This is a genomic window from Paracoccus versutus, assembly GCF_000763885.1.
GTDB lineage: Bacteria > Pseudomonadota > Alphaproteobacteria > Rhodobacterales > Rhodobacteraceae > Paracoccus > Paracoccus versutus.
Map to the genome: position 1 here is coordinate 1 of NZ_JRKO01000029.1, position 55,126 is coordinate 55,126.

A 55,126-nucleotide genomic window follows, 5' to 3' on the forward strand; every position below is an offset into this window, starting at 1 on the left:
GGTGTTTTCCGTCACCGTGGCGCTTGGCGCGCTGGCCGGCGCCACCGCCATGGGCGCCGCCTTCGGCCTGGTCCCCGCCATCCGCGCCGCCAGGCTAAGCCCCGTCGAGGCGCTGGCAAGCCAATGATCTTCCCGCCAGCCGTCCTGCCGGACCGCCAGCCTTTCCCCGAACCGCCGCCCCTGCGGCCCCGAACAGGAGAATGACGATGAAACCGAAGACCCGGACCGCATGGCGCATGGCGCTGCCTGCGCTGATGGCGCTGGCGCTGGCCATGCCTGCCGCCGCGCAGGACGCGCCCGCCGAGCCCGAAGCCATGAGCATGGCCCAGTTCGCCCCCGCCGTGATCCGCACCGATTCCATCCCCGGCGCCTACGAGGCCGTGCATTGGGCCGAGGCCGGGCTGGTCTTCGTCGCCTCGGTGCCCAGCTTCGACAAGGGCACGCCGGGCTTCATCCATGTGCTGGACGCCGCGGACCTGCACCCGATCCGGCAGATCCAGCTGCCGCGCCGGCCCTTCGCGCTGGCCTTGGACCGCAGCACCGGGCGGCTTTACGCCGGCAATACGCTGGACGGCTCGCTGACCGTGATCGACGCGAAGGGCGGGCAGATCCTCGACACCATCCAGCTTGGCCAGCCCGAGGGCGAGGGCTTCGAGCATACCCGCATGATCGCGCTGGATGAGGAAAAGGGCCTCGCCTTCGTCACCAGTCCCGGCCAGAAGGGCGTGACCTGGATCGTGGACACCAAGGCGGGGGAACTCTTGCACCGGATCGAGGGCGGGCTCTGGACCGCCGGCGCCGCCTATGACGCGGCTGCCGGGCGCTTCTACGCCAGCGGCGGCGGCATCGAGGAGATCGCGGTGATCGACGCGGCCGGTGCGCGGGTCGGCGCGATCTCGACCGGCGCCACCACCGAGGAAGGGGCCGAGGCCTCGCAGCATTTCCTCGTGAACCTGGCGATCGACGCCGAGGGCCAGCGCCTGTTTGCGGCCGATGCCAACAAGGGCGCGCTTTACGTCTTCGACATCGCCGGGGCCAAGGTGGCCAAGCAGGTTCCGGTCGGCTCCGGCATGCTGGACGTGGCCTATAACCCGGCGCGGTCCGAGATCTACGCCACCTGGCGCGGGGTCGAGCGCGAGAACAAGGCCGGCACCGGCGGCCTGGCGGTGATCGACGCGCAGGATTATGCGGTCAAGCAGCGCATCCCACTGCCCAGCCATCCCAACAGCCTGGAGGTCAGCGAGGACGGCCGGACCCTGTTCGTGACGGTGAAGGCCCCGCATGACAAGGACCACCCGGACTATCGCGAGGGCGCGCTGGATTCGCTGCTGCGCATCGACCTGGAAAGGCTGGGCGAAGGGGGCGAATAAGCCTCGGCCCGCTGGCCGCTTCGCCAGGGCTTGGGATGGTTCCGACCACCGGTCCTCCCGGCGAAGCGGCCGGCCCGGATTTATCGTGGCGGGGCGGGCCTGATCCCGCCCCGGCTCGACCGATCCGATGGGCCGGGATGGACCGGCGATCCGATCCGGCGCCGCCCTGGCCGAGGTTTTCGATCCCGGCGGGGGACGGTGCTTGATGCGTCTTTGGCGGGGTTCCGACGACTGACTGCATTTCGCAGCCACGCGCAGGGCAAGCCTCGCCCCCGAGGGGATTGATCGCCAGGGGACGGCCGCCGGTGGCGAACCTTTCGCCGTCTTCACCTCTTGCGCGTCGGGGCGGTGGTCCTGCGATCACCGGCCTGTCGCGGGCGGCAGGGGAAATCCCGGCCGCAAAGGCCACCGCGCTCCGGCTTCGATGCTTCCACCGCTCCTGTCGCCATGCAGCCGGCCGGTGGCCGCCTTAGACCTCTTCGATCCGCAGCTCGACCGGCTCGCCGGCGATGACGCCGGTGCGGGGCAGGGCCTCGATGGCATGGTCGATGGCCTCGGGCGTGGTCTTGTGGGTGACGATCAGCACCGGCGCCACCCCTTCGGTGCGGGAATGGCCGTATTGCCGCATGCGGTCGATCGAGATGCCCGCATCGCCCAGGACCGTCGCCACCTTGGCCAGCGCCCCCGGCTTGTCGGTCAGTTGCAGGCGGATGTAATAGGCCGCCGGCACCGCCGTGCGCGCCGGCTGCGGGCGGGCCAGCGTCGCCGCCGGCTGGCCGAAGCTTGGCATCCGCACGCCGCGCGCGATCTCGACCACGTCGGACATCACCGCGCTGGCGGTCGGGCCCTCGCCGGCCCCGGCGCCGCGCAGCACGATCTGGCCGACTGCATCGCCCTCGATCACCACCATGTTGGTGCCGCCCTGCAACTGCCCCAGCGGGCTGTCGGCGGGCACCAGGCAGGGCGACATGCGCTGTTCCAGCCCGCGCCCGGTCATCTGCGCCACGCCCAGAAGCTTGATGCGATAGCCCATGTCGGCGGCGCGGCGGATGTCGTCGATGCTGACCCGCTCGATGCCCTCGATCTCGACCGCGTCGAAGCTGGGCCGGGTGCCGAAGGCGATGGCCGACAGGATCGCCAGCTTGTGGCTGGCGTCGATGCCGCCGACGTCCAGCGTCGGATCGGCCTCCAGATAGCCCAGCTGCCGCGCCTCCTCGAAGACCTCCTCATAGGGCAGGCCGGCGCTTTCCATCCGGGTCAGGATATAGTTGCAGGTGCCGTTCATGACGCCCATGACGCGGCGGATCTCGTTGCCGGAAAGCGATTCGGTCATCGCCTTGATCACCGGGATGCCGCCCGCCACCGCGGCCTCGAAACGGATCACCCGGCCATTGGCCTCGGCCAGTTCCGCCAGCTCCTGGCCGTGGATCGCCAGCAGCGCCTTGTTGGCCGTCACCACGTCCTTGCCGGCGCGCAGCGCGGCCGTCACCGCCTCGCGGGCGATGCCCTCGTCGCCGCCGATCAGCTCGACGAAGACATCCACGTCCTCGCGCAGCGCGAGCGCACGGGCGTCCTCTTCCCAGCCATAGCCGGACAGGTCCAGGTCGCGGTTCTTGCGCCGGTCGCGGGCGCAGACGGCGGTGACGGTGATCGGCCGGCCGGCGCGCAGGGCCAGCAGGGCGGCGTGTTTCTGGATGATCTTGACGGTGCCGGTGCCGACCGTCCCGAGGCCAGCGATGCCGAGACGAAGCGGAGAGGCGTTTTGCCCCTGGTTCTGGGCGGACATATGAAACTCTTATCTATGGACGATGCGGTGTTAGCGGATGGCGCGGCACGTTGCAACGCGCATGGCTGCCGGCCGCGGCTCAGGCCTCGTCGTCGCCCGCCCAATAGCCCCGCACGCCGGTCGCCCGCATCACCCGCAGCACGCGGGTGCCGATCTCGACCGTGTCGGCGCGGATGACCTCCAGGTCGGCGATGCCCAGGGGCTGGCGCTGCACCTCGCCCTTGGTGTTGACGAAGGCGGGGTGCCAGCGCGCCTTGTCCTCGGTCGGCCGCCACGAGGCATGGCACAGCAGGTTGCGCTGCAGGCGGATCTCGGCCAGCCGGTCGGTGATGCGGTTGCGGTCGCGCAGGCCGGGATAGCGGCGCATGGCGGCGTCGAGCTGCTCGATCAGCGTGCCCATGGAATCGTCGGCGATCGAGACCATGCGGGTCAGCCAGCTTTGCAGCTCTTCCTCGGTCAGGTCGTCGGCCAGCCGCGCGCGGTCCAGCGCATAGATGGTGCGCTTGATGATCTCCTCGAGCCAGCCGAAATTCGCCACGCATTGCCCCAGGGCTGCGGCGAAATCCGGCGGCAGGGTGTAATGCGTCTCGGGCGGCGCGCCTATCCTGGCCATGATGCACCGATAGGGGCGAGGGGAAGCAGGCCATGGCCCAGGCCCACAGGCCGCGGCCCGCCGAATGCCGCCCGCCGGGGTTCAAGCGGCGCGCGAGCGCGCAGCGGGACCGCATCGGGCGGCAAGCAGGCCACGGCCCCTCGGGGCGCCCCGCGTCTCAAGAAAATGTCTTTGCGGCCGATTTTTCCGTTGCCTGCGATGCCGGTGATCTGCCTGCCCCTGCCGTCGTCCATCCTGTCCCCGCGCTGCCGGGCACGAGTTTTCCATAGCGCCCGGCGGCAGGCAAGCCGGGTCAGAGGATCTTTTGCAGCAGCACCAGGTCCAGCCAGCGGCCGAACTTGCGCCCCGCCTGCGGCACCAGCCCGACCTGGCGATAGCCGATGGCGCGGTGAAAGGCGAGACCGGTGCCGTTCTCGGCCGAGACGGCGGCGATCATGCCATGCGCGCCCCCGGCGCGGGCGTGATCCTCCAGTGCCGCCATCAGCGCCCGGCCGATCCCGCGCCCGCGCGCGGCGGGGGACAGGATCACGGTATGCTCCATGCAATGGGCATAGCCGTTGCCGGCGCGAAACTGGTCATAGCTCGCCAGCCCCAGGACCGCGCCCGCCTCTTCGGCGACCAGGAACGCCCGCCCGGCGGCCCGGCGGCCGGCGATCATCCGCGCCAGCCCCTCTGCCGTCCTCTCCTCGCTGGAAAAGGTGATCGTGGTCTCGCGGATCAGCGGGTTCCAGAACGCCAGGATCGCCGGAATGTCCCCCTCGGCAACAGGACGCAGCATCATTGCCGGGCCTCCCTCACGGCGCCGCCCGTCGGGCAAGGGCCGCGCGCTTCTTCGTTCCCCAAATACCCATGCGGCCGCGACGCCGGGCGCCCCGGCCGCAGGCTTGTCATGCCGCCCGTGCCGCGCGGATCAGGCCGAGGATGTCGCGCGCCGCCGCGGGGATGTTGGTCCCCGGCCCGAAGATCGCCTTCACGCCGGCCTTCTTCAGGAAATCGTAGTCCTGCTGCGGGATCACGCCGCCGCAGATCACGATGATGTCGCCCGCGCCCTGCTCCTTCAGCGCCGCGATCAGCTTGGGCGCCAGGGTCTTGTGGCCCGCCGCCTGCGAGGAAATCCCCACCACATGCACGTCGTTGTCGATGGCGTCCTGCGCCGCTTCCTCGGGGGTCTGGAACAGCGGCCCCACGTCGACGTCGAAGCCGATGTCGGCGAAGGCGGTGGCGATCACCTTGGCGCCGCGGTCGTGGCCGTCCTGGCCCATCTTGACCACCAGCATGCGCGGGCGGCGACCTTCCTCCTCGGCGAAGGCCTCGACGTCGCGCTGGATCTGCGCGAAACCGTCGTCGCCCTCATAGGCGGCGCCATAGACGCCGGCCAGGGTCTTGACCTCGGCGCGGTGGCGGCCGAATTCCTTTTCCATCGCCATGCTGATCTCTCCCACAGAAGCGCGCGCCCGCGCGGCTTCGACCGCGGCTTCCAGCAGGTTGCCGCCTTCCTTCGCCCGGCGCGACAGCTCGGCCAGCGCCGCCTGGCATTTCGCCTCGTCCCGCGTCTCGCGCATCTTGTGCAGCCGCGCGATCTGGGCGTCGCGCACCTTCATGTTGTCGATGTCGAGGATGTCGATCGGATCCTCCTTGGCCAGGCGATACTTGTTCACGCCGACGATCACCTCCTCGCCGCGGTCGATCTGGGCCTGGCGGCGGGCCGCCGTCTCCTCGATGCGCAGCTTGGGCATCCCCGAGGCGACGGCCTTGGTCATGCCGCCCATGGCCTCGACCTCCTCGATCAGCGCCCAGGCCTTCTCGGCCAGCTGCGCGGTCAGGCTCTCGACGTAATAGCTGCCCGCCAGCGGATCGACGACATGGGTGATGCCGGTTTCCTCCTGCAGGATCAGCTGGGTGTTGCGGGCGATGCGGGCGCTGAACTCGGTCGGCAGCGCGATGGCCTCGTCCAGCGCGTTGGTGTGCAGCGACTGCGTGCCCCCCAGCGCCGCCGCCATCGCCTCATAGGCGGTGCGGACCACGTTGTTGTAGGGATCCTGTTCCTGCAGGCTGACGCCCGAGGTCTGGCAATGCGTGCGCAGCATCAGGCTGCCCGGCTTCTTGGGGTCGAATTCCTTCATGATCCGCGTCCACAGCAGGCGGGCGGCGCGCAGCTTGGCCGCCTCCATGAAGAAGTTCATGCCGATGGCGAAGAAGAAGGACAGCCGCCCGGCGAACTGGTCCACGTCCATGCCGGCCTTCAGCGCGGCGCGGACGTATTCGCGCCCGTCGGCCAGCGTATAGGCCAGCTCCTGCACCAGGTTCGCCCCCGCCTCCTGCATGTGATAGCCCGAGATCGAGATCGAGTTGAACTTGGGCATCTCGTTCGAGGTGTATTCGATGATGTCCGCGATGATCCGCATCGAGGGCTCGGGCGGATAGATATAGGTGTTGCGGACCATGAACTCCTTGAGGATGTCGTTCTGGATCGTGCCCGACAGCACGGCGCGGGAATGGCCCTGTTCCTCGCCGGTGACGATGAAATTCGCCAGGATCGGGATCACCGCGCCGTTCATGGTCATCGAGACCGACACCTTGTCCAGCGGGATGCCGTCGAACAGGATCTTCATGTCCTCGACGCTGTCGATGGCGACGCCGGCCTTGCCCACGTCGCCCTCGACGCGGGGGTGGTCGCTGTCATAGCCGCGATGCGTCGCCAGGTCGAAGGCGACCGAGACGCCCTGCTGCCCGGCGGCCAGCGCCTTGCGATAGAAGGCGTTCGATTCCTCGGCCGTCGAGAAGCCGGCATATTGCCGGATGGTCCAGGGCCGGCCGGCATACATGGTGGCGCGCGGGCCGCGGGTGAAGGGCTCGATGCCGGGCAGGCTGTCCAGGTGATCCAGGCTCTTCACGTCCGCCTCGGTGTAAAGCGGCTTGACCTCGATCCCCTCCAGCGTGTGCCAGGTCAGGCTGTCGGGATCGGCGCCTTTCAGCTCCTTGCTGGCGAGCCGGCGCCATTCATCGAGGGCGGCTTTCGTGCTTTCGGTCATCTTGCATCCTTTCCCATGGCCCCTCGGCTCTTATATGAATGAGGAGAAGAGGGGGCGATGAAACTGAAACGGTTGATTTTGCTGGTCGTGGTGCCGCTGGTGGCGGCGATGGGTCCAAGGCCCGAAGGCGAGGCCGACGGCCATCGCCCATATGTCCGCGGCGAAGTGCCCGCCGCGCGCAGCGAGACGGGGACGCCCGCGCGTCCCGAAACGCCTGCGGGCGAATTGACGGTGCTGCCCGCCGCCGAGGCCGATCCGGCCGAGTTCAGGTGGCAGGCCCGGCCGGTGGTGATCTTTGCCGATACCGCCGCCGATCCGGCCTTCATCGAGCAGCTGGCCGCCTTGCAGCGCGACCCGGCGCCGCTGATCGCCCGCGACGTGGTGGTCGTCACCGATACCGAGCCGGCGGCGGCAAGCATCTGGCGCCGGCAATTGCGCCCCGAGGGGTTTTCGCTGGTGCTGATGGACAAGGACGGCCAGGTCAAGCAGCGCAAGCCCGTGCCCTGGTCGGTGCGCGAGATCACGCGGGCCATCGACAAGTTCCCGCTGCGCCTGCAGGAAATCGGCCGCGCCGGCCTGCCGTGACGCGGCATGGCGAAAATCGCAGCGATTCCGTTGCGGGACGGCCGCCCAGGCATTATCTTGGGGACAGGGCCGCACGGATGCCCGGTGACAAGGAGAAGCTCGATGGCCAAAACGCCCTTGCTGCGCGCGACGGAAGAACCCGCCCCGGCGACGGTGTCCGGCCAGCCCAAACCGGGCCCGGTCGCGGCCTCGCTGGCCGAGCGGCTGGCCCGTGCCCGCACCGCCAATGAGATGGCCATCATCGTCGGTCTGAAACCCATCAAAGGCCGCTCCGGTCCGAAGATCGCCTACTGAGGCGGTCGCGCAGTTCCGCCAATTCGCCGGGCAGGGCGGCGGCGATGCGCCCGGCGCTCGTCCGTTCCTCCTGTTGCAGCAATTCCTGAACCGCCCGCTCGCCGCCGAAGATGCTGGCCATGAGCAGCCGCATCGCCTCGTGCCCGGTCTCGCGCGCCGCTTCGGTCAGTCCCAGGTAATCCCCGAACATCTCGACCGCGCGGGCCGCGTCCTTCCTGGCCTGGCTGCGGATCGCCTCGGCAAAGGCGGCCATGACCGAAAGCTGCCGGTAATAGGTCACGACCGGGTCGATGACCGAGGCCGGAAGGACATGCACCTCGTCGAGGATGGCGGCAAAGATCCGGTCGTTGGCCTGGGTCGGGATCACCGGCACCCGGCCGCTGTCGCGCAGGCTGTCCAGCAGCCGCTGCGCCTCGTCCTCGTCCAGCCGCTGCGCTTCCAGCGCCACGACATGGGCGCGGATCTCGGCCAGCAGCGCGCGCTGCACGTCGCCGACCCGCTCGGCGCGCAGCTTGGCGTCGCGCCGGCGGTTCTGGAAGGCGACGACCCACCAGCCCGCGGCGATGAACAGCCCGGCGATCAACGCCTGCTGCGCATGGGGGCTGAGATAGTCGTCCAGAAGCGGCATGGTTCCCGATCCTCGTGCCGGGCGCTGGCGGGCGCCCGGCGGTTTCCCGTCACTCGAACTCGATGATCACGTCATCGACCTTGAGGCTTTCGCCCGGCTTGGCGTTCACGGATTTCACCACGGCCTTCTTTTCGGCGCGCAGGATGTTTTCCATCTTCATCGCCTCGACCGTGGCCAGCGCCTGGCCCTCCTGCACCTCGTCCCCGGCCTCGACATTGATCCTGACCACCAGGCCCGGCATCGGGCAAAGCAGGAATTTCGAGGTGTCGGGCGGCAGCTTCTCGGGCATCAGCCGCGCCAGCTCGGCGGCGCGCGGACGGCGGACATAGGTCTTGAGGTCCGCGCCGCGCACCCGCAGCCGGAAGCCCGAGGGCAGCCGGTCCACCTTCATCACCAGGGGGGCGCCATCGACCGACAGCCGCGCCAGCGACTGGCCGGGCAGCCAGTCGCTTTCGACCCGCAGCTTGCGCCCGTCGATCTCGACCGTCGAGCCCTGGCGGTCGGCGGTGATGCGCACCGGGATCTCCTTGCCGGCGACGAAGACGACCCAATGCTCGCCCACATGGCGTTCATGGTTGTCGAGCCGCCCCGAGATGCGGGTGCGGCGGATCTCCGCGACCCGGTGCATGGCCGCGGCCGAGGCGGCGACGCGGGTGATCTCGGCCTCGGGCAGGGTCGCGCCCAGGAAGCCGTCGGGATATTCCTCGGCGATGAAGGCCGTGGAAATCTCGCCCGAGACGAATTTCGGATGGTCCATCACCGCCGACAGGAAGGGCAGGTTGTGGCCGATGCCCTCGACCTCGAACTCGTCCAGCGCCAGGCGCATCTGCTCGATGGCCTCGGCCCGGCTGGGTGCCCAGGTGCAGAGCTTGGCGATCATCGGGTCGTAATACATGCTGATCTCGCCGCCCTCGTAGACGCCGGTATCGTTGCGCACCCCGGTCGCGGCCGCCGGCGGGTGGTCGCCGGGATGGGCGGGCACCCAGGTGTCGGCGGCCTGCATCGGGCCGGCCGCGGTCTCGGCCGGCGGGCGATAGCGGGTCAGCCGCCCGATCGAGGGCAGGAAGTTGCGATAGGGATCCTCGGCGTAAAGCCGGCTTTCGATGGCCCAGCCGTTGATCTTCAGGTCCGCCTGGGCAAAGGGCAGCGGCTCGCCCGCGGCGACGCGGATCATCTGCTCGACCAGGTCGATGCCGGTGATCAGTTCCGTCACCGGGTGCTCGACCTGCAGGCGGGTGTTCATTTCCAGGAAGTAGAAGTTCTTCTGCGCATCGACGATGAATTCGACCGTGCCGGCCGAGGTGTAGCCCACCGCCTTGGCCAGCGCGCAGGCCTGCTCGCCCATGGCCTTGCGCGTCGCCTCGTCCAGGAAGGGCGAGGGCGCCTCCTCGATCACCTTCTGGTTGCGGCGCTGGATCGAGCATTCGCGCTCATGCAGATAGACGCAATTGCCGTGCTTGTCGGCCAGCACCTGGATCTCGATATGCCGGGGCTGGGTGACGAATTTCTCGATGAAGATGCGGTCGTCGCCAAAGCTGTTCGCCGCCTCGTTCTTCGAGGATTCGAAGCCCTCGCGCGCCTCCTGGTCGTTCCAGGCGATGCGCATGCCCTTGCCGCCGCCGCCGGCGCTGGCCTTGATCATCACCGGATAGCCGATCTGGCCCGAGATCTTCACCGCCTCGTCGGCATCGGCGATCAGGCCCATGTAGCCCGGAACCGTGCTGACCCCGGCCTCCTGCGCCAGTTTCTTCGAGGTGATCTTGTCACCCATCGCCTCGATGGCGGGCGAGGGCGGGCCGATGAAGGTGACGCCTTCCTTCTCCAGCGCCTCGGCGAATTTCATGTTCTCGGACAGGAAGCCATAGCCGGGATGCACCGCCTCGGCGCCGGTCCGGCGGATCGCCTCCATGATCTTGTCGATCACGATATAGGACTGGTTCGCGGGCGGCGGGCCGATGTGGATCGCCTCGTCGGCCATCTTGACATGCAGCGCATTGCGGTCGGCGTCGGAATAGACGGCGACGGTCTGGATGCCCATCTTCTTGGCGGTCTTGATGACCCGGCAGGCGATCTCGCCCCGGTTGGCGATCAGGATTTTCTTGAACATGCTTCTTTCCCTTGGGGCAGATCCCGAACGTGAAAAAGCCGCCCCGGCAGGCTGCCGGGACGGCTGGAAAAAGGCTGGGCCGGCGCGCGCGGGCGCGCCGTCAGCGTGGCGAAGGCGTTATTGGCAAAGCCGCACGTCGTCGCAAAGCGCACCGGCGACGGCGCCGATCGCCGCGCCCTTGGCGACATCATGGCCGCCCACATGGGCAGCGGTTGCGCCGACACCGGCACCGATGATGCCGCGGTCCATGTCGGTCGGATTGATGCCTTGGGTGCAGCCGGCCAGGCCGAACAGACCGAGACCAAGCACGAGGACGAGTTTCTTGGACATCTCGTTTGCTCCGGGATGCGGGCGGTGGCGCGAGCCGTCGGTGCAGCGCCTGCCGCCCTGTTGAAATCAGTAGCGGCGCTGGCAGACGCCGGCGTCGTCGCAGAGCGCACCGCCCGCGGCGCCGATGAGCGCGCCGGTGGCCACGTCACCGTCGATGATCTTTGCCACGGCCGCACCGGCCAGCGCGCCGCCGGCCGCGCGCTGCGCGTCGGGCGAAAGGGTCGAGCCGCCGCCATAGCCCTGTTCGCAGGCGGCAAGGCCGGCGACCAGCAGGACCGCGCCGGAAAGACGAAGGATGACGGATTTTTGCATAGCGTTTTGCCTGTATTATGGACCCGCTTCCGGGCCGTTGGTGATAGAGGTGCGCACAATATTGCACGCGCCAACCCCGGAAGAAACTGACAACGGTGTGAAAAGACAAGACTACGCGGCAATCCGCCCATCCTTCGGCCGGCCATCAGTCTTCGTCCTCGTCGTCCCAGTCGCCCTCGTCCCAGCCGGCATCGTCCCAGTCGAACTCCGGGGCGTCCTGGGCGAAAAGCTCGGGAAAGCTTGCCTCGGCGCGCTTCATGTCGACGCGCAGCAGCTGGTCGTAATCGGTGGGATCAAGCTTGCCGACCGCGATCACCTCGCGGCCGATCAGCCAGGACAGCCGCCCGGCATCCAGGTTGCCGCGGGCAAAGGGTTCCTCGCCGAAATGCTGGATCAAGGCCGCCAGGAAGGCGGTATCGGCGCGGCGGTCGGCCGGCTTGCGGTCGCGATAGCGCTCGCGCCGGACCAGGGGTGTCGCGCCCTTCTTGTTGGCGCGGCGGATGATGAACTGGAAATCGGTGCCGGGAAGGCGGCCCGGAAAGCCGCGATGCTTCAGCATGTCTTGCCCCCTTGCAGGATTGCGTTGTCGCGCGGGGGCCGGGCGGAACGCAGATGGCGCGGGCCGCCAGGCAGCCCGCGCGCGGCCAATGGCTTAGTTGGCGCCGTATTTGCCCTGGAAAACAGGCTCGGGCTGGACCGGAATCGGGGCGACTTCCGGCTCTTTCTTGGCGCAGGCTGCGGCGAGGCCGACCAGGACGAGGGCGAGTGCAAGCTTTTTCGACATGTCGTCGTGCTCCTGTGATGCGGGACCGACAAGTCCCGACTGCTCGGTTGAGATTCGGCCGCCTCATGCGACCGCGGCGGCATGATAGCCAGCGCCGCGAAGCGCCGACAGGCGCGTTGAGGCCGCAGTCGTGCGGGTGCCTGGCGCTGTGGCAGGCTTGCATCAGGGTGGCAAAGGGCGGGCATCACCGCAGACATCACCATGGCTCCCATTCGCAGGCGTCGCGGTCGGGCGGCAGGCCGAACGCCTCGAAGACCTGCACCGCCTCGGGGTCGAAGGCGCCAAAAGGAATCTCGCGGTCGGCCAGGCTGATGACGATCTGGCTGGGCCGCGGCGCGGGGGCGGCGATGCGGGGCAAGGCCCAGTTCTCGCACAGCCAGACGATGTCCTCATGCACCGGATCCTGGGCCAGCACATCGGGCGCGGCGGGCAGGACCGGGGCGCCGACCAGGGCGTCGGCGGCCTCTTCGTCGGCCGGGTCGGGAAGGTCCGCCTGGGCCAGATCCTCCAGCGTGGCCGGGTCGATCAGCCCGTCATCGGCCTCGTCCTCCCAGGCCTCGTCGCTTTCGGTGTCGATCTCGATCGGCGCGCGCGCCTCGTCCGGCGCAAAGTCCGAGGCGGGACCGACGGTCGCGGGCACGCGCTGCGCCAGGTCGGGCATGACGAAGCGAAAGCGATAGGTCAGGCCCATGCCGCCGGAATTGTCGTGGCGGGTCTCCAGCCAGCGCACCACCGCGCCCGAGGGCAGGGTGATGTCCGCCCCCGGCTCTTGCGCGAGGGCGGCGCCGGCCAACCCGGCCAGAACGGCCGAGGGCACCAGCGCAAGGCCGATCACCGCAACTCCCGACATGTTTCCTCCCTCGGTCTCCCGCCGTTACAGCGGGATGTTGTCGTGCTTCTTCCAGGGGTTCGACAGCTTCTTGCCGCGCAGGCTGGCAAAGGCGCGCGCGACGCGGCGGCGGGTCGAATGCGGCTGGATCACCTCGTCGATGAAGCCTTTCTCGGCGGCGACGAAGGGATTGGCAAAGCGGTCCTCGTAATCCTTGGTGCGGTTGGCGATCTTGTCGGTATCGCCCAGCTCGCTGCGATACAGGATCTCGACCGCGCCCTTGGCGCCCATCACCGCGATTTCCGCCGTGGGCCAGGCATAGTTGAAATCGCCGCGCAGGTGCTTGGAGGCCATGACGTCATAGGCCCCGCCATAGGCCTTGCGGGTGATGACGGTCACTTTCGGCACCGTCGCCTCGCCATAGGCAAAGAGCAGCTTGGCGCCATGCTTGATGACGCCGCCATATTCCTGCCCGGTGCCCGGCAGGAAGCCCGGCACGTCCACGAAAGTCAGGATCGGGATCTCGAAGGCGTCGCAGAAGCGCACGAAGCGCGCGGCCTTGCGGCTCGAGTCGATGTCGAGGCAGCCGGCCAGCACCATCGGCTGGTTGGCGACGACGCCGACGGTCTGGCCCTCGATGCGGATGAAGCCGGTGATGATATTGCCGGCGAAATCCTTCTGGATCTCGTAGAAATCGCCCTCGTCCGCGACCTTCAGGATCAGCTCCTTCATGTCGTAGGGCTGGTTCGGGTTGTCGGGGATCAGCGTGTCGAGGCTGGATTCGACGCGGGCCGGGTCGTCGAAGAACGGCCGGCTCGGCGCCTTTTCGCGGTTGTTGAGCGGCAGGAAGTCGACCAGACGGCGGATTTCCGACATGGCCTCGACGTCGTTTTCGAAGGCGCCGTCGGCGACCGAGCTTTTCTTGGTATGGGTCGAGGCGCCGCCCAGCTGTTCGGCCGTCACCACCTCGTTCGTCACCGTCTTGACCACGTCCGGGCCGGTCACGAACATGTAGCTGGTGTCCTTGACCATGAAGATGAAGTCGGTCATCGCCGGCGAATAGACCGCGCCGCCGGCGCAGGGGCCCATGATGACGCTGATCTGCGGCACCACGCCCGAGGCCATGATGTTGCGCTGGAACACGTCGGCATAGCCGGCAAGGCTGGCCACGCCCTCCTGGATCCGCGCGCCGCCGGAATCGTTCAGCCCGATCACCGGCGCGCCGTTCTGCACCGCCATGTCCATGATCTTGCAGATCTTCTGCGCATGGGTTTCCGACAGCGAGCCGCCGAAGACGGTGAAGTCCTGCGAGAACACATAGACCATGCGGCCGTTGATCGTGCCCCAGCCGGTGACGACGCCGTCGCCATAGGGGCGGTCCTCCTCCATGCCGAAATCGGTCGAGCGGTGGCGGACGAACATGTCGAATTCCTCGAACGACCCCTCGTCCAGCAACAGCTCGAGCCGCTCGCGCGCGGTCAGCTTGCCGCGGGCGTGCTGGGCGTCGATGCGCCGCTGCCCGCCGCCCAGCCGCGCATCGCGGCGGCGCGATTCCAGTTCGCCCAGGATGTCCTTCATGAGCCGTCTCCCTTTCCGGTTTGGCGCAAACTACCGGCTTGGCGCGGGTGCGGGAAGCGGAAAGGCGAATATTTGCAAAATATGCTAGATAATTTCGCTGCAAACAGCAAAATTGCTAAAACCCTTGACGCGGGCAAGGGCAAGAGCCATGCCGCTGCCATGGGACTCGTCATTGATCTTGCGGCCGTCGTGGCCAATTGGAAAGCGCTCGCGGCCAAGGCCCAGGGCGCGCGGGCGGCGGCGGTGGTCAAGGCCGACGCCTATGGTCTGGGCGCGGATCGCGTGGCCCCGGCGCTTTACGCGGCGGGGGCGCGGGATTTCTTCGTGGCGCTGGCCGGCGAGGGGCGGGCGATCCGGCCGCTTCTGCCCGAGGATGCGCGCATCTTCGTGCTGTCGGGCCATATGGAGGGTGCGGACCTGGCCGGGCTGATCCCGCTGCTGAACAGTCCCGAGCAGTTCTTCCGCGACCGGGCGCTGCGGCCGCGCGGGCCTTTCGGCATCCAGCTGGACAGCGGCATGAACCGGCTGGGGATCGAGCCCGGCGAATGGGCCGCCATCCGCACCGAGGCCCTGGCGGCCGGCCCGGCGCTGATCATGTCGCACCTGGCCTGCGCCGACGAGCCGGACCATGCGGCCAATGCCCAGCAACTCGCCACCTTCCGCGCCATGACCGAGGGCGTGGCCGTGCCGCGCTCGCTGGCCGCGACGGGGGGCATCCTGCTGGGGCCGGACTATCATTTCGACCTGGTGCGGCCGGGCATCGGGCTTTACGGCGGCGAGCCGTTCGGCGATGCGCAGCCCGTGGTCACGCTGGCCTTGCCGGTGATCCAGACGCGCGAGGTGCGCCCCGGCGAATCCGTGGGCTACGGCTATGCCTGGACGGCCGCGCGGCCGTCGCGGGTGGCGACGGTGGCGGCGGGCTATGCCGACGGGCTGGCGCGGGCCCTGGCGCGGGACGGCAAGCTGACGCTCTGGTCGGGCGAGCGCGCCTGCCCGGTGATCGGCCGCATCTCGATGGACCTGATCACCGTCGACGTGACCGACCTGCCCGACGTGCCCCCGGCGCTGGAGATCCTGAACGCGCGGCAGGGCGTGGACGCCCTGGCGGCGCTGTCGGGCACCATCGGATACGAGATCCTGACCTCGCTGGGCCGGCGCTACGAGCGTCGCTGGCTGTGAACCCGGCCCGGCTGACCGGCAGGGCGGTGATCGGTCTGACCCGGCTGACCGGGCGGGTGACGATCTTTGCCCTGCGCGGCCTGGCCGGCATCGGGCAGCATCCGGCGGAACTGGCGCGGCAGGTCATGCAGATCGGCTGGCTGTCGCTGCCGGTGGTCGGGCTGACGGCGCTGTTCACCGGCGCGGCGCTGGCCTTGCAGATCCATTCCGGGGGCGAGCGGTTCCAGGCCGGCGACGTGGTGCCGGCCATCGTCGCCATCGGCATGGCGCGCGAGCTTGGCCCGGTCCTGGGCGGGCTGATGGTCGCGGCCCGCGTCGCCAGCGCCATCGCCGCCGAACTGGGCACCATGCGCGTCACCGAACAGATCGATGCGCTGGTGACGCTGTCCACCGATCCCATGGGCTGGCTGGTCTCGCCCCGGCTGTGGGCGGCGCTGCTGTGCGTGCCGGTGCTGGTCGGCGTGGGCGACGTGATCGGCATCATGGGCGGCTGGCTGATCGGGGTGAATGCGCTGGGGTTCAACTCGGCGATCTACCTGTCCAATTCCTGGGCCTATCTGGAAAGCTGGGACGTGGTCTCGGGCCTGCTGAAGGGCGCCGTGTTCGGGCTGATCGTGGCGCTGTCGGGCTGCTGGTTCGGCATGACGGCGGCGGGCGGTGCCGCGGGCGTCGGACGGGCCACGACCAATGCCGTGGTCGCCGCCTCGGTCGGCATCCTGGCCGCGAATTTCGCGCTGACGGGGCTGTTCTTCTGATGCTGGCGGTGCGCGGGATTTGCAAAGCCTATGGCGCCAAGCGGGTGCTGGACGGGGTCGAGCTGGACCTGGCCCAGGGCGAAAGCCTGGTGGTCATCGGCGGCTCGGGCACCGGGAAATCGGTGCTTTTGCGCTGCATCCTGGGGCTGGAGACGCCCGATGCCGGCGCGGTCTTGTGGCAGGGCCAGCCGCTGGCCGGCCGGCGCGCCGCCTTCATGGAGGGCTTCGGCATGCTGTTCCAGAACGCGGCGCTGTTCGACAGCCTGCCGGTCTGGCGCAACGTCGCCTTTCGCCTGCTGCGGACCATGCCCAAGGCGCGCGCCCGCGCCATTGCCATCGAAAAGCTGGCCCGCGTCGGCCTGGGCCCCGAGGTGGCGGATCTTTACCCGGCGGAACTCTCGGGCGGGATGCGCAAGCGCGCCGGGCTGGCCCGCGCCATCGCCGCCGACCCGAAGGTGATCTTCTTCGACGAGCCGACGACCGGGCTGGACCCGATCCGGGCCGCGGCGATCAATGCGCTGATCCGCGGCATCGTCGACGAGACCGGCGCCACCGCCATCACCATCACCCATGACATGAGCTCGGTGCGCGCCATCGCCGACCGGGTGGCGCTGTTGGATCGCGGACGGGTCCGCTGGCAGGGAGGGGTGGCGGAAATGGACGCGGCCGAGGACGATTACCTGCGTGATTTCGTCGCAGGGCGCGCCCGGCCCATGGCGCGCGGGCCGCAGGCGTGATGTCCGTTTTTTCGCCGAATCGACGGCAAATCCGAAACTGCGGGCCCGCACCCCTTGTGCGAATCCCGCTCAGTTGCAACCATGAGTTACTGAGAACCCCACCTCGGAGACGAATTTGGGTCTGACCCCTACGCATCCCGCGACCGCGACCCCCGGCGAAACCCTGCTGGAATTTCACGACAACCGGCTGCTGATCGACCTCTGCGGCCCGCATGACCGCTATCTCGCGCGGATCGAGGAGGCGCTGAAGGTGCATATCCTGCGACGCGGCAACCTTCTGTCCGTCGTGGGTCCGGTCGAGGCCCAGGCCGAGGCGGCGCAGGTGCTGCGCGCGCTTTACGCCCGGCTGGAGCAGGGCCGCCCGGTCGAGATGGCCGAGGTCGAGGCGGCGCTGCGCATGGGGGCCGAGACGGTGGTCGACGGCCCCAGCCCGGCCGAGCAGCTGGAGATGTTCCAGACCGGCCCGATCGAGCTGCGCACCCGCAAGAAGACCGTCGAGCCGCGCACCGATGCGCAAAAGGACTATGTCCGCGCGCTGTTCGCCAACGAGCTGGCCTTCGGCATCGGCCCGGCCGGCACCGGCAAGACCTATCTGGCGGTGGCCGTGGGCGTGACCATGCTGATCGGCGGCCATGTGGATCGCATCATCCTGTCGCGCCCCGCCGTCGAGGCGGGCGAGCGGCTGGGCTTCCTGCCCGGCGACATGAAGGAAAAGGTCGATCCCTACATGCAGCCGCTCTATGACGCGCTGAACGACTTCCTGCCGGCCAAGCAGGTGCAGAAGCTGATGGAGGAAAAGCGCATCGAGATCGCGCCCCTGGCCTTCATGCGCGGCCGCACGCTGTCGAACAGCTTCGTGGTGCTGGACGAGGCGCAGAACGCCACCACCATGCAGATGAAGATGTTCCTGACCCGGCTTGGCGAGGGCTCGCGCATGGTCGTCACCGGCGACCGCACCCAGATCGACCTGCCGCGCGGCGTGCATTCCGGCCTGGTCGAGGCCGAAAAGATCCTCAAGGACATCAAGGGCATCAGCTTCAGCTATTTCACCGCCAAGGACGTGGTGCGCCATACGCTGGTCGCCCGCATCATCGAGGCCTATGACGCCGAGGCCGAGGCGGCGCTGGCCCGCGGCGAGATCTTCGACGAGCGCGGCCAGCGCATCCCGCGGCGCGAGCCGCGGCTGGCCTCGGGGGGGCAGGGCGATGCCTGACAGCGCCGATGCGCCCAACGAGGCGCTGGAGATCGTCGACATCGTGCTGGAGGACGACCGCTGGGAGGACGCCGGCCTGCCCGCCATGGCCGAGCGCGCGGCGCGCGCGGTCGGCGAATGGCTGGATCTGGGCGCGTTCCAGATCGTCGTCATGGGCTGCGACGACGCCCGCATCGCCGCGCTGAACGCCGAGTTCCGCGGCAAGCCCAAGCCGACCAACGTGCTGAGCTGGCCCGCGGTCGAGTTCGATGCGCGCCTGCCCGGCGCCCATCCCGAACCGCCCGAGGTCGAGGAACTGGGCGACATCGCCATCGCCTACGACACCTGCCTGCGCGAGGCCGAGGCGCAGGGCAAGCCCTTCGCCGATCACGCCATGCATCTGCTGGTCCATGCCATGCTGCATCTTGCAGGCTATGACCATATCGACGACGAGGATGCCGAAACCATGGAGGATGCCGAACGCTCGATCCTGGGCAAGCTGGGCATCCCCGACCCTTACCTGGAACATGAGACATGACCAACGACCGAAGTCCCGACACGCCCGTTTCCGCCGAACCCGCCTCATGGGCGGATGGCACAGGCGGGGACGGGCGTGACCTGCCGCAATCGCGCGGCTTTCTGGGGCGCATCCTGGGCGCATTCGGCGGCGGCGAGGCCGAGCCGGCCGGCGCCGAGGCCCGCGACAGGGGCCCTGCCGCCCCGCCGGCGGGCGTTCCGGGGATGGTCAACCTGCGGCGGATGCGCGTCGACGACGTGGCCGTGCCCAAGGCCGAGATCGTCGCCGCGCCGGTCACGGCCACCCTGCCCGAACTGGTCGAGATGTTCCGCGAACACGGCTTTTCCCGCATCCCGGTGTTTCGCGGCACGCTGGACAGCCCGCTGGGGCTGATCCACCTGAAGGATCTGGCGCTGAAATACGGCTTCGGCGCCAAGGCTCCGGTCAAGTTCGCGCTGCGCCCGATGCTGCGGCCGCTGCTTTACGTGCCGCCCTCGATGCCCATCGGCGTTCTCCTGCAGCAGATGCAGCAGAAGCGCATCCACATGGCGCTGGTGATCGACGAATATGGCGGGGTGGACGGGCTCGTCACCATCGAGGACCTGATCGAACAGGTCATCGGCGAGATCGAGGACGAGCATGACGAGATCGAAGGCGGCCTGGTGATCCAGGAACAGCCCGGCCAATGGCTGATCCAGGCCCGCGCCGCGCTGGAGGATGTCGAGGCCCAGACCGGCCTGCGCCTGGCGACCGACGAGGAAGAGGAAGAGATCGACACGCTGGGCGGGCTGATCTTCATGCTGACCGGCCGCGTGCCGGTGCGCGGCGAGGTGATCCCGCATGAAAGCGGCGCCGAGTTCGAGATCATCGACGCCGATCCGCGCCGGGTCAAGCGGGTGCGGCTGCGGTTGCCGCAACCCGAGCCGCCACCCCCGGCCGAAGGCTGAGCCGGCTCAGAGCCCGGCGAAGGCCGGCGCATGGACGATGCGGCTGCCTGCGGGCAGCCGCGGCCCCAGCGCCATCAGATGCGGCCCGGCATAGGGCGATTCCAGGTCGGCCGGGACAAAGCCGAAGCGGCGGTAATAGGCCGGATCGCCCAGCACCACGATGGTATGGTCGTCGAATGCCGCCAGGGCGGCGCGGACCAGCGCCGTGCCGATGCCGCGCGACTGCACGGCGGGATGCACTGCCAGCGGCGCCAGCGCCAGGGCCGGCCCCTCGGCCGCCAGCGGCGACAGGGCGATATGGCCGATCACCGTGCCCTCGGCCTCGGCCACCAGCGACAGCGCAAGGTCGCCCGCCCCGCGCAGGGCCTCGACCAGCCGCGCCTCGGCCGGGCCGTCGAAGGCGCGCGCCAGCAGGTCGGACACCGCGGCGCGATCATGCGCCAACTCGGCCCGGATACGCGGCAGGGGATCGCTGCGGGTGAAATCGCGCCCGATGCCGTGGCTCTCGCGGCCCCAGCGGCTATGTTCCAGCCGGGCACGATGCGCTTCGAAAGCCTCGTCGCCGGCGTAAAGCTCGTTCAGTTCCCAGACCAGCGGATCCTCGGACTGCCACAGGTCGAAGCGCAGGTTGCCGGGTTCGGCCCGGCTCAGCGCGACATGCTCGGTCAGCAGGTCCATGGCCAGCATCATCTGGGCCGCATCCTTGCAGATCAGCCGGCCGGTCAGCGAGACCAGCGGTTTTTCCAGGGGGATCTCCTCGCCGCCCAGGATGGGCGGGGGGGCGTGGTTGTGGTTCTGTCCGCAGGCGCAACTCATGGCAAGATCCTCGTCGTGAACAGGCCGCAACGATGGACGACGGCGGCTTCCCGCGGCCGGAACCGTTAGCAGCGATAACCTTATCGGGCGGCATTGCGCCGTCCTTGTCAATTTGCAAAGCCGCGCCTTGCCCCGAATGCGGCCCCTGAAACGAAAAGGGCGGCGCAGCGGCCGCCCCTCGGGGTCATTCCCACTCGATCGTGCCCGGTGGCTTCGAGGTGATGTCATAGGTGCAGCGGTTGATGCCCTTGACCTCGTTGATGATCCGCGTCGCGGTCTCGCCCAGGAACTGGTGGCTGAAGGGATAGTAATCCGCCGTCATGCCATCGACCGAGGTCACCGCGCGCAAGGCGCAGGCATAGTCGTAGGTGCGCCCGTCGCCCATGACGCCGACGGTGCGGACGGGAAGGATGGCGACGAAGGCCTGCCAGATCTCGTCGTAAAGCCCGTGCTTGCGGATCTGGTCGATGAAGACCGCATCCGCCTTGCGCAGGATCTCCAGCTTGTCGCGGGCGATCTCGCCCGGACAGCGGATGGCAAGGCCGGGACCGGGAAAGGGATGGCGGCCGATGAATTTCTCGGGCAGGCTGAGTTCGCGGCCAAGCGCGCGGACCTCGTCCTTGAAGAGTTCGCGCAGCGGCTCGACCAGCTTCAGCCCCATCTTCTCGGGCAAGCCGCCGACGTTGTGGTGGCTCTTGATCGTGACCGAGGGCCCGCCCGAGAAGCTGACCGATTCGATCACGTCGGGGTAAAGCGTGCCCTGGGCCAGGAATTCCGCGCCTTCGATCCCGCTCGCGTATTTCTGGAACACGTCGATGAACAGCTTGCCGATGGTCTTGCGCTTGACCTCGGGGTCGCTGACGCCTTCCAGAGCCGACAGGAACAGCTCGCTCTCGTCGGCATGGATCAGCGGGATGTTGTAGTTGTCGCGGAACATGGTCACGACTTCCTCGGCCTCGTTCAGCCGCAAAAGCCCGTGATCGACGAAGACGCAGGTCAGCTGGTCGCCAATCGCCTCGTGGATCAGCACCGCGGCGACCGAACTGTCGACGCCGCCCGAAAGCCCGCAGATCACCCGCTTGTCCCCGACCTGCTCGCGGATCTTGCGGATCGCCTCCTGGCGATAGGAGGCCATGGTCCAGTCGCCGGTGAAGCCGGCCATGCGGACGAAGTTCTCCAGCATGATCCGGCCGTTCGGAGTGTGATGCACCTCGGGGTGGAACTGCACGGCGAAGAAGCGGCGCGCCTCGTCCGCGATCATGGCGAAGGGGGCATTGGGCGAGGTGCCGATGACCTCGAAGCCGGGCGCGAGCTGCGTCACCCGGTCGCCATGGCTCATCCAGACCTCCTCGCGGCCGGTCTCGAACAGGCCCGAGAAGATGCCGTCGCCCTTGTGGCCCTCGGCGGGTGCGATGAAGGCGCGGCCGTATTCGGCGTGATGGCCCGATTCGACGCGGCCGCCCAGCTGCTCCATCATCACCTGCTGGCCATAGCAGATGCCGAAGACCGGCACCCCCAGATCGAAAAGCCCCTGCGGCGCGCGCGGCGAATCCGCCTGCGTGACCGAGGCCGGCCCGCCCGACAGGATCACGGCCTGCGGGGCAAAGGCTTTCAGGAAGGCGTCGTCCACCGCGTTGAACGGGTGGATTTCGCAATAGACGTTCAGCTCGCGCAGGCGGCGCGCAATCAGCTGCGTGACCTGGGAGCCGAAATCGATGATGAGAAGGCGCTGATGCTGGGTCATGGCAAGGCTTTAGGCTGCGGCATGGCGCTTCGCAAGGGGGCTGACGCATCGCCGGCTGCACCGCCGCATGGGTATTTGAACAACAGAGAAGGCGACGGACCCCGATCGAGCCGCGCTGCCGGCAGAGGCGCGACGGCTGGCCTTCTCTGTTGTTCAAATACCCATGCAACGCCGCGGCAAGGGCCGTCAGCGCCAGAGAATCCCCAGGGCTTCGGCCGGGTCCGGTTCGGACCAGATCTCTGCCCCCAGCGCGATGAAATCGGCGACGGGGGCCAGCTGGCCGATCAGCGCGGGGGTCAGGGCGCCCTCGGCGACCACAGGGATCTCGATCATCTCGGACCACCATTGGAACAGGTCCAGCGGCGCGGTCTCGCCATGGCCGAGCGCGGTGGCGCCGCAGGGGCCGAAGCTGACGTAATCCGCCCCCGCCTCGGCCGCGTTCATGCCGTCGTGGCGCGAGGCGCCGCAGAAGGTGCCGACGATGGCGTCCTGCCCCAGTTCCTTGCGGGCATGGCGCACGCCGCGCGCGCCATTGGTCAGATGCACGCCGTCCAGCCCGTGGCGCTGCGCCAGCTGGACATGGTCCTCGATCACCACCGCCACGTCGCGGGCATGGGCGATCTCGCGCGCCAGATCGGCGATGCGGCCCAGCTCCTCCTCGGTGCCGGCGCCGGGGATGCGCAGGCAGGCGACGGGAAAGCGGTCCATGACCTCGGCCAGCATCGGGCCCAGCGTCGAGGCGGCCGCGCCGACCGGGGCGATCAGGTAGAGTTGCGGCGAATTGGGCTGGTCTGTCATGGCGCTGTCATCCCCTGGAGTTCCGCCAGCAGATAGCGCAGCGCCGCGCGCCTTGCCAGTGGGTCTGCGGAAGGATATGGCCGCGGCCATGGAACCGGCGATCATCCTTGTCCGCCCGCAGATGGGCGAAAACATCGGCGCGGCCGCGCGCGCCATGCTGAATTTCGGCCTGAGCGACATGCGCCTGGTGGCGCCGCGCGACGGCTGGCCGAACCCGCGCGCCGTGGCCATGGCCTCGGGCGCGGCCGGCCGGGTGCTGGACCGGGCGCGGGTTTTCGCGACCCTGGCCGAGGCGATGGCCGATGTCGATCACGCCTATGCCACCACCGCCCGCGGGCGCGAATTGACCAAGCCGGTACTGACCCCGGCCACGGCCATGGCGGATGCCCGCGGCCGGGTCGCGCAGGGCGGCCGGGTCGCGGTGATCTTCGGCCCCGAGCGCGCGGGGCTGGAGAACGAGGACGTGGCGCGCGCCAATGCCATCATCACCGTGCCGGTCAATCCCGACTTCCCCTCGCTGAACCTGGCGCAGGCGGTGCTGCTGGCCGGCTATGAATGGGCGCAGGACAGCCTGCCGCCCGAGCCCGCCCCGCATGGCCGCCGCCCCGATGGCGAGGTCCAGGCGACGCGGCTGGAGATCGAGCGACTGGCCGATCACTGGGAAGAGCGGCTGGACGAGGCCGGCTTCTTTTTCCCGCCCGAGAAGGCGCCGGCGATGAAGCTGACATTGCGCAACCTCTGGTCGCGGCTGCCCCTGACCCGCGCCGACACGCGCATCTTCCACGGCATGCTGCGGCAGTTGATCCGCCGCGGCTGATTGATTTCCGGGCGCGGGCGGGCCAAGGTCGCGCCCGATCGAGAAGGAAGCTGACATGGCAAGACGTCCCGTCTTTCAGGAAGTCACCGAGACGACCCCCCGCAGCACGCCGCCCACCGGCGGCATGATCGACGCCGGACCCAAGGGCGCGCGTGGCGCGATCCGCATCTGGCTGATCGTGCTGTTCGTCATGGTCGCGGCGATGATCGCGCTGGGCGGCGCGACGCGGCTGACCGGCTCGGGCCTGTCGATCACCGAATGGAAGCCGGTGACCGGGGCGATCCCGCCGATGGATGCCGCGACCTGGCAGGCCGAGTTCGACAAGTACCGGCAGATCCCGCAGTTCCAGCTGGTCAATTCCGACATGGACCTGGCGAGCTTCAAGCGGATCTATTGGTGGGAATGGTCGCACCGGCTGCTGGGGCGGCTGGTGGGACTGGTCTGGGCGGCGGGCTTCGTCTTTTTCCTGGCGACCAGGCGCATCCCCGCGGGCTGGGTGCCGCGGCTGCTGGGCCTGGGCGTGCTGGGCGGCGCGCAGGGCGCCATTGGCTGGTGGATGGTCCATTCGGGCCTGTCGGGCGAGATGGTGCGCGTGGCCTCCTATCGGCTGGCCACGCATCTGGGGCTGGCCTTCGCCATCCTGGGCATGATCGCCTGGCAGGTGCTGGCGCTGTCGCGATCCGAGGCGGCGCTGCTGCGCGCGCGCCGCGCGGGCGAGGGCAAGCTTTTCTCGATGACCACCGGGCTGATGCACCTGGCCTTCGTCCAGATCCTGCTGGGCGCGCTGGTGGCGGGGATCGACGCCGGGCGCATGTATACCGGCTGGCCCACCATGGGCGGCGAATGGATCCCGGCCGAGATCTGGGACGCGACGCTGGGCTGGCGCAACTTCTTCGAGAACCCGGCGCTGGTGCAGTTCATCCACCGCATGGTGGCCTATCTGCTGGCAATCTTTGCCGTGGTGGTGTTCCTGCGCGCCCGCCGCTCGCCGCATCCGGTGACGCGCGGCGCCTATGCCGCGATGATCGCGGCGGTCGCCGTGCAGGTGGCGCTGGGCATCATGAACGTGCTGCATGCCTCGCCGCTGGCTTTGGCACTGGCGCATCAGATCGGAGCCGTGGCACTGTTTACGCTGATCCTGCGCGCGCGCCACCATGCGCGCTATCCAATCGAAACTTCGGTCCGGGGGACTGTCCGATGAGCGCTTTCGACGATCTTCTCGCCTTCCAGCGCCAGACCGAGGCGCTGTCCTCGGTCGCCGAGCGGCTGGCCTGGGACCAGGAAACCGTGATGCCGCGGGGCGCCGTCGAGCAGCGCGCCGAGGAGATGGCGGCGATGGAAGCGGTGCTGCACGAGCGGCGCACCGATCCGCGCATCGGCGAATGGCTGGACCAGGCCGAGCCCGAGGACGACGAGGATGCCCGCGTCATCGAGCTGATCGCGCGCGACCATCGCCGCGCCTCGCGCATCCCGTCGCGGCTGGCGACGGAGCTGGCGCGGCAGACCTCGCTGGCGCAGGGCATCTGGGCTGATGCCCGCGCCAAGGACGCGCCCGAGGATTTCCTGCCGGCGCTGAACGACATCCTGATGCTGAAGCGCGAGGAAGCCTCGGCGCTGGCCGACGGCGGCGATCTTTACGACGCGCTGCTGGACGATTACGAGCCGGGCACCACCCAGGCCGAGATCGCGCAGCTGTTCGACGCCATGCGGCCGCGGCTGGTGGCGCTGCGCGAGGACGTGCTGGGCGCCGCCTTCCAGCCCGAGCCGCTGGCCGGGCATTTCCCGCAGGAGACCCAGTTGCGCCTGGCGCGCACCTGCGCCACCGCCTTCGGCTATGACTGGACGCGCGGGCGGATGGACATCGCCGTCCACCCGTTCAGCTCGGGGCGCTGGCAGGACAGCCGCATCACCACGCGGGTGGTCGAGGCCGATCCCTTCAACTGCCTCTATTCGACCATCCACGAGGTCGGGCATTCCAGCTATGAGCTGGGCATCGACAGCGACTATGCCTTTACGCCGCTCGGCCGCGGCGTCTCGATGGGGGCGCATGAAAGCCAGAGCCGGATCTACGAGAACCAGCTGGGCCGCAGCCGCGCCTTTGCCGGCTGGCTTTACCAGCGCATGTCGGACGCCTTCGGCGGGCTTTCGGTGCCCGATGCCGATGCCTTCTATGCCACCGTGAACCGCGTCACCCCCGGCTTCATCCGCACCGAGGCCGACGAGGTGCAATACAACCTGCACATCATGCTGCGCTTTGACCTGGAGCGCGACCTGATCGCCGGGCGGCTGGATGTCGAGGATCTGGTCGAGGCCTGGAACGCCCGCTTCCTGCGGGATTTCGGGGTGGCGGTGGACCGGCCGGCCAATGGCGTCTTGCAGGACGTGCATTGGGCGGTGGGGCTGTTCGGCTATTTCCCGACCTATGCGCTGGGGAACGTCTATGCCGGCTGCCTGCATGCCGCGCTGCGTGCCGCGGTGCCGGACCTGGACGAGGCGCTGGCGCGCGGCGAGGCCGACCCGGCCGTCGAATGGCTGCGCGAGAACGTCCAGCGCCATGGCGGGCTTTACCCGGTGCGCGAGCTGATCGGGCAGGCGACCGGGGCCGATGTCGGCGAAGGGCCGCTGCTCGACTACCTGGAAGAGAAATTCTCGGCCATCTACCGGCTTTGAGGCCGGATTCGGGTATTTGGGCAACGAAGAAGCCGGGCGCCGGGCATGGGGCGGCCGGTCTTTCCAAGCCAGGCGTTTTCCTGTATCAGGCGTCGATCCCAAGGACAGCACGGCATGAGTGACCCAGCCAGCAAGCCCGCCCCGGCGGTGAAGAAGCTTTTCATCAAGACCTATGGCTGCCAGATGAACGTCTATGACAGCCAGCGCATGGCCGAAGCCATGGGCGCCGAGGGCTATGTCCTGACCGAGAACCAGGCGGACGCCGACATGGTGCTGCTGAACACCTGCCATATCCGGGAAAAGGCGGCCGAGAAGCTGTATTCCGACCTGGGCCGGCTGAAGCCGCTGAAGGCGGAGAAGCCCGACCTGAAGATCGGCGTCGCCGGCTGCGTCGCCCAGGCCGAGGGCGGCGAGATCCAGCGCCGCATGCCCATCGTCGACCTGGTGGTGGGGCCGCAGGCCTATCACCGGCTGCCGGCCATGGTGCGGGCGGGCGGCGGGGTCGATACCGAGTTCCCGGCCGAGGACAAGTTCGAGCATCTGCCGAAGCCCGCCGCCACCCGGCGCGCGCCCGCCGCCTTCCTGACCGTGCAGGAGGGCTGCGACAAGTTCTGCGCCTTTTGCGTGGTGCCCTATACCCGCGGGGCCGAGGTTTCGCGCCCAGTCTCGCGCATCCTTTCGGAGGCGCGCGACCTGGTCGGGCGCGGCGTGCGCGAGATCACGCTTCTGGGCCAGAACGTCAACGGCTGGCATGGCGAGGGGCCGGAGGGGGCCGAATGGGGCTTTGGCCGGCTGATCCGGGCGATCGCGGAGATCGACGGGCTGGACCGCATCCGCTATACCACCAGCCACCCGAACGACATGGCCGACGACCTGATCGCGGCGCATCGCGACGAGCCGAAGCTGATGCCCTATCTGCACCTGCCGGTGCAGTCGGGTTCGGATCGCATCCTGAAGGCGATGAACCGCCGCCACACGGTGGACCAGTATCTGCGGCTGATCGAGCGTATCCGCGAGGCGCGGCCCGACATCATGCTGACCAGCGATTTCATCGTCGGCTTCCCCGGCGAGACCGACCGGGACCACCAGGACACGCTGGATCTGGTGCGGGCGGTGAATTTCGGCACCGCCTTCAGCTTCAAGTATTCGCCCCGCCCCGGCACCCCGGCCTATGAGCGGCCCGAGGTCGAGGGCGCCGTGGCCGATGCGCGCCTGCAGGAATTGCAGGCGCTGCTGTCGAGCCAGCAGAAGGCGGCGCAGGAAGGCATGGTCGGGCGCGAGCTGGGCGTGCTGTTCGAAAAGCCCGGCCGCAATCCCGGCCAGATGGTCGGCAAGTCGGACTATCTGCACGCGGTCTTTGTCGAGGCGCCGGCGGCGAAGGTCGGCGACCTGGTGCGGGTGCGCATCACCCATAGCGCGCCGAACTCGCTGGCCGGGGTGCTGGCGGCCTGAAGGCCGGGCAGCCGGTTGGGACGGGAGCCGCCGGGTCAGACCGTGTCGAGGTAAAGCTCGACGGTTTCGTCGTCGGAAAGCTCGGCCATGTAGTGCAGTTCCTGCCGCTTGGTCATGACGAAATTCTCGATCAGATGCGCGGGGAAGATGCGCCGGATCTCGGGCGAGGTTTCGAAGGCGTCGATGGCCGCGCCCCAGCTGCCGGGAAGCTGCTCCAGCCCCTGCTCATAGGCATTGCCCTGGATCGGCGGCGGCGGCTCGGCCCCGTCCTCGATGCCGTTCAGCGCCGCGCCCAGCACCGCCGCGACGGTCAGGTAGGGGTTCACGTCGCCGCCCGCCACCCGATGCTCGATCCGCCGCGCCTTGGGCCCGGAGGAGGGGATGCGGATGGCCGAGGTGCGGTTTTCATAGGCCCAGCCGATGCCGGTCGGCGCATGGGCGTTCGGCACCAGCCGGTCGTAGCTGTTCTCGTGCGGGGCGAACAGCAGGGTCGAGCCGGGCATGGCGGCAAGGCAGCCGGCGACGGCATGGCGCAGCACGTCCGAGCCCTCGTCGCCGCCATTGTCGAAGACGTTGCGGCCCTGCGCGTCCAGCACCGAGAAATGCATGTGCATCCCCGAGCCGTTCCATGCCTCGTAGGGCTTGGCCATGAAGGAGCCGGCAAAGCCGTAGCGCCGGGCCAGCCCCTTGACCAGCAGCTTGAAGAGCCAGGCGTCGTCGGCGGCCTTCAGCGGGTCGGGCTGGTGCATCAGGTTGATTTCGAACTGGCCTGGCGCGGCTTCCGAAATCGCGGTATCCGCGGGGATGTCCATCGCCTCGCAGGCGTCGTAGAGCGCGGTAAAGAAACGGTCGAAGGCGTCGAGCGCGCGCAGGGACAGCGTTTCCGCCCCGGTGCGGCGCTTGCCCGAGCGCGGGCTGGGCGGCACCCGCAGCTGGCCGCCCGAATCGTCGATCAGGAAGAACTCCAGCTCGGTCGCGACCACCGGGGTCAGGCCGGCGGCCTTGTAGCGTTCGACCACGCGGGCCAGCGCCTGGCGGGGATCGCCCTCATAGGGGCGGCCGTCCAGATGGAACATCCAGATCGGCAGCAGGCCGGTCGGCGCCTCGAGCCAGGGCATGGGCATGAAGCCGCGCTCGGTCGGCAGCAGTAGCCCGTCGGGGTCGCCGGCCTGGAAGACCAGCGGGCTGTCCTCGATGTCCTCGCCCCAGATGTCCATGTTCAGGACCGAGAAGGGGAATTTGGTGCCCTCGGTCAGGATCTTGTCGGCAAAGCGTGCCGGGACGCGCTTGCCGCGCGCCACGCCGTTGAGGTCGGCGGCGGCGATGCGGATGGTCTTGACGTCGGGATGCTCGCGCAGCCAGTCCATGGGTCACCTGATGAGATTGGGCCTGTAACGGATCTTCTTCGCCGCGCCGGGAAGGTGGCGGTTCAGCCGCCGGTTCACCAGGCCGAACAGCGCGATCAGTCCCAGGGTCAGCAGCACGAAATAGCCCGCCACGATCGGATAGGCGATGAAGGGGTTGAAGGTCTTGTCGGCGAAATAATTGGCGTAATAAAGCGCGTCGCCCCGCTGCTGGAAGGCGGGGAAGCCGGAAAAGAACACCAGCGTCGTGGCGTGGAACAGGAAGATCGCCTCGTTGGTATAGGCGGGCCAGGCGAGCCGCATCGCGGTGGGCCAGACCACGCGGCGCCAGCGGGTCCAGCCGGCCATGCCATAGGCGTCGGCGGCCTCCAACTCGCCCTTGGGCAGGTTGCGCAGCGCGCCGTAGAAGATCTCGGCCGAATAGGCGGCGGTGTTCAGCATCAGCACCAGCAGCGCCCCGGCCCAGGCGCGGGTCATCCAGCTGGTCTGCACGGTAATGCCCAGCACGTCGATGCCGGCGCGCGGCAGCTGCACCAGCAGCTCATAGGCCAGGAAGAACTGGATGAAGAGGGGGCTGCCGCGGAACAGGAAGATGAACCACTCGGCCGGCTTCCTGGCCCAGGGGTTGCGGCTGGCCTTGGCCACGGCCAGCGCATTGGCCAGGAAAAAGCCGAAAAGCAGCGCCAGCGCGGCGAAATAGACGTTCCAGATCAGGCCCGAGCCGATCAGCGTGACCTGCTCGCACAGGGTAAATCCGCTGCGCGGCAGCAGCCTTTCACCCAGGCCAAGCGACCGCAGCCCATAATCCTGGATGGTTTGCAGGCATTGGTTCATGTCGCGGCCTTTCGCATCGCCTCGCCGGCGGCGGTGGCCTGGCCCCGCGACAGCCTGGCCCGGATGCGGTCGAAGATCCGCTCCGATCCCCAGGTCATCAGCAGGTAGAAGACCAGGATGGCCAGGAAATAGTAAAGCCGCCAGTCGGGATGCGGATAGGCATAGGCGCGGGTCTTGGCGCCGCCCAGTTCGCGCGCCCAATAGACGATGTCCTCGACCCCCAGCACGAACAGCAGCGGCGTGGCCTTGATCAGGATCATCCACAGGTTCGCCAGGCCCGGCAGGGCATAGGTCCACATCTGCGGCACCAGGATGCGCCGGTTCACCTGGCGCGGGGTCATGCCGTAGGCCTCGGCGGTTTCCAGCTGTGCGCGCGGCACCGCGTTCATCGCGCCATGCAGCACATTGGCCGCGAAGGCGCCGAAGACCACGGCAAAGGCGATCACCGCCAGGAAGATGCCATAGGCCTGATGCACCCATTCCGGGCTGGTCGAAAGCGGCAGCTTGGCCGCGGCGCAGACGATGAACTCATTGCCCTGCCGCACCGGCACCGAGGGGTCGCAATAGACGCGCGAGCGCAGCCATTCGAAGCCCTGGTCCAGCGCGATGGGCACGAAGAGAAAGAAGATGATGTCGGGCACGCCGCGCACCATCGAGGTATAGATGCGGCCGAACCAGCGCACACCGGCGATGCGCGAGCGCGAGGCCATGGCGCCGCCGAAGCCGAAAAGCAGCGCCACCGGCGCGGTGATCGCCAGCAGCAACAGCACCGTGCCGAAGCTGGCATAGAACAGCATGTGGTTGCCGGTCGTCAGATAGCATGACAACCAGGCAAGCCCTTGCAGGGCAGAGGGGTCGGTGCAATGGGAAAGCATCATGCCGCCGGTTTGGCCGCCGCGGCAGGGACCGCGGCGGCATCAGTGATGTCATTCGTAGGTCTGCGCATCCTCGCCGAAATGCGTCTTGATCAGCGCGTTCAGGCTGCCGTCCTGCTTCATCGCGGCGATCGCCCCGTTCAGCTTTTCGCGCAGCTCGTTGTCGGACTGGCGCACGCCGATGCCGATGCCCTCGTCCAGCCGGACCTGCTCGCCCACGAAGATCAGGTCGTCGCTGTCCTCGACGAAGGGGCGCATGACCTCGTGGTCGCCGAAGGCCGCATCGGCCTCGCCATTGCGGACGGCGGCGAAGACCTGGTCGATGTTGGGGTATTCCAGCATCGTGGCCTGGGTGTCGGCGATATGGGACGCCTGGACCGTGCCGGTCTGCACCGCGACAATGCCGGTTTCCAGGTTCGCCCCCTCGTCCAGCGCTACATAGGAGGAGGGCGCCGGCGGCAGGTAATCCTCGGTAAAGGCGATGACCTGCTTGCGTTCCTCGTTGATGCTCATCGCCGCCATGATGGCGTCATAGTTCGAGGATACCAGGTTGGGGATGATCGAATCCCAGTCGTTCTTGACCCAGGTGCATTGCAGTTCGGCCCGCTTGCACAACTCGTTGCCCAGATCGACCTCGAAACCGGCGACCTGGCCCTGGTCGTTGATGAGGTTGTAGGGAGGATAGGCGCCCTCGGTGGCGATGCGCACCGTCTGGGCCATGCCCATGCCCGCGGTCAGCGCGAAGGCTGCGGCGGCAAGCGTCAGTTTCTTCATGTCCTTGCTCTCCTGTCGGTTCTTTCATTCGGCCATGGTGGCGCTCAGGAACTGGCGCAGCCGCTCGGACCGCGGCGCGCCGAAAAGCTGCGCTGGCGGTCCCTCTTCCTCGATCCGGCCCTGATGCAGGAAGACGACGTGATCGCTGACATCGGCCGCCAGCCGCATGTCATGGGTGACAAGCAGCATGGTGCGATGCTCGGCCGCCAGATCCTTGATGACCCGCACCACTTCCTGCTGCAATTCGGGGTCGAGCGCGCTGGTCGGTTCGTCCAGAAGCAGCGCCCTGGGCTCCATGCACAGCGCGCGGGCGATGGCGGCGCGCTGCTGCTGGCCGCCCGAAAGCTGCGCCGGCCAGGCGTCGGCCTTGTCGCCGATGCCGACCTTGGCCAGCAATTCGCGCGCCCGTGCCTCGACCTGCCGCGCATCGCGCTTCAGCACATGGACCGGCGCCTCCATGACGTTTTGCAGGATGGTCATGTGCGACCACAGGTTGAACTGCTGGAACACCATGGACAGGTTGGTGCGCAGCCGCGTCACCTGCGCCCGGTCGGCGGGCACGCGGGCCAACCCGGTGCCGCGCCATTTCACCGCCTCGCCCTCGAACAGGATCTCGCCCTGCTGGCTGTCCTCGAGCAGGTTGCAGCAGCGCAGCAGCGTGGACTTGCCCGAGCCGGACGAGCCGATCAGGCTGATGACATGGCCGCGCGGCGCCGCCAGGCTGACGCCGCGGATGACCTGAAGCGGGCCATAGGCCTTGTGCAGATCCCTGATTTCTATCACCGGCACCCGCGCAGGATCGGCGGCGGGATCGGCGGCCGTGACGGGGGCGGCCATGGTCGGTTCTGTCTGGCTCATGGGAATATGAGGCGATATTTGCCGCGCGATTGCAACGCTTTCGTCGCGGGCCTTGCCGGCAGGGCAGGGGCGTGGATCGCCCCGGCAAGGGGCTGAGACGGCGGGTTGGGGCGGGGTTGCGCGTTCACTTGCCCGACAGCCCCAGATCGTCCAGCGCCCTTTGCCGCGCCAAGGCCGAATCGCGGTCGTTCACGCCCAGAAGGCCGGCCACCAGCCGCACCAGCGATTCCTCGTGGGCGCTGCGGGCGCCGTCGGCATAGGCGATCTCCCACAGGGCGGCGACGATCTCCTGGCGGTCATGCAGGTCGACGCGCTCCTTGATGGTGCGGGTGAAGCGGACGGTATCGGGCGCCTCGGCCTCGATCATCTCGGCCGCGGCGCGTCGTTCGGCCGCCTCGGCGGCGCCAAGGCCGCGGCGCCGGGCCAGCACCTGGTCGATGCGCTGCTGCTCGGCCGCGCCGTAATGGTCGTCGGCGCGCGCCAGCCGCACCAGCAGCGAGGCGATGGCGACCTCGGCATCCTGGCCGCTCAGGTGGGCGGAATCGGGGCGGTCGGCGAAAAGCCGGCTCAGAAGATTGCGAAACATGACCGGATATTAGGGTATTTTGGCGGCGCAACAATATCCCGCGCGAAATTTGTCAGGCAGATTCCCAGCCCTCGACGATGGCCAGGTCGGCGATCGAGCAGGGCTGCCGCAAGGCGAGCGCCGCCTGGTATTCCGGGCTGCGATAGCAGGCGCGGGCGGTTTCCAGGTCGGGAAACTCGATCACCACCGTGCGCGGGCGCATCTGGCCCTCGACCACCTCGAGCGCGCCGCCGCGCACCAGGAAACGCGCGCCATAGCGGTCAAAGGCGGCGGCATTGGCCTGGCGATAGGCTTCGTATGCGGCGGGGTCGTCGACCGTGACATGGCCGATCCAATAGGCTTTGGGCATGGCGGGCTCCTTGCGGCTGATCCGTGCCGATCATGCCGCGCGGGGCCGCCGCCGCAAGCCCGATCCCGCCCTAGTAACGTTGCGGCACGTAAAGCTCGGGCGGCAGCACCTCGCGCTCGTAATCGGGGTTGAAGACCCGGTCGGGCAGGGTGATCTCCTCATGCGGGACCGGGCCGTAGGGCACCATGGTCAAAAGATGCGCCATGCAGTTCAGGCGCGCCCGCTTCTTGTCGTTGCCGGGCACGATATACCAGGGCGCCTCGGGGATATTGGTGCGCTCGAACATGTCCTCCTTGGCCTTGGTGTAATCCTCCCAGCGGATGCGGGATTGCAGGTCCATCGGCGACAGCTTCCACTGTTTCAGCGGGTCGTGGATGCGCATCAGGAAGCGCATCTGCTGTTCCTCGTCGGTGATCGAGAACCAGTATTTCACCAGACGGATGCCGGAACGCACCAGCATCCGCTCGAATTCCGGGACGTCGTCGAAGAATTGCTGCACTTCGTCCTCGGAGGCGAAGCCCATGACCCGCTCGACCCCGGCGCGGTTGTACCAGCTGCGGTCGAACAGCACGATCTCGCCCCCGGCCGGCAGGTGCGGGACGTAGCGCTGGAAATACCATTGCGTCTTTTCGCGGTCCGAAGGGGCGGGCAGGGCCACCACGCGGGCGACGCGCGGGTTCAGGCGCTGGGTGATGCGCTTGATGGCGCCGCCCTTGCCGGCGCTGTCGCGGCCTTCGAAGATCACCACCACCTTTTCCTTGTGATGGGCCACCCAGTCCTGCAGCTTGATGAGCTCCGCCTGAAGCCGCAGCAGCTCGCGGAAATAGTCGGCGCGCGGCATCTGGTCGGGATGGGTGTCGCGATAGATGCGGGCGATTTCCTGGGACAGGACCGCATCCTCCATCTCGATCTCGAAATCCTCGTCGAGCGTGTCCTGAAGTTCGGCTTCAAGCCAGTCCTTGGGTGTCTGGTCCTGCATGGGGATCTCCTGCTGCGCTTGCCTGCGATCTAGCCTTGCAATGTGACAATCCTGTGTCGCCCCTCAGAACAGCCCGGCGCAGTCGCGGGTGACGCCGAAGGCGAAGCCGCCGCCGCTGGCATCGGCCACCGTGCCGCACCAGCGCCCGTCGCTGGAAAACAGGCTCTTGCTGCCCTTGGGGCGATAGGCGACGCGCTTGCCGCCCAGGTCGAACAGGTTCAGCGTGCCCGCGCCGTTCGGGGCGTAATAGCCGACGACCGAGCCGTCCGCGGTGAAGATCACCCGCTTCTCATTGGCCGGGTTGCGCGGCGAATTGGCATAGCGCGAGGCGCTGTTGGCCGGGCTTGCCGCCGAATTGGCGGCCGCATGCGGCGAGTTCGCCTGCCGCGAGGGCTGGTTCTGCGGCGCGCCCGGCCCAAGGTCGAAGGGCAGGCGCGTCTGGTCCAGCACGAACAGCGGCGCATCCGCCAGCGCGGGCAGGGCGCATAGCATCAGGACCGGAATCCGGGCAAGGCGCATGTCGGGACCGTCCATTGGATCCCGACACTATGGCGCGGCGCGGCGGTTCAGACCAGCCGCTCGTTCTCCATCGCGGCGCGGACGAAGCCGGCGAACAGCGGCGCGGGCTGGAACGGCTTGGATTTCAGCTCGGGGTGCGATTGCACGCCGATGAACCAGGGATGGTCGCGGTATTCCACCACCTCCGGCAGCCGCCCGTCCGGCGACATGCCCGAGAAGCTGAGCCCCGCCGCCTCCAGCTGGTTGCGGTATTTGGCGTCTACCTCGTAGCGGTGGCGGTGGCGGTCCTCGATCTCCAGCGCGCCGTCATAGACTTCCGAGATCTTCGAGCCCGGCGCCAGCACGGCGGTATAGGCGCCCAGCCGCATGGTGCCGCCCTTGTCGTCGCTCAGCTTGCGCTGCACGGTGTAATTGCCCTGCACCCATTCCTTGAGGTGATAGACGACGGGGGTGAAGCGGGTCTTGCCGGCCTCGTGGTCGAACTCCTCGGAACCCGCGTCGGGCATGTCGGCCAGGTTCCGCGCCGCCTCGATCACCGCCATCTGCATGCCCAGGCAGATGCCCAAGTAGGGCACCTTCTTCTCGCGCGCATATTTCGCCGCGGCGATCATGCCCTCGGTGCCGCGTTCGCCGAAGCCGCCGGGCACGATGATGCCGTTATAGCCGTCCAAGAGATGCGCGCCCTCGCCCTCCAGCTTTTCGCTGTCCACCCAATCGGCCTTGACGCGGACGCGATTGGCCATGCCGCCATGGGTCAGCGCCTCGGCGATGGATTTATAGGCATCCTCGAGCTGGGTGTATTTGCCGACGATGGCGATGCGGACCTGGCCCTCGGCATTGGTCAGCCGGTCCATCACGTCCTCCCACCGGGTCAGGTCGGGGCGCGGCGCCGGGCTGATCTGGAAGGCGTCCAGCACCGCCTGGTCCAGGCCCGCGCGGTGATAGGCCAGCGGCGCCTCGTAGATCGACTTCAGGTCATAGGCCGGGATCACCGCATCGGGGCGGACATTGCAGAACAGCGCGATCTTGGCGCGTTCCTTTTCCGGGATCGGCTGCTCGCTGCGGCAGACCAGCACGTCGGGGGCGATGCCGATCGAGCGCAGCTCCTTGACGGAATGCTGGGTCGGCTTGGTCTTCAGCTCGCCGCTTGCCGCCAGCCAGGGCAGCAGCGTCAGATGCACGAAGATGCATTGCCCGCGCGCGCGTTCCTGGGCGAATTGCCGGATCGCCTCGAAGAAGGGCAGGCCCTCGATGTCGCCCACGGTGCCGCCGATCTCGCAGAGCATGAAATCGACCTCGTCCTCGCCCACGGCCAGGAAGTCCTTGATCTCGTTGGTGACGTGGGGGATGACCTGGATGGTCTTGCCCAGATAGGCGCCGCGGCGTTCCTTTTCCAGCACGTTGGAATAGATCCGCCCCGACGAGACCGAGTCGGTCTTGCGCGCCGAGACGCCGGTGAAGCGTTCGTAATGGCCCAGGTCCAGGTCGGTCTCGGCGCCGTCGTCGGTGACGAAGACCTCGCCATGCTCGAAGGGGCTCATCGTGCCGGGATCGACGTTCAGATAGGGGTCGAGCTTGCGCAGCCGGACGGTAAAGCCGCGCGCCTGCAACAGCGCCCCCAGCGCCGCCGATGCCAGCCCCTTGCCGAGCGAGGAAACCACGCCGCCGGTGATGAAGATGTAACGCGCCATCGAGGGGCCCCCGTGAGTAATCCAATAAAAGATCGCGGCCCGAATCTGGGCGGCATCACGGGACTCGACTCATATCCGATTTGCCCCGTGGCCGCAACGGACCGCAAGTTGTTGTAAGGGGCGCCGGTCGCGCCCCCAAGTGTGGTGTCAGTTGTTGGCCGGTGCCGGGCTTTCCTGCGCCGGTGCAGCGGCCGGCGGCGTCACCGGCGCGGTCGCGGGGGCATTGCCCTCGGTCGGCGCAGCGGGCGTCGGGGCCGGGGTTTCGGCCGGGGTCTCGGCGGCGGGTGCAGGTGCGGTCGCAGGCGGTGCGACCGGCTGGCCGGCGCCCGGAACCACGGGCTGGCCCGCGCCGGGCGGCGGGACGTAGTCGCCGATGCCGGGCAGGCCGGTCGCCGGGGCCTGCTGGGTGCCGCCCAGGTTCAGCTGGTCCACGATCGAGCCGCTGGAGGCATTCTGCGCGGCGATCAGCGTCAGCGTCATCGAGGTGATGATGAAGCCGATGGCAAAGATCCAGGTCAGGCGCGACAGCGCATTGGCTGCCTGGCGGCCGGTCATGACGCCGCCTCCGCCACCGCCCATGCCAAGGCCGCCGCCTTCGGACCGCTGCAGCAGCACCACCCCGATCAGCAGCACGGCGAGGATCAGATGCACGGTAAGAACGACGTTTTCCACCACGGGGCCTTTCATTCAGCGACGCGCCTATCTAGTCACCAAGGCGCGGATTGGCAAGCGGGGGCTGGCATGGGCGCGTTGATGATCCAGGGAACCGGGTCGAATGTCGGGAAATCGCTGCTGGTGGCGGGGCTGTGCCGGGCCGCCAGGCTGCGCGGGATCAGCGTGGCGCCCTTCAAGCCGCAGAACATGTCGAACAATGCCGCCGTGACCCCGGACGGGGGCGAGATCGGCCGGGCGCAGGCGCTGCAGGCGCGGGCGGCGGGGCTGGCGCCCTCGGTCCACATGAACCCGGTGCTGCTGAAGCCCGAAACCGACCGCGCCGCGCAGGTGGTGGTGCAGGGCCGCGCCGTGGCGCGGGCCGCGGCGGCGGATTACGGCGCGCTCAAGGCGCAGCTGATGGGCGCGGTGCTGGACAGTTTTGCCCGGCTGCGCGCCGCGCATGACCTGGTGCTGGTCGAGGGCGCGGGCAGCCCGGCCGAGGTCAACCTGCGCGCCCGCGACATCGCCAACATGGGATTCGCCCGCGCCGCCGATGTTCCGGTGGTGCTGGCCGGCGACATCGACCGCGGCGGGGTGATCGCGCAGATCGTCGGCACCCAGGCGGTGATCGACCCGGCGGATGCGGCGATGATCCGCGGCTTCGTCATCAACCGCTTTCGCGGCGATCCCTCGCTTTTCGATGCCGGCCGGGTCTTTATCGCGCAGCGCACCGGCTGGCCGGACCTGGGCCTCGTGCCGTGGTTCGCCGATGCCGCGCTTTTGCCGGCCGAGGATGCGGTGGACCTGCGCCGCACCCGCGGCACGGGCGGGCTGCACATCGCCTGCCCGATGCTGTCGCGGATCGCGAATTTCGACGATCTCGACCCCTTGGCGGCCGAGCCGGGGGTGCGGCTGACCATGGTGCCGCCCGGACAGGCGCTGCCGGGCGATGCCGACCTGGTGGTCCTGCCGGGCACGAAATCGACGCGGGGCGACCTGGCCTTTCTGCGCCAGCAGGGCTGGGACGTGGACCTGGCCGCGCATCTGCGGCGCGGCGGGCGGTGCCTGGGCATCTGCGGCGGCTACCAGATGCTGGGCCGCTGGGTCCACGACCCCGAGGGGCATGACGGCGACTCCGGCAGCACCCCCGGCCTGGGCCTGCTGGACGTCGAGACCCGCATGGCGCCCGACAAGCGCCTGACGCGGGCCCAAGGCACCGCGCTTGGCCAGCCCGTCGAGGGCTACGAGATCCACATGGGCCGGACCGAGGGGCCGGACTGCGCCCGCCCCTTCGCCCATGTCCCCGGCCCGGACGGCGCCACCAGCCCCGACGGGCGCGTCGCCGGCACCTATCTGCACGGGCTGTTCTCGGGCGACGCTTTCCGTGCCGCCTGGCTTGGGCAGTTCGGCGCAGCTTCGGCGCTGGATTACGGCGCGGGGGTCGAGACGGTGCTGGACCGGCTGGCCGCGCATCTCGAGGCGCATCTGGACATCGACCAGATTTTCGCGCTGGCGCGCTAGGGACCGGATTTTCGCACTGGCGCGCGAGGGGCCGGCCCTTTGCGCCGGCGCGGCTAGAGGGTTTCCGCCAGGATGCGCTCGGCCTCGGCCAGGCAGGGGGTCAGGCGGGCGCGGTCCTCGCCGGGGAAGAAGCGGGCGCGCACCGCGGTGGGCATGGGCGCCGGCTCGGCGATGACGACGCGCGGGCCCAGGGATGCGTTCTCGGCCTGCCAGCTTTGGGCCAGGGCGATCTGCCCGGCCTTGGTCGCGCCATAGCTGCCGAAGAACTTCTGCCCGGCGCGCTTGTCGTCGAAGAACAGCGCCGTGCCCTGGCGGGCGCGCAACAGCGGCTCGATCAGGTTGAGCAGCCCGCGCGTGGCGACGATGTTCAGGTCGACCGATTTCTGGAAATCCTTGGCGTCGATATGCCCGGCCGGCGACAGCGGCGCGGCATGGATCGCCGTATGGGCCCAGAGATCGAGCCCGCCCCAGCGCTCCATCGCCGCCCGGACCATCTGCACCATGGCCTGCGGCTCGCCCACGTCCATCGGCGCCAGCGTGGCCGAGCCGCCGGCCTTGCGGATGCGGTCGTCCAGTTCCTCAAGCGCGCCGGTGGTGCGGGCGACGGCCAGGATATGCCAGCCGCGCGCGGCAAGGGTTTCGGCCAAAGCGGCGCCAAGGCCGCGCGAGGCGCCGGTGATCAGCGCGATTTTGTCATGCTCGGTCATGGTGCCGATTTCGCACCGGCCGCGGCGGCGCGCAAGCCCCTTGCAGCGGGGCTGCCGGCAACTGCGTCACATTGACCTTGCCGCCGCCCGCGGCGCTGATCGGGGGCTTTCAGTCGGGCTGCTGCAGCTTGGCCAGCGCGGACTGGCACATGCCCAGGCCCAGCCAGCGGCAGCCGTTGCAGATCCGCTCCAGGTCCCTGGGCTGCAGCCGCGCCGCGGCGCGGGCCTGGGCCTCGGCCCAGGTCATGCGCTGGCCTGGGCGGATGTCCAGCGCCGCGGCATGGCGCCGGTCCAGCCGGCTGATCCGGTCGTCCGCGGCGCAGCCCATGCCGCGCCGCGACGGGCAGGGGGCGCAGATCGAATCGGCCATGACGGTAAAGACCACCGGCACCTGCGGATCGGCGCGCAGCCGGCCCAGGACGACGGCGTTCATGTTCCGGGTGAACTCGGGCGAATAGCCGCGCCCCTGCCAGCCGATCGAGCAAAGCACGTGATGGGGGCGCAGCAGAACGGCCCCGGAACTGGTCCGGGGCCGATGCTGGTCCTGGACGGTCGCGCTCAGCGGGCGTCCAGCGGCTTGTAATCGCGCCGCGGCGAGCCGACGTAAAGCTGGCGCGGGCGGCCGATCTTGTTCTGCGGGTCGGCGATCATCTCCTTCCACTGCGAGATCCAGCCGACGGTCCGCGACAGCGCGAAGATCGGGGTGAACATCGAGGTCGGGAAGCCCATGGCTTCCAGGATGATGCCCGAGTAGAAATCGACGTTGGGATAGAGCTTCTTCGAGACGAAATACTCGTCCTCCAGCGCGATCTTCTCGAGCTCCTTGGCGACTTGCAGCGTCGGGTTGTTGTGGACGCCCAGCAGGTCCAGCACCTCGTCGGCCGATTCCTTCATCACCTTGGCGCGCGGGTCGAAGTTCTTGTAGACGCGGTGGCCAAAGCCCATCAGCCGGAACGGGTCGTTCTTGTCCTTGGCGCGGGCGATGAATTCGGGGATGCGCTCGACCGAGCCGATCTCGCGCAGCATCTCCAGGCAGGCCTGGTTGGCGCCGCCATGCGCCGGGCCCCAGAGGCAGGCGATGCCGGCCGCGATGCAGGCAAAGGGGTTGGCCCCCGAAGAGCCGGCCAGGCGCACGGTCGAGGTCGAGGCGTTCTGCTCGTGATCGGCGTGCAGCGTGAAGATGCGGTCCATGGCGCGGGCCAGGGCCGGATCGACATTATAGGGCTCGGCCGGGACCGAGAAGCACATGTGCAGGAAGTTGCTGGCATAATCCAGCTCGTTCCGGGGATAGACGAAGGGCTGGCCCAGCGAATACTTGTAGGCCATGGCGGCGATGGTCGGCACCTTGGCGATCAGCCGGATCGAGGCGATCTCGCGCTGCACCGGGTCGTTGATGTCGATCGAATCGTGGTAGAAGGCGGACATCGCGCCCACGACGCCCACCATGGTCGCCATCGGGTGGCTGTCGCGGCGGAAGCCGCGGAAGAAATAGTGCATCTGCTCATGCACCATGGTGTGGCGGGTGATCCGGGTCTCGAAATCGACCAGCTGGTCGGGGGTCGGCAATTCGCCGTAAAGCAGCAGGTAGCAGACTTCCAGGTAATGCGACTGCGCGGCCAATTGCTCGATCGGATAGCCGCGATACCACAGCTCGCCCTTGTCCCCGTCGATATAGGTGATCGTCGAATCACAGGACGCGGTCGAGGTAAAGCCGGGGTCATAGGTGAAAACGCCCGCCTCGCCGTAGAGCTTGCGGATGTCGACCACATCCGGCCCCGCGGTCGGGGACAGGACCGCGAGGTCGTAGTCCTTGCCCGCCAGATGCAGTCTTGCGGCTTTTTCTTCTGCCATTCCCAGTTCCTTTCACCTGTCTCCGGCCCGCAGGCCGGGTGATGGGGGCGGGTCTCAGCCCGCTTGATCCTGCAGCCGGGCCACCGTTTCGTCGCGGCCAAGCGCCAACATCATGTCGAACACGCTGGGGGTGGAACTGCGCCCGGCCAGTGCCGCGCGAAGCGGCGCTGCGACCTTGCCCAGCCCCAGCCCGTGCGACTCGCCAATCCGCTTGGCTGCCGCTTCGAGTTCGTTGCGGTCCCAGCTAGCATTCTGCACCGCGGCAGTCAATTCAGTCAGTATACCACGGGATACAGTATCCAGCGCCGCTGCCGCCTTTTCCTCGACCGCGACCGGCCGGTCGATCAGCGCGAAATGCGCCTGGTCGAGCAGCGCGGGCAGGGTCTTGGCCTTGGCCTTCAGCGCCTCCAGCGCGGGAAGCAGCCGGGCGATCTGGCGTCCGGACAGCGGCGGTGCGCCGGTCGCGGCGCGGAAACGCGCGATTTCCTCCAGCAATTCGGCATCTCCCATCCGGGCGATATGCCAGCCGCTGACATGTTCCAGCTTCTTGAAGTCCAGCCGGGCCGGGGCCTTGCCGATGCCGTCCAGGTCGAACCAGGCCCTGGCCTGGGCATCGTCGAACAGCTCGTCGTCGCCATGGCTCCAGCCCAGCCGCGCCAGGTAGTTGCGCATCGCCGCCGCCGGATAGCCCATGGCGGCATATTCGTGCAGGCCCACGGCGCCATGGCGCTTGGACAGCTTCTTGCCGTCCGGCCCGTGGATCAGCGGGATATGGGCAAAGACCGGGATGTCCCAGCCCATCGCCTGATAGATCTGGATCTGCCGCGCGGCATTGGTCAGGTGGTCGTCGCCCCGGATCACATGGGTCACGCCCATGTCGTGGTCGTCCACCACCACCGCCAGCATATAGGTGGGCGTCCCGTCCGAGCGCAGCAGCACCATGTCGTCCAGCTGCGCATTGCCGAAGGTCACGTCGCCCTGCACCGCATCGCGCACCACGGTTTCGCCGTCGCGCGGCGCCTTCAGCCGGATCGCATGGGGGCCGTCGGGCAGGCTGGCCGGATCGGCGTCGCGCCAGGGCGACAGGAACAGGGTCGAGCGCCCCTCGGCCTTGGCCTTTTCGCGAAAGGCCTCGATCTCCTCGGCGGTCGAGAAGCATTTGTAGGCGGTGCCGTTTTCCAGCATGGCGCGGGCGACCTCGGCATGGCGGGCGACGCCGGCGAACTGGCTGACCGGCTCGCCGTCCCAGTCCAGGCCCAGCCAGCGCAGGCCCTGCAGGATCGCCTCGGTCGCCTCGGGGGTCGAGCGGGCGCGGTCGGTATCCTCGATCCGCAGCAGGAATTTTCCGCCCCGCCCGCGGGCATAGAGCCAGTTGAACAGGGCCGTCCGCGCGCCCCCGATATGCAGGTAGCCGGTGGGCGAGGGCGCGAAGCGGGTCACGACGGGGCGGGAATCAGTCATCAGCGGTCCGGTCAGTTTCAGAAAACGGGGCCATCGGCCATGCCCGTTAATCCTTTCGAAAGGTCGGCATGCCAATCTTGGCGCCACAGATAAGCAAGTGCCACGGCAAGGACAAGTTTTGGTGACGGAATCGGTGAATGCTTTGCAAACGCGGCTGCCGGCCCTGGCGCCGCGCGGCGGGCGGCAGGCGGCGGCCGGGCTGCGGCCGTCGGTCGGCATTCGCGCCGGGCTGCTGCCCTGGATGCCCTTCTGGCTTGCGCTGGGCATCGGCGGCTGGTTCCTGCTGCCGCGGGAACCGGGGCCGGGCTTCCATGCCGGGCTGGTCCTGGCCGGGGTCGCCTGCCTGCTGCTGCCCGGCGGGGCGATGCGGCTGGCCGGGTCCGGCAGGCTGGGCTGGGCCTGGGCGGACCGGCTGCGGCTGGCCGCCTTCGCAGCCTTGCTGGTGGTGCTGGGGGCGGGGCTCGCCGGGGTCCGGGCGCATTTGGTCGCCGCCCCGGTGCTGGATTTCCGCTATTACGGCCCGGTCGAGGGGCGGGTCGTGGGCATCGACCGCTCGTCGCGCGACCGGATGCGGCTGCTGCTCGATCAGGTCGGGCTGCACGAGGTCGCGCCCGGCCGCACGCCGGCGCGGGTGCGGATCTCGCTGATGGAGCCGCAGGAACTGCCGGTGCCCGGCCAGCGCGTGATGCTGACCGCGCATCTGGGTCCGCCCGCCGGCCCGTCCGAGCCGGGCGGCTTCGACTTCCGCCGCCTGGCCTGGTTCGAACGCCTGGGCGCGGTGGGCTATGCCCGCGCGCCGGTGATGACGGTCGAGCCGCCGGCCGATGGCGGGGTGCTGGCGCTGCACCGCATCCGCATGTCGCTGTCCCAGGCCATGCAGGAGCGGATCGGCGGCCAGGCGGGGGCGGTCTCGGCCGCGCTGATGACCGGCGACCGTTCCGGCATCGCCGAGCAGACCAACCAGATCATGCGCGATTCGAATCTTTACCACATCGTGTCGATCTCGGGGCTGCACATGAGCATGCTGGCCGGCTTCGTCTATGCCGCGTTGCGGCTGGGCGGCGTGGCGGCGCAGGGGCTGGGCTGGGGGCGGTCGGTGCCGGTCCACAAGCTGGCGGCGGCGGGGGCGCTTGGCGCCTCGGCGCTGTATCTGTGGCTTTCGGGCGGCGGCGTCGCGACCGAGCGCGCCTTCATCATGGTGGCGGTGATGCTGCTTGCGATCATCGCCGACCGGCGCGCGGTGTCGCTGCGCACCGTCGCCGTCGCCGCCGGCCTCGTGCTGGTGCTGAACCCCGAGGCGCTGACCGAGGCTGGCTTCCAGATGAGCTTTGCCGCCACGGTCGCGCTGATCCTGATGCAGGAGCCATGGGCAAGGCTGTCGCCGCGGCTGCCCTGGTGGGCTCGGCCGGTCCTGATGCTGTTTCTGTCCTCCTTCGTGGCCGGCATGGTGACGGCCCCCATCGCCGCGGCGCATTTCGGGCGGATGACGCAATACGGCCTGCTGGCCAACATGCTGGTCGTGCCCGTCGTCGGCGCGCTGGTGATGCCGGGCGGGGTCTTCGCCGCGCTGCTGGCTCCGCTGGGCTTGGCGCAACCGGCCCTGTGGCTGATGGGGCTGGGAACCGGCTGGATGCTGGCGGTCGCGCAATGGATCTCGGACCTGGGCGGGGCGGTCACGCTGTTTCCCGTCGCGCCGCGCGCCGTCCTGCCGCTGATGGCCGTGGGCGCCATGCTGCTTTTGCCCGGTGCGCAGCCCGCGGGCGCGCGCGGTCCCCTGCCGCTTTTGCGCCGGGGCACGGGCATCGCCCTGTTGGCGGCGGCGGGGGTGCTGTGGCTGGGTGCGACACGCCCTGACATCCTGGTTTCGGCCCAGGGCGACGCGGTGGCGGTGCTGACCCCCGCGGGCAGGGTGCCTTCGAAGCCCGGCGGCGGCAGCTTCGCGGTAGAGAGCTGGCTCAAGGCCGATGGCGACGCCGCCGATCAGGCCGGTGCCGCGGCGCGCCCGCTGTGGCAGGGCCCGCCCGCGAATCGCTGGGCGGAACTCGACCGAGGCGGGATCCGGCTTCGCATCCGCCACCTGACCGGCAGGGCCACGCGCGAGGATGCCCGCGGCCAATGCCGCGAAGGCGGCATCCTGGTCGCGAACGCCGCCCTTTCCCCCAGCCCCGCCGCCCTGGGCGAATGCCTGGTTCTCGATCCGCCCTATCTGCGGAAACACGGCGCGGTGGCGATATTCCTGGAGCCTTCCGGCCCCAGATACGTTTCCGTCGACCGGCCGGGCATCCGCCGACTCTGGCACTGACGCAATCCGCATGGGGTCGAAGCAAATGCATGGTCTGGTCAATCGCTGTATCGAGGCGTTCCTGCGCAACACCTATGGCAGCGCGACCTGGCAGCAGGTCGCCGCCGAAGCCGATGTCCACCCCGACGGGTTCCTGACCTGGGAAAGCAGCCCGGACAGCATCACCCATGCCATCGTCCTCGCCTCGGCCCGGCGGCTCGACAAATCGGTGGGCGAGCTGCTCGAGGATGTCGGGGCATGGCTGAGCCGGCAGGAGCAGATCCGCCGGCTGTTGCGGTTCGGCGGCGCGAATTTCCAGGAATTCGTCGAATCGCTGCGTGAATTGCCGGGCCGCATCCACCTGGTGATCCCCGACCTGGAGTTTCCCGGATTCACGGTCCTGTCCGACGCGCCGGGACGCTACCGGATCATCGCCGAGCCGCACCAGCCGGGCCTGATGCGCGTCCTGGCCGGCATGCTGCGGGTGATGGCGGACGACTATGGCTCGCTTGCCGTCATTTCGGTCGTCCGGGACCGCATCGACATAGATGTCGTCCTGCCTGATTACTCCAGCAAGCGGGGCTTCGAGCTTTCCCCCAAGCGAGCGCAGATTTGAAAGACGCCGTGATAGACATTCGCACCCTGTCGGAGCTGATGCCGATGCATCTCATGGTGGATCGCGCCGGCGTGATGGTGTCGCGCGGCAAGACGCTTGCCAAGGTATTGGGCAGCGCGTCCCGCCTGGAGGACGCCTTCATTCCCGCCAACAACCTGGGCCACCGCATCCGTTTCGAGGAGCTGTTTCCCCAGCTTGGCTGCGGCAGGCGGGTCTTTTTGCAGCTGCGCGACCATGGCGGCGTTTCCCTGCGCGGGCATGGCGTGCATCTGTCGCCGGACATGGCCATGCTCAACCTGGGCTTCGGCATATATCTTTCCTCGGCAGTGCAGAAATTTGAATTGAACGATTCCGATTTTCCGCCGTCCGACCTGGCCATGGAATTCCTGTTCCTGCACGAGGCGAACCGCGCGGCGCTGCTGGAACTGTCGCGCGTCAACACCAGCCTGGAGGGCGCCCGCGAAAGCGCGCAGATCCTGTCGATCACCGATCCGCTGACCGGGCTGCTGAACAGGCGTGGCTTCGACGTCGTGTTTTCCAAGGCATTCGAGGCGCGCAACCGCAATCCCTTTGCGCTGGTCCACCTGGATCTCGACCATTTCAAGGAGGTCAACGACCGATTCGGCCATGCCGCCGGCGACCGCGTCCTGGTCACGGTGGCATCGGTCCTGGCCTCGGGGGTGCGTTCCGGCGACCGGGTCTGCCGCATCGGCGGGGACGAGTTCCTGATCCTGATCTTCTCCGACAGGCCGGAGGAGGATGCGATGAACGTCTGCACCCGGATGATCCACCAGATCATGGCCGCGAAAACCTATCCGTGCCGGATCACGGCCAGCATGGGCGTCGCGGTGTCCGGCAACAGGCGCATCACCCACCAGCACCAGCTGTTCGAGATGGCGGATGCGGCGCTTTACCAGGCGAAGTTGGCCGGCAAGGGCAGGGTGGTACTGTGGACCGATCCCGGCGGCTGATCCGCGCCTGGATGATCGGGGCGGATGATCGCGCTCCGGCCATGCCGCATGCCGCGCCTCAGCTGCGATCCGGTCCTGCTGTTCCGCGCCGCGGCGGCGCGTCCGCAGGATGGCCGGGCATGGACGGTGGGCGCGGGGCGCGGGATCGGCACAGGCGTCGCTCAACCATGAGGTTTTCTGCGCGCGCATTGCTGGTTACTGTGCGCCCAAACGAGTCGGGGGGTTGCGGGTATGCAGGTGGTCTTTCATTGCGGGGTTCACGGAACGGACCTCTATCGCATGGTCAAGACGCTGTTGCAGAACCGCGACTGGCTGCTGCGCAACGGGATCGAGCCCGTCACCCCGAACCGGCATGGCGAGATCTTCAACGAGGCGCTGAGCGCGCTGCGCGGTGGCCCCGCCACCAAGGCGATGGAGCAGGTGATGCTGGATGCGATCCTGGATTCGGACGATCCGCGCCGTATCATTTGCAGCACGCCCAGCTTTCTTGGCCGGGCGACGCGGGCCATCTCGCCCGAGGGGCTTTACGTCACCGCCGGCGAGAAGATGGCGGCGCTGGCCAACCTGTTTCCCAGCGCCGAGGTCGAGTTCTTCATCGCGCTGAAGAACCCGGCCACGCTGGTCCCGTTCGTCCTGTCGCAGGAGGGCAGCGGCAGCTATGCCGAGCTGATGGACGGCGTCGATCCCGAGGCGCTGCGCTGGGGGCCGGCGCTGCGGCGCATCCAGGCCGCGCTGCCCGGCCGGCGCCTGGTGGTCTGGTGCCACGAGGACACCTCGCTGATCTGGCCCGAGGTGGTGCGCCGCATCGCGACCATGCCCGCCGACGTGCCGCTCAAGGCCGGATTGCAGATCCTGGGCGACATCCTGCACCCCGACGGCATCCGCATGATCCGCGACGCGCTGGCGCAGGAAGAACGGCTGACCGTCGCAAGCCGCCGCCGCATCTTTGCCGCCGCCCTGGAGGCATATGGCCAGCCCGAGCAGATCGAGGTCGAGCTGAACCTGCCCGGCTGGACCCAGCAGATGGTCGATCGCATCACCGCCGCCTATGACGCCGACATGGCCGAGATCGCCGCCCTGCCCGGAATCGAATTCCTTACCCCCTGACCGGGCGATCCAGAAGGGCCGGCCAGGCGGCCGGTTTCCCGGCTTGCGGAATGCGGCGGGCCGGTGCGAAAGCGCAAGATCGGCTGCAATCGCCGGCCGGGGAACCGGAACCGCGGCAGGGCATGGCTGATTCTGCGGCAGCGGCGGGTTTTCATGAATGTCCCGGCGCGGGCTTCCAACGACACCGCGTCGGCGAGTGGCCCGGATTCGTGCCTGGCCTGACGCCGGGCCGGGCGATTTTCATGCAAAGGTGGAAATTTATTAAGTCATGCAATCATGACGTGTCGCGAAAATGGTGCGATATGGCGAATCCTGCGGCAAAAATCGTGGTGATGGCGTGGCCATTTCATCGGCGGACGGAAGATTTTCTATGGTGAACAACGGGTTTCACGGCCAGGGTTAATCATGTTGACCTTACGTAACCGTTCGGTTTGCGCGTGATGCATTGATCCTTTGCGGTTCTTGGTAATAATGTTTCAAAGCTATCTGTTATGGTGCAAATTTATTCTTAAATATTTTCGAAAGAGCTTGGTATAATATGGAAATGCTGAATGACATCGAAGTCATCCTGGGGGCCTGTTCGGCGCAAGAGGTCTGGCAGCATTACGTTGCGCGCCTGACCGAACTGGGTTTTCCCAACATTTCCTATCATGCGGTGCGGATCCTGGAGGCCTCATGCGACCGGATGCTGGAGGACCGCGTCCTGCTGTCTAGCTATCCGCCGCGCCTGATGCAGGAGCTTGCCGCGCTGGACCTGCTTGAAAGCCTGCCGATGCACCGCTGGCTGACCCATAACCGGGGCAGCGAAAGCTGGGACTGGATGCGGCGGCTCCGCCTGGCCGGGCGGCTGACGCCGCAGGAAGAGCGCGCGGCCGATGCTTTCGCCCGCTACGGCCATGTCGCGGGCTATGCGGTCGGCATGGGCGACGATGTGGAGCGGGTGCGCGCTGGCGTGATCCTCGGCGGCGCGATCGGCATGCGGCAGGACCGGCTGGACGCGCTTTGGGCGCAGCACGGCCGGCTTGTCGAGGCGCTGAGCCGGCTGGCGCATCTGCGCATCTCGACCCTGCCCCATGCCGAGCAGGAATGCGTGCTGACCCTGCGCCAGCGCGAGGTGCTGGAATGCATCTCGGTCGGCCGCACCACCCAGGAAATCGCCGAGATCCTGGACGTCACGCCGGCCACGGTGGAAAAGCATCTGCGGCTGGCGCGCAAGGCGCTGGGGGCCAAGACTACGGCGCAGGCGATCCTGCTGGCCGCCAGCCGCAGGCAGATCTTCAACTCCACTGCCGAGCCGCATGGCCCCGGACAGGGCGGGCATCCCTCGCCCGCCCGAGACGGCGCGCCGGGGCTGCCGGCGCGCGACCAGATCTGCGCCGGCTAGACGCATTGCGGCCGAGGCTGTGTGGAAACTCAGTCGAGCATGGTCGGGCACGGAACAATGTTCGCCTGCTGGCCTTGCGGAGAGACTTTGTTCTAAAGCGGGCCGCCGTGAATGTATTTCTAAGGAAACTGTTCTTCGTAAATTTTCAGAATTGGAGTTTTCACGCAGCCTCGGCCCGATGCCGTCGCGGAATGCGAAACGCCGGCCCAAAAGGGGGCCGGCGTCCGTAATCCGGGTCTGGTGAGAATCAGGCGCCGGCGCGGGTCTTGGCGACCTCGGCGGCGAAATCCTCTTCCTTCTTCTCGATGCCTTCGCCGACCACGACGCGGGCATAGCCGGTCACTTCGACGCCGGCCTCTTGCGCGGCCTGGGCCACGGTCACGTCGGGGTTGATGACGAATTTCTGGCCCAGCAGGGTCACTTCCTCGAAGAATTTCTTCATCCGGCCTTCGATCATCTTCTCGATCACCGCCTCGGGCTTGCCCGATTCGCGGGCCTGCTCGGTCAGCACCGACTTCTCGCGCTCGACCAGCGAGGGGTCCAGGTCGGCTTCTGACAGCGAGGCCGGGTTGGTCGCCGCGATATGCATGGCGATCTGCTTGCCGATCTCCTGCGCCTTGGCGGCATCGCCCTTCAGCGCGACCAGCACGCCGATCTTGCCCATGCCCTCGGCAGCGGCGTTATGCACGTAAGAGACGATGGTGTCGCCTTCCAGCGCGTGCATCCGGCGCAGGGTCATGTTCTCGCCGATGCGGGCGATGGCGTCGGTCAGCACGTCCTCGACCGGGCGGCCGTTCAGATGCGTGGCCTTCAGCACCTCGACATCGGTGGCGGCGTCCAGCGCGACATTGGTGATCTCGCGCACGAGCTGCTGGAAATCGGCGTTCTTGGCGACGAAATCGGTTTCCGAGTTCAGTTCGACGGCGACCCCGCGGCCGGCGCGGACGGCGACGCCCACCAGGCCCTCGGCGGCGACGCGGCCCGATTTCTTGGCGGCCTTGGCCAGACCCTTGGTGCGCAGCCAGTCGACGGCGGCTTCCATGTCGCCATTGGTTTCGGTCAGCGCCTTCTTGGCGTCCATCATGCCCGCGCCGGTGGTTTCGCGCAGGTCTTTCACCATAGCAGCGGTGATAGCCATCGAGAGTCTCCTTGCTTTTCAATGCGTCAGGCGGGGTTTATCCCCGCCTGATGAATGTTCCGTAAACCTGCCGCGGCCCGCTTGGGACCGGCGCCGATCAGGCTTCGGCGGCTTCCTCAGCGGTCTCGCCGGCCAGCTCTTCCTCGACGCTGGCTTCCAGCGCGCCCAGGTCCACGCCGGCAGCGCCCATCTGCGCGGTCATGCCGTCCAGCGCGGCGCGGCTGACCAGGTCGCAGTAAAGCGCGATGGCGCGGGCGGCGTCGTCGTTGCCGGGGATGACATAGTCCACGCCCTTGGGCGAGCAGTTGGTGTCGACCACGGCGACCACCGGGATGCCCAGCTTCTTCGCCTCGGCGATGGCCAGGTCTTCCTTGTTCACGTCGATGACGAACAGCAGGTCGGGCAGGCCGCCCATCTCGCGGATGCCGCCCAGCGAGGCTTGCAGCTTGGCCTGCTCGCGCTCCATCTGCAGCCGTTCCTTCTTGGTCAGGCCCTCGGCGCCCGAACCCAGCGTCTCGTCAAGCGCCTTCAGGCGCTGGATCGACTGCGAGACGGTCTTCCAGTTGGTCAGCGTGCCGCCCAGCCAGCGGTGGTTCATGTAGAACTGCGCCGAACGCTCGGCCGCGTCGGCGACGGCTTTCTGCGCCTGGCGCTTGGTGCCGACGAACAGCACGCGGCCGCCCTTGGCGACGGTGTCGCGCACCACCTGCAGCGCCGCGTCCAGCATCGGCACGGTCTGGGTCAGGTCGACGATGTGGATGCCGTTGCGTTCACCATAGATGAACTCGGCCATGCGGGGGTTCCAGCGCTGGGTCTGGTGGCCGTAATGAACGCCAGCTTCAAGCAGCTGACGCATGGAGAATTCGGGAAGCGCCATGTCCATGTCCTTTCCGGTTTGCGCCTTGGCGGGGCTTTCAGGGGCTTGCCCCAACCGGTGGACCGTCGAAGGATGTCTCCCTCCGGGGCCCGACCCCGCCTGTGAAGTGCGCGCGAAATAGTCCTTTTCCGCCCGGAATGCAAGCCCCGGCGACAGGAAATGGGTCGGTTTCGCGGCAATTCGGGACAGATGGCCTTCCGCCCCGCCCGCGTCAACCGAAATTCAATCTTTCTGCGCGATCCTGCGCGAAACCGGCTGAATCGGAGGGGGCGGATGATCGCTGCGGAAGGAAAAGGACGGCCTGGCCCGGTCGCCGGGGGCCGGCGATGGCGCTGACGGTGCTGGTCCAGCATCCCCGCGGCGAATTGCGCGAAGCCGCCGTCGCTGCGTTGGAGGCGGCGGGGATGGCGGTGCAGCGATCCTGCGACGGCGCCGAGGGGCTGGCGCTGCTCAGGACCGCTTCCGTCGACGTGATCCTGACGGGGATCAACATGCGGCGGGTCTGCGGTTTCGGCTTCATCGAGGCGGTGCGGCGCCAGGCCCGGCTGCGCGACATCCCGATCCTGGTCATGGCCGTTTCGGCCACGCCGCAGCTGAAGGCCCGCGCCCGCAATGCCGGGGCGGCGGGTTGGCTGCCCTATCCGCTCGACCCGGTGCGGCTGGTCGAGACGGTGCGCATGGTCGCCACCCCCGATGGCCGTCCCCCGTGACCGCGGCAAGGGCGCGCGGGCAGGCGGGGCAGCATCGGCCCTCGCCATGCGGCAGCGTGAACTGCCCCGCCCTCGGCTACGATGGTGGTGATTCCCCAAGGGCGAATGGCAAGTCAGCGACGCCTCGGGACCATCCTTCCCAAGACCTGTCCCGCAGTAGAATGGATGCTTGCCCGGCCAGGCGAGGGTCGCCTTGCGTTCAGTAGCTGCCTATCGCAGGCTGTGCCCTGTGCCCTGTGCCCTGTGCCCTGTGCCCTGTGCCCTGTGCCCTGTGCCCTGTGCCCTGTGCCCTGTGCCCTGTGCCCTGTGCCCTGTGCCCTGTGCTCTGTGCCCTGTGCCCTGTGCTCTGTGCCCTGTGCCCTGTGCCCTGCGGCATCGTATCTGCGTCCCAGGCATTGGCCTCCCTCCGTGCCGTCTGGCCTTCGTCGAATCGGCGGGCAGGCACCGGGCGACAGACGGTCGGCTGCATCTGCACCCCTGGCTGTGCTGCGGCCCATCGTCTTCCCGGCGCGGCGGACTCACTTGCCCGAAAGGCGCTGGTCGTTTAAACAGTCCGGGCGTCGCCCTCTTAGCTCAGCTGGCCAGAGCAACCGCCTTGTAAGCGGTAGGTCGTCCGTTCGAATCGGACAGGGGGCACGCGTAGCCGACGGCGACGAAAACCAAGCCGCGCCGGACGGGAAAATTCCCTCACCGCTCCCTCACCGCTCCCTCACCGCTCCCTCACCGCTCCCTCACCGCTCCCTCACCGCTCCCTCACCGCTTTCCTCGCCCCGTTCACCCGATGCGACCAAGCCATGCCGGGCCGCCGCAGCCGGCCTGCCGGGGATCCCGTGGAAACCCGGCAAGAAACGCAACGGCCGGATGCGCATCCCGCGCCCCGGCTTGCGATGGCCCGGCTTGCGATGCGCGATCACGCGGCCCAGGCAATGGTCTCCGGCCGGAATCCCGGCCGACCCGGCAAGTTCCATTCTTCCTTGTCCAAATATCCTCGGGGGGTCCGGGGGGCAGACAGCCCCCCGGCCTTGGCGCAGATCACTCCATGAAGAAGGCAAACCGGATCACGAACAGCGCGGCGACGATCCAGGTCGCGGCATGCACCTCGCGCGCGCGGCCGGTCGCCAGCTTGATCGCGGCATAGCTCACGAAACCGAAGGCCAGGCCATTGGCGATGGAATAGGTGAAGGGCATCATCAGCGCCGTCAGCACGGCGGGCGCGCTTTCGGTGACGTCGCTCCACTGGATCTCCTCGAACTCGCGCACCATCAGGCAGGCGACGTAAAGCAGCGCCGGCCCGGTGGCATAGGCCGGGACCGAGCCCGCCAGCGGCGCAAAGAACACCGCCAGCAGGAACAGACCCGCCACGACCAGCGCGGTCAGCCCGGTGCGCCCGCCCGCCTGCACGCCCGAGGCGCTTTCGACATAGGCGGTGGTCGAGCTGGTGCCCAGCATCGAGCCGGCCAGGATCGCCGTCGAATCCGCCATCAGCGCCCGGCCCAGGTTCTTGTTGGTATGGGCCGGCCCCTCGGTCAGCAGGCCGGCGCGCTTGGCCACGCCGATCAGCGTGCCGGTGGCGTCGAAGACCTCGACCAGCACCATGACCAGGATGACGTGGAAGATGCCGACGGTCAGCGCCCCGGCGATGTCGAGCTGCATGAAGGTCGGCATGATCGAGGGCGGCATCGAGATCACCCCGGCAAAGGGGCTGGCGCCGATGGCGATCGAGACGACGGTGATGACCAGGATGCCGATCAGGATCGAGCCGCGCACCTTCAGCGCATCCAGCGCCGCGATGATGAAGAAGCCGACGATGGCCAGCAGCGTGCCGGTCTGGGTCAGGTCGCCCAGGCCGACCAGCGTCGCCGGATTGTCCACCACGATGCCCGAGTTCTTCAGCGCGATCAGCCCTAGGAACATGCCGATGCCGGCCGCGATGGCGCTGCGCATGGATGTGGGGATGCCCGCGATCAGCCAGCGCCGGATGCCCGTCACCGACAGGAACAGGAACACCAGGCCCGAGATGAACACCGCTCCCAGCGCCTGTTGCCAGGTGAACCCCAGCGCGCCGACCACGGTGAAGGCGAAAAAGGCATTCAGCCCCATGCCGGGCGCCATGCCGATGGGCCAGTTGGCCCAAAGCGCCATGATCGCCGATCCCAGCGCCGCGGCCAGGCAGGTCGCGACGAAGACCGCGTTGCGATCCATGCCGGTCGAGGACAGGATCTCGGGGTTCACGAAGATGATGTAGGCCATCGTCAGGAAGGTGGTTATCCCCGCGATCACCTCGGTTCTGGCGCTGGTGCCATGGGCCGTCAGGCCGAAGCGCTTGTCGAGCACGGTTCCTTCCCCTGGACTGATGCTGGCGCCGCTGGCCGTCAGGCCGGATTGCTTGTCTGGCATGATTCCTCCCATTGGCGGTTTGCCCGCCATGCTGGCCAGATTATGCCCAGGCATCTTCAACGAGAATGCAGGGTCTGGCGACAGAGTTTCAACGGGACGTTAATAAACAGCCATTTTCAAGAAAAACTTGGTTCTGTTTATAGAAATTCTCGGGTTGCCTGCGGGGCCGGCAGGGTGATGAGTGCTAGTCAGCCAGAAATCAGGAAAGGAAGCAAGCGATGCGATACAGCCGCGACATGATCGGTTATGGCGAGCATACGCCCGATCCCAAATGGCCCGGCGATGCCCGGATCGCGGTGCAGATCGTCATCAACTACGAGGAAGGCGGCGAAAACAGCATCGAGCATGGCGACGCCGCCTCGGAAGCCTTCCTGTCCGAGATCATCGGCTGCCAGCCCTGGCCTGGCCAGCGCCACTGGAACATGGAATCGATCTATGACTATGGCGCGCGGGCGGGGTTCTGGCGGCTCCACCGGCTGCTCAGCGACGTGCCCGTGACCGTCTACGGCGTCGCGACCGCGCTGGAGCGCGCGCCCGAACAGGTCGCCGCCATGCAGGCCGCCGGCTGGGAGATCGCCACCCACGGCCTGAAATGGATCGACTACCGCGACATCCCGCGCGAGGTCGAGGCCGAGCATATCGCCCGCGCGGTCGAGCTGCACACCCGCGTCACCGGCGAGCGGCCGCGCGGCTTCTACCAGGGCCGCACCTCGATGAACACGGTGGCTCTGGGCTGCGAGGAGGGCGGAT

55 protein-coding genes and 1 tRNA gene (1 of these 56 cut by a window edge) are annotated in these 55,126 nt (G+C 68.2%); 23 read left to right on the forward strand and 33 right to left on the reverse strand.

Going from position 1 to position 55,126, the window contains the following annotated elements; translation table 11 throughout:
• Positions 1-206: 206 nt before the first annotated feature.
• The gene (locus tag IT40_RS14090; protein ID WP_036756448.1) at positions 207-1,370 is read left to right on the forward strand and encodes a YncE family protein; all 1,164 of its coding nucleotides are present in this window, start codon (positions 207-209) and stop codon (positions 1,368-1,370) included.
• Positions 1,371-1,839: 469 nt separating this feature from the next.
• On the opposite strand, the gene IT40_RS14095 is transcribed toward IT40_RS14090, so the two are convergent.
• From IT40_RS14095 to scpA, 4 genes are all read right to left on the reverse strand, one after another.
• On the reverse strand, positions 1,840-3,156 hold the full coding sequence (locus IT40_RS14095) for a homoserine dehydrogenase (RefSeq protein ID WP_036756311.1): 1,317 nt from the start codon (positions 3,154-3,156) through the stop codon (positions 1,840-1,842).
• A gap of 79 nt (positions 3,157-3,235) precedes the next feature.
• The gene (locus tag IT40_RS14100) at positions 3,236-3,769 is read right to left on the reverse strand and encodes a hypothetical protein (protein WP_036756314.1); all 534 of its coding nucleotides are present in this window, start codon (positions 3,767-3,769) and stop codon (positions 3,236-3,238) included.
• 292 nt (positions 3,770-4,061) lie between these two features.
• Positions 4,062-4,547 (reverse strand): GNAT family N-acetyltransferase, encoded by a 486-nt coding sequence (locus IT40_RS14105; RefSeq protein WP_036756449.1) that lies wholly within the window; start codon positions 4,545-4,547, stop codon positions 4,062-4,064.
• A gap of 109 nt (positions 4,548-4,656) precedes the next feature.
• Positions 4,657-6,801: a methylmalonyl-CoA mutase gene (gene scpA / locus IT40_RS14110; RefSeq protein ID WP_036756318.1), complete on the reverse strand. Its 2,145-nt coding sequence runs from the start codon at positions 6,799-6,801 to the stop codon at positions 4,657-4,659.
• Between the two features lie 57 nt (positions 6,802-6,858).
• Between scpA and IT40_RS14115 the strand changes: the two genes are divergently transcribed.
• Positions 6,859-7,386, forward strand: coding sequence for a DUF4174 domain-containing protein (locus IT40_RS14115; RefSeq protein WP_036756322.1), 528 nt, complete (start codon positions 6,859-6,861; stop codon positions 7,384-7,386).
• Positions 7,387-7,488: 102 nt separating this feature from the next.
• The gene (locus IT40_RS28655; protein WP_036756324.1) at positions 7,489-7,680 is read left to right on the forward strand and encodes a hypothetical protein; all 192 of its coding nucleotides are present in this window, start codon (positions 7,489-7,491) and stop codon (positions 7,678-7,680) included.
• Here IT40_RS28655 and IT40_RS14125 read toward each other — a convergent pair.
• From IT40_RS14125 to IT40_RS14155, 8 genes are all read right to left on the reverse strand, one after another.
• The gene (locus tag IT40_RS14125; RefSeq protein ID WP_036756327.1) at positions 7,646-8,308 is read right to left on the reverse strand and encodes a hypothetical protein; all 663 of its coding nucleotides are present in this window, start codon (positions 8,306-8,308) and stop codon (positions 7,646-7,648) included. The genes IT40_RS28655 and IT40_RS14125 overlap by 35 nt on opposite strands.
• Positions 8,309-8,357: 49 nt before the next feature.
• Positions 8,358-10,415, reverse strand: coding sequence for an acetyl-CoA carboxylase biotin carboxylase subunit (locus tag IT40_RS14130; RefSeq protein ID WP_036756329.1), 2,058 nt, complete (start codon positions 10,413-10,415; stop codon positions 8,358-8,360).
• Positions 10,416-10,532: 117 nt separating this feature from the next.
• Complete coding sequence (locus tag IT40_RS14135; protein ID WP_036756331.1) at positions 10,533-10,745, reverse strand: hypothetical protein; 213 nt, start codon at positions 10,743-10,745, stop codon at positions 10,533-10,535.
• A gap of 66 nt (positions 10,746-10,811) precedes the next feature.
• The gene (locus tag IT40_RS14140) at positions 10,812-11,057 is read right to left on the reverse strand and encodes a hypothetical protein (RefSeq protein ID WP_011749921.1); all 246 of its coding nucleotides are present in this window, start codon (positions 11,055-11,057) and stop codon (positions 10,812-10,814) included.
• A 145-nt stretch (positions 11,058-11,202) separates the two neighbouring features.
• The gene (locus tag IT40_RS14145; protein WP_036756333.1) at positions 11,203-11,616 is read right to left on the reverse strand and encodes a hypothetical protein; all 414 of its coding nucleotides are present in this window, start codon (positions 11,614-11,616) and stop codon (positions 11,203-11,205) included.
• 93 nt (positions 11,617-11,709) lie between these two features.
• Positions 11,710-11,841 carry a hypothetical protein gene (locus IT40_RS30495; protein WP_255469682.1) on the reverse strand — a complete coding sequence of 44 codons (132 nt, stop codon included), beginning with the start codon at positions 11,839-11,841 and terminating at the stop codon, positions 11,710-11,712.
• Between the two features lie 196 nt (positions 11,842-12,037).
• Positions 12,038-12,691 carry a DUF6497 family protein gene (locus tag IT40_RS14150; protein WP_036756336.1) on the reverse strand — a complete coding sequence of 218 codons (654 nt, stop codon included), beginning with the start codon at positions 12,689-12,691 and terminating at the stop codon, positions 12,038-12,040.
• A 24-nt stretch (positions 12,692-12,715) separates the two neighbouring features.
• Positions 12,716-14,248 carry an acyl-CoA carboxylase subunit beta gene (locus IT40_RS14155; RefSeq protein ID WP_036756338.1) on the reverse strand — a complete coding sequence of 511 codons (1,533 nt, stop codon included), beginning with the start codon at positions 14,246-14,248 and terminating at the stop codon, positions 12,716-12,718.
• Between the two features lie 159 nt (positions 14,249-14,407).
• Here IT40_RS14155 and alr point away from each other — a divergent pair, with 159 nt between their 5' ends.
• The 6 genes from alr to IT40_RS14185 all read left to right on the forward strand — a co-directional run bounded on the left by alr (position 14,408) and on the right by IT40_RS14185 (position 19,575).
• A complete protein-coding gene (alr, locus tag IT40_RS14160) occupies positions 14,408-15,427 on the forward strand; it encodes an alanine racemase (protein WP_036756342.1) in 1,020 nt (339 codons plus the stop codon).
• Complete coding sequence (locus tag IT40_RS14165) at positions 15,424-16,182, forward strand: MlaE family ABC transporter permease (RefSeq protein ID WP_036756345.1); 759 nt, start codon at positions 15,424-15,426, stop codon at positions 16,180-16,182. Before alr ends, IT40_RS14165 begins: the two co-directional genes overlap by 4 nt.
• Entirely contained in the window at positions 16,182-16,919 is a 738-nt protein-coding gene (locus IT40_RS14170; RefSeq protein ID WP_036756347.1) for an ABC transporter ATP-binding protein, read from the forward strand. The genes IT40_RS14165 and IT40_RS14170 overlap by 1 nt, the downstream gene beginning before the upstream one ends.
• Before the next feature lie 115 nt (positions 16,920-17,034).
• Entirely contained in the window at positions 17,035-18,132 is a 1,098-nt protein-coding gene (locus IT40_RS14175; RefSeq protein ID WP_036756350.1) for a PhoH family protein, read from the forward strand.
• Positions 18,125-18,649: an rRNA maturation RNase YbeY gene (gene ybeY / locus IT40_RS14180; protein ID WP_052095945.1), complete on the forward strand. Its 525-nt coding sequence runs from the start codon at positions 18,125-18,127 to the stop codon at positions 18,647-18,649. Before IT40_RS14175 ends, ybeY begins: the two co-directional genes overlap by 8 nt.
• Positions 18,646-19,575 (forward strand): CBS domain-containing protein, encoded by a 930-nt coding sequence (locus IT40_RS14185; RefSeq protein ID WP_036756353.1) that lies wholly within the window; start codon positions 18,646-18,648, stop codon positions 19,573-19,575. The genes ybeY and IT40_RS14185 overlap by 4 nt, the downstream gene beginning before the upstream one ends.
• A gap of 6 nt (positions 19,576-19,581) precedes the next feature.
• Here the strand turns inward: IT40_RS14185 and IT40_RS26785 are convergent, their stop codons facing one another.
• The 3 genes from IT40_RS26785 to IT40_RS14200 form a co-directional block, all read right to left on the reverse strand.
• Positions 19,582-20,391: a GNAT family N-acetyltransferase gene (locus IT40_RS26785; protein ID WP_052095947.1), complete on the reverse strand. Its 810-nt coding sequence runs from the start codon at positions 20,389-20,391 to the stop codon at positions 19,582-19,584.
• 184 nt (positions 20,392-20,575) lie between these two features.
• Positions 20,576-22,135 carry a glutamine-hydrolyzing GMP synthase gene (guaA, locus tag IT40_RS14195; RefSeq protein ID WP_036756355.1) on the reverse strand — a complete coding sequence of 520 codons (1,560 nt, stop codon included), beginning with the start codon at positions 22,133-22,135 and terminating at the stop codon, positions 20,576-20,578.
• A gap of 186 nt (positions 22,136-22,321) precedes the next feature.
• On the reverse strand, positions 22,322-22,933 hold the full coding sequence (locus IT40_RS14200; protein WP_036756358.1) for a thiamine phosphate synthase: 612 nt from the start codon (positions 22,931-22,933) through the stop codon (positions 22,322-22,324).
• A gap of 76 nt (positions 22,934-23,009) precedes the next feature.
• Here IT40_RS14200 and IT40_RS14205 point away from each other — a divergent pair, with 76 nt between their 5' ends.
• The 4 genes from IT40_RS14205 (at position 23,010) to miaB (ending at position 27,872) form a co-directional block, all read left to right on the forward strand.
• Positions 23,010-23,750, forward strand: a complete 741-nt coding sequence (locus IT40_RS14205) for an RNA methyltransferase (RefSeq protein ID WP_036756360.1) — start codon at positions 23,010-23,012, stop codon at positions 23,748-23,750.
• Between the two features lie 55 nt (positions 23,751-23,805).
• The gene (gene ctaA, locus IT40_RS14210; RefSeq protein WP_036756363.1) at positions 23,806-24,951 is read left to right on the forward strand and encodes a heme A synthase; all 1,146 of its coding nucleotides are present in this window, start codon (positions 23,806-23,808) and stop codon (positions 24,949-24,951) included.
• On the forward strand, positions 24,948-26,420 hold the full coding sequence (locus IT40_RS14215) for a carboxypeptidase M32 (protein ID WP_036756366.1): 1,473 nt from the start codon (positions 24,948-24,950) through the stop codon (positions 26,418-26,420). The genes ctaA and IT40_RS14215 overlap by 4 nt, the downstream gene beginning before the upstream one ends.
• 114 nt (positions 26,421-26,534) lie before the next feature.
• Positions 26,535-27,872, forward strand: coding sequence for a tRNA (N6-isopentenyl adenosine(37)-C2)-methylthiotransferase MiaB (gene miaB / locus IT40_RS14220; RefSeq protein ID WP_052095953.1), 1,338 nt, complete (start codon positions 26,535-26,537; stop codon positions 27,870-27,872).
• A gap of 35 nt (positions 27,873-27,907) precedes the next feature.
• Here miaB and IT40_RS14225 read toward each other — a convergent pair whose 3' ends face one another.
• From IT40_RS14225 to secG, 11 genes are all read right to left on the reverse strand, one after another.
• Entirely contained in the window at positions 27,908-29,239 is a 1,332-nt protein-coding gene (locus tag IT40_RS14225; protein ID WP_036756372.1) for a glutamine synthetase family protein, read from the reverse strand.
• Between the two features lie 3 nt (positions 29,240-29,242).
• Positions 29,243-30,070 carry an ABC transporter permease gene (locus IT40_RS14230; RefSeq protein ID WP_036756374.1) on the reverse strand — a complete coding sequence of 276 codons (828 nt, stop codon included), beginning with the start codon at positions 30,068-30,070 and terminating at the stop codon, positions 29,243-29,245.
• Positions 30,067-30,945 (reverse strand): ABC transporter permease, encoded by an 879-nt coding sequence (locus tag IT40_RS14235; RefSeq protein WP_036756452.1) that lies wholly within the window; start codon positions 30,943-30,945, stop codon positions 30,067-30,069. The genes IT40_RS14230 and IT40_RS14235 overlap by 4 nt, the downstream gene beginning before the upstream one ends.
• 51 nt (positions 30,946-30,996) lie before the next feature.
• The gene (locus IT40_RS14240) at positions 30,997-31,719 is read right to left on the reverse strand and encodes a transporter substrate-binding domain-containing protein (protein WP_036756377.1); all 723 of its coding nucleotides are present in this window, start codon (positions 31,717-31,719) and stop codon (positions 30,997-30,999) included.
• A 24-nt stretch (positions 31,720-31,743) separates the two neighbouring features.
• Positions 31,744-32,556 carry an ABC transporter ATP-binding protein gene (locus tag IT40_RS14245; protein ID WP_052095955.1) on the reverse strand — a complete coding sequence of 271 codons (813 nt, stop codon included), beginning with the start codon at positions 32,554-32,556 and terminating at the stop codon, positions 31,744-31,746.
• 145 nt (positions 32,557-32,701) lie between these two features.
• Positions 32,702-33,163 (reverse strand): tellurite resistance TerB family protein, encoded by a 462-nt coding sequence (locus IT40_RS14250; RefSeq protein WP_036756383.1) that lies wholly within the window; start codon positions 33,161-33,163, stop codon positions 32,702-32,704.
• A gap of 52 nt (positions 33,164-33,215) precedes the next feature.
• Complete coding sequence (locus tag IT40_RS14255) at positions 33,216-33,512, reverse strand: DUF1330 domain-containing protein (protein ID WP_036756385.1); 297 nt, start codon at positions 33,510-33,512, stop codon at positions 33,216-33,218.
• A gap of 70 nt (positions 33,513-33,582) precedes the next feature.
• Entirely contained in the window at positions 33,583-34,491 is a 909-nt protein-coding gene (ppk2, locus tag IT40_RS14260) for a polyphosphate kinase 2 (RefSeq protein WP_036756388.1), read from the reverse strand.
• 63 nt (positions 34,492-34,554) lie between these two features.
• Complete coding sequence (locus IT40_RS14265; RefSeq protein WP_243700231.1) at positions 34,555-35,025, reverse strand: hypothetical protein; 471 nt, start codon at positions 35,023-35,025, stop codon at positions 34,555-34,557.
• 32 nt (positions 35,026-35,057) lie between these two features.
• On the reverse strand, positions 35,058-36,701 hold the full coding sequence (locus IT40_RS14270) for a CTP synthase (protein WP_036756391.1): 1,644 nt from the start codon (positions 36,699-36,701) through the stop codon (positions 35,058-35,060).
• 147 nt (positions 36,702-36,848) lie between these two features.
• The gene (secG, locus tag IT40_RS14275) at positions 36,849-37,373 is read right to left on the reverse strand and encodes a preprotein translocase subunit SecG (protein WP_036756454.1); all 525 of its coding nucleotides are present in this window, start codon (positions 37,371-37,373) and stop codon (positions 36,849-36,851) included.
• Positions 37,374-37,442: 69 nt separating this feature from the next.
• On the opposite strand from secG, the gene IT40_RS14280 reads away from it, so the two are divergent.
• The gene (locus tag IT40_RS14280; protein ID WP_036756394.1) at positions 37,443-38,876 is read left to right on the forward strand and encodes a cobyric acid synthase; all 1,434 of its coding nucleotides are present in this window, start codon (positions 37,443-37,445) and stop codon (positions 38,874-38,876) included.
• A 53-nt stretch (positions 38,877-38,929) separates the two neighbouring features.
• Here the strand turns inward: IT40_RS14280 and IT40_RS14285 are convergent, their stop codons facing one another.
• The 4 genes from IT40_RS14285 to gltX all read right to left on the reverse strand — a co-directional run bounded on the left by IT40_RS14285 (position 38,930) and on the right by gltX (position 42,895).
• A complete protein-coding gene (locus tag IT40_RS14285) occupies positions 38,930-39,583 on the reverse strand; it encodes an SDR family NAD(P)-dependent oxidoreductase (protein ID WP_036756397.1) in 654 nt (217 codons plus the stop codon).
• Positions 39,584-39,692: 109 nt separating this feature from the next.
• Positions 39,693-40,073 (reverse strand): DUF1284 domain-containing protein, encoded by a 381-nt coding sequence (locus IT40_RS14290; RefSeq protein ID WP_036756400.1) that lies wholly within the window; start codon positions 40,071-40,073, stop codon positions 39,693-39,695.
• A 68-nt stretch (positions 40,074-40,141) separates the two neighbouring features.
• The gene (gene gltA / locus IT40_RS14295; protein ID WP_036756401.1) at positions 40,142-41,434 is read right to left on the reverse strand and encodes a citrate synthase; all 1,293 of its coding nucleotides are present in this window, start codon (positions 41,432-41,434) and stop codon (positions 40,142-40,144) included.
• Between the two features lie 54 nt (positions 41,435-41,488).
• The gene (gene gltX / locus IT40_RS14300; RefSeq protein ID WP_036756404.1) at positions 41,489-42,895 is read right to left on the reverse strand and encodes a glutamate--tRNA ligase; all 1,407 of its coding nucleotides are present in this window, start codon (positions 42,893-42,895) and stop codon (positions 41,489-41,491) included.
• A gap of 121 nt (positions 42,896-43,016) precedes the next feature.
• Here gltX and IT40_RS14305 point away from each other — a divergent pair, with 121 nt between their 5' ends.
• The 6 genes from IT40_RS14305 (at position 43,017) to IT40_RS14325 (ending at position 49,254) form a co-directional block, all read left to right on the forward strand.
• Positions 43,017-45,197, forward strand: coding sequence for a ComEC/Rec2 family competence protein (locus tag IT40_RS14305; RefSeq protein WP_052095962.1), 2,181 nt, complete (start codon positions 43,017-43,019; stop codon positions 45,195-45,197).
• 25 nt (positions 45,198-45,222) lie between these two features.
• Positions 45,223-45,792: a heme NO-binding domain-containing protein gene (locus tag IT40_RS14310; protein WP_036756456.1), complete on the forward strand. Its 570-nt coding sequence runs from the start codon at positions 45,223-45,225 to the stop codon at positions 45,790-45,792.
• A gap of 8 nt (positions 45,793-45,800) precedes the next feature.
• Complete coding sequence (locus IT40_RS14315) at positions 45,801-46,763, forward strand: GGDEF domain-containing protein (protein ID WP_036756457.1); 963 nt, start codon at positions 45,801-45,803, stop codon at positions 46,761-46,763.
• A gap of 279 nt (positions 46,764-47,042) precedes the next feature.
• A complete protein-coding gene (locus IT40_RS14320; protein ID WP_243700233.1) occupies positions 47,043-47,870 on the forward strand; it encodes a hypothetical protein in 828 nt (275 codons plus the stop codon).
• 122 nt (positions 47,871-47,992) lie between these two features.
• Positions 47,993-48,247: a hypothetical protein gene (locus IT40_RS28660; protein ID WP_157034076.1), complete on the forward strand. Its 255-nt coding sequence runs from the start codon at positions 47,993-47,995 to the stop codon at positions 48,245-48,247.
• 167 nt (positions 48,248-48,414) lie between these two features.
• Complete coding sequence (locus IT40_RS14325) at positions 48,415-49,254, forward strand: helix-turn-helix transcriptional regulator (RefSeq protein WP_243700234.1); 840 nt, start codon at positions 48,415-48,417, stop codon at positions 49,252-49,254.
• 247 nt (positions 49,255-49,501) lie between these two features.
• Here the strand turns inward: IT40_RS14325 and tsf are convergent, their stop codons facing one another.
• Positions 49,502-50,392, reverse strand: a complete 891-nt coding sequence (gene tsf, locus IT40_RS14330; protein WP_036756409.1) for a translation elongation factor Ts — start codon at positions 50,390-50,392, stop codon at positions 49,502-49,504.
• Positions 50,393-50,489: 97 nt separating this feature from the next.
• On the reverse strand, positions 50,490-51,275 hold the full coding sequence (rpsB, locus tag IT40_RS14335; protein ID WP_036756459.1) for a 30S ribosomal protein S2: 786 nt from the start codon (positions 51,273-51,275) through the stop codon (positions 50,490-50,492).
• A gap of 320 nt (positions 51,276-51,595) precedes the next feature.
• Between rpsB and IT40_RS14340 the strand changes: the two genes are divergently transcribed.
• Together IT40_RS14340 and IT40_RS14345 are read left to right on the forward strand one after the other, a co-directional pair.
• Positions 51,596-51,979, forward strand: a complete 384-nt coding sequence (locus IT40_RS14340; protein ID WP_036756412.1) for a response regulator — start codon at positions 51,596-51,598, stop codon at positions 51,977-51,979.
• A 562-nt stretch (positions 51,980-52,541) separates the two neighbouring features.
• Positions 52,542-52,615 (forward strand) — tRNA-Thr (locus IT40_RS14345).
• A gap of 396 nt (positions 52,616-53,011) precedes the next feature.
• Here IT40_RS14345 and IT40_RS14350 read toward each other — a convergent pair.
• Positions 53,012-54,376 carry an NCS2 family permease gene (locus IT40_RS14350; RefSeq protein ID WP_208021367.1) on the reverse strand — a complete coding sequence of 455 codons (1,365 nt, stop codon included), beginning with the start codon at positions 54,374-54,376 and terminating at the stop codon, positions 53,012-53,014.
• Positions 54,377-54,594: 218 nt separating this feature from the next.
• Between IT40_RS14350 and puuE the strand changes: the two genes are divergently transcribed.
• Positions 54,595-55,126, forward strand: partial view of an allantoinase PuuE gene (gene puuE / locus IT40_RS14355; protein ID WP_036756415.1) — the start only. Its footprint extends 881 nt past the window's final position; the window shows 532 of its 1,413 coding nt (coding positions 1-532); the start codon lies at positions 54,595-54,597; its stop codon lies off the right edge, out of view.

Excerpts from the sequence above, each read along its gene's own strand:
- IT40_RS28655 (WP_036756324.1), top strand. The coding sequence starts at position 7,489 with ATGGCCAAAACGCCCTTGCTGCGCGCGACGGAAGAACCCGCCCCGGCG.
- IT40_RS14310 (WP_036756456.1), top strand. The coding sequence starts at position 45,223 with ATGCATGGTCTGGTCAATCGCTGTATCGAGGCGTTCCTGCGCAACACC.
- IT40_RS14090 (WP_036756448.1), top strand. The coding sequence starts at position 207 with ATGAAACCGAAGACCCGGACCGCATGGCGCATGGCGCTGCCTGCGCTG.
- gltA (WP_036756401.1), bottom strand. The coding sequence starts at position 41,434 with ATGGCAGAAGAAAAAGCCGCAAGACTGCATCTGGCGGGCAAGGACTAC.
- IT40_RS30495 (WP_255469682.1), bottom strand. The coding sequence starts at position 11,841 with ATGTCGAAAAAGCTTGCACTCGCCCTCGTCCTGGTCGGCCTCGCCGCA.
- alr (WP_036756342.1), top strand. The coding sequence starts at position 14,408 with ATGGGACTCGTCATTGATCTTGCGGCCGTCGTGGCCAATTGGAAAGCG.
- IT40_RS14230 (WP_036756374.1), bottom strand. The coding sequence starts at position 30,070 with ATGAACCAATGCCTGCAAACCATCCAGGATTATGGGCTGCGGTCGCTT.
- IT40_RS14125 (WP_036756327.1), bottom strand. The coding sequence starts at position 8,308 with ATGCCGCTTCTGGACGACTATCTCAGCCCCCATGCGCAGCAGGCGTTG.
- IT40_RS14130 (WP_036756329.1), bottom strand. The coding sequence starts at position 10,415 with ATGTTCAAGAAAATCCTGATCGCCAACCGGGGCGAGATCGCCTGCCGG.
- IT40_RS14115 (WP_036756322.1), top strand. The coding sequence starts at position 6,859 with ATGAAACTGAAACGGTTGATTTTGCTGGTCGTGGTGCCGCTGGTGGCG.
- guaA (WP_036756355.1), bottom strand. The coding sequence starts at position 22,135 with ATGACCCAGCATCAGCGCCTTCTCATCATCGATTTCGGCTCCCAGGTC.
- IT40_RS14235 (WP_036756452.1), bottom strand. The coding sequence starts at position 30,945 with ATGCTTTCCCATTGCACCGACCCCTCTGCCCTGCAAGGGCTTGCCTGG.
- IT40_RS14245 (WP_052095955.1), bottom strand. The coding sequence starts at position 32,556 with ATGGCCGCCCCCGTCACGGCCGCCGATCCCGCCGCCGATCCTGCGCGG.
- IT40_RS14145 (WP_036756333.1), bottom strand. The coding sequence starts at position 11,616 with ATGCTGAAGCATCGCGGCTTTCCGGGCCGCCTTCCCGGCACCGATTTC.
- IT40_RS14155 (WP_036756338.1), bottom strand. The coding sequence starts at position 14,248 with ATGAAGGACATCCTGGGCGAACTGGAATCGCGCCGCCGCGATGCGCGG.
- IT40_RS14240 (WP_036756377.1), bottom strand. The coding sequence starts at position 31,719 with ATGAAGAAACTGACGCTTGCCGCCGCAGCCTTCGCGCTGACCGCGGGC.
- gltX (WP_036756404.1), bottom strand. The coding sequence starts at position 42,895 with ATGACTGATTCCCGCCCCGTCGTGACCCGCTTCGCGCCCTCGCCCACC.
- IT40_RS14280 (WP_036756394.1), top strand. The coding sequence starts at position 37,443 with ATGGGCGCGTTGATGATCCAGGGAACCGGGTCGAATGTCGGGAAATCG.
- IT40_RS14205 (WP_036756360.1), top strand. The coding sequence starts at position 23,010 with ATGGCCGCGGCCATGGAACCGGCGATCATCCTTGTCCGCCCGCAGATG.
- IT40_RS14325 (WP_243700234.1), top strand. The coding sequence starts at position 48,415 with ATGCTGAATGACATCGAAGTCATCCTGGGGGCCTGTTCGGCGCAAGAG.
- IT40_RS28660 (WP_157034076.1), top strand. The coding sequence starts at position 47,993 with ATGGCTGATTCTGCGGCAGCGGCGGGTTTTCATGAATGTCCCGGCGCG.
- IT40_RS14340 (WP_036756412.1), top strand. The coding sequence starts at position 51,596 with ATGGCGCTGACGGTGCTGGTCCAGCATCCCCGCGGCGAATTGCGCGAA.
- IT40_RS14225 (WP_036756372.1), bottom strand. The coding sequence starts at position 29,239 with ATGGACTGGCTGCGCGAGCATCCCGACGTCAAGACCATCCGCATCGCC.
- IT40_RS14095 (WP_036756311.1), bottom strand. The coding sequence starts at position 3,156 with ATGTCCGCCCAGAACCAGGGGCAAAACGCCTCTCCGCTTCGTCTCGGC.
- IT40_RS14140 (WP_011749921.1), bottom strand. The coding sequence starts at position 11,057 with ATGCAAAAATCCGTCATCCTTCGTCTTTCCGGCGCGGTCCTGCTGGTC.
- IT40_RS14270 (WP_036756391.1), bottom strand. The coding sequence starts at position 36,701 with ATGGCGCGTTACATCTTCATCACCGGCGGCGTGGTTTCCTCGCTCGGC.
- ybeY (WP_052095945.1), top strand. The coding sequence starts at position 18,125 with ATGCCTGACAGCGCCGATGCGCCCAACGAGGCGCTGGAGATCGTCGAC.
- IT40_RS26785 (WP_052095947.1), bottom strand. The coding sequence starts at position 20,391 with ATGAGTTGCGCCTGCGGACAGAACCACAACCACGCCCCCCCGCCCATC.
- IT40_RS14200 (WP_036756358.1), bottom strand. The coding sequence starts at position 22,933 with ATGACAGACCAGCCCAATTCGCCGCAACTCTACCTGATCGCCCCGGTC.
- IT40_RS14185 (WP_036756353.1), top strand. The coding sequence starts at position 18,646 with ATGACCAACGACCGAAGTCCCGACACGCCCGTTTCCGCCGAACCCGCC.
- IT40_RS14320 (WP_243700233.1), top strand. The coding sequence starts at position 47,043 with ATGGTCAAGACGCTGTTGCAGAACCGCGACTGGCTGCTGCGCAACGGG.
- tsf (WP_036756409.1), bottom strand. The coding sequence starts at position 50,392 with ATGGCTATCACCGCTGCTATGGTGAAAGACCTGCGCGAAACCACCGGC.
- scpA (WP_036756318.1), bottom strand. The coding sequence starts at position 6,801 with ATGACCGAAAGCACGAAAGCCGCCCTCGATGAATGGCGCCGGCTCGCC.
- IT40_RS14100 (WP_036756314.1), bottom strand. The coding sequence starts at position 3,769 with ATGGCCAGGATAGGCGCGCCGCCCGAGACGCATTACACCCTGCCGCCG.
- IT40_RS14250 (WP_036756383.1), bottom strand. The coding sequence starts at position 33,163 with ATGTTTCGCAATCTTCTGAGCCGGCTTTTCGCCGACCGCCCCGATTCC.
- IT40_RS14265 (WP_243700231.1), bottom strand. The coding sequence starts at position 35,025 with ATGGACGGTCCCGACATGCGCCTTGCCCGGATTCCGGTCCTGATGCTA.
- IT40_RS14150 (WP_036756336.1), bottom strand. The coding sequence starts at position 12,691 with ATGTCGGGAGTTGCGGTGATCGGCCTTGCGCTGGTGCCCTCGGCCGTT.
- rpsB (WP_036756459.1), bottom strand. The coding sequence starts at position 51,275 with ATGGACATGGCGCTTCCCGAATTCTCCATGCGTCAGCTGCTTGAAGCT.
- ppk2 (WP_036756388.1), bottom strand. The coding sequence starts at position 34,491 with ATGCAGGACCAGACACCCAAGGACTGGCTTGAAGCCGAACTTCAGGAC.
- IT40_RS14255 (WP_036756385.1), bottom strand. The coding sequence starts at position 33,512 with ATGCCCAAAGCCTATTGGATCGGCCATGTCACGGTCGACGACCCCGCC.
- ctaA (WP_036756363.1), top strand. The coding sequence starts at position 23,806 with ATGGCAAGACGTCCCGTCTTTCAGGAAGTCACCGAGACGACCCCCCGC.
- IT40_RS14350 (WP_208021367.1), bottom strand. The coding sequence starts at position 54,376 with ATGCCAGACAAGCAATCCGGCCTGACGGCCAGCGGCGCCAGCATCAGT.
- miaB (WP_052095953.1), top strand. The coding sequence starts at position 26,535 with ATGAGTGACCCAGCCAGCAAGCCCGCCCCGGCGGTGAAGAAGCTTTTC.
- IT40_RS14170 (WP_036756347.1), top strand. The coding sequence starts at position 16,182 with ATGCTGGCGGTGCGCGGGATTTGCAAAGCCTATGGCGCCAAGCGGGTG.
- IT40_RS14215 (WP_036756366.1), top strand. The coding sequence starts at position 24,948 with ATGAGCGCTTTCGACGATCTTCTCGCCTTCCAGCGCCAGACCGAGGCG.
- IT40_RS14285 (WP_036756397.1), bottom strand. The coding sequence starts at position 39,583 with ATGACCGAGCATGACAAAATCGCGCTGATCACCGGCGCCTCGCGCGGC.
- IT40_RS14105 (WP_036756449.1), bottom strand. The coding sequence starts at position 4,547 with ATGCTGCGTCCTGTTGCCGAGGGGGACATTCCGGCGATCCTGGCGTTC.
- IT40_RS14135 (WP_036756331.1), bottom strand. The coding sequence starts at position 10,745 with ATGTCCAAGAAACTCGTCCTCGTGCTTGGTCTCGGTCTGTTCGGCCTG.